At 54.9% G+C, this 57,671-nt stretch carries 49 protein-coding genes and 1 riboswitch (2 of these 50 running past the window's edge); of the genes, 22 read left to right on the forward strand and 27 right to left on the reverse strand.

Annotated features, from left to right (window positions below; genetic code table 11):
- On the forward strand, nucleotides 1-610 hold the 3' portion of the coding sequence (locus ACQE32_RS11695) for a dicarboxylate/amino acid:cation symporter (RefSeq protein WP_426981370.1). 677 nt of this gene lie to the left of the window's left edge; the window shows 610 of its 1,287 coding nt (coding positions 678-1,287); its start codon lies off the left edge, out of view; it ends in the stop codon at nucleotides 608-610.
- A 429-nt stretch (nucleotides 611-1,039) separates the two neighbouring features.
- Nucleotides 1,040-2,533, forward strand: a complete 1,494-nt coding sequence (locus ACQE32_RS11700) for a M16 family metallopeptidase (RefSeq protein WP_427021826.1) — start codon at nucleotides 1,040-1,042, stop codon at nucleotides 2,531-2,533.
- 49 nt (nucleotides 2,534-2,582) lie between these two features.
- Here ACQE32_RS11700 and ACQE32_RS11705 read toward each other — a convergent pair whose 3' ends face one another.
- The 4 genes from ACQE32_RS11705 to ACQE32_RS11720 form a co-directional block, all read right to left on the reverse strand.
- Nucleotides 2,583-3,473 (reverse strand): alpha/beta hydrolase, encoded by an 891-nt coding sequence (locus ACQE32_RS11705; RefSeq protein ID WP_250651394.1) that lies wholly within the window; start codon nucleotides 3,471-3,473, stop codon nucleotides 2,583-2,585.
- 316 nt (nucleotides 3,474-3,789) lie between these two features.
- Nucleotides 3,790-4,431, reverse strand: a complete 642-nt coding sequence (locus ACQE32_RS11710; RefSeq protein WP_427021827.1) for a glutathione S-transferase family protein — start codon at nucleotides 4,429-4,431, stop codon at nucleotides 3,790-3,792.
- A 48-nt stretch (nucleotides 4,432-4,479) separates the two neighbouring features.
- Nucleotides 4,480-5,412: a sugar kinase gene (locus tag ACQE32_RS11715; protein WP_427021894.1), complete on the reverse strand. Its 933-nt coding sequence runs from the start codon at nucleotides 5,410-5,412 to the stop codon at nucleotides 4,480-4,482.
- Between the two features lie 84 nt (nucleotides 5,413-5,496).
- A complete protein-coding gene (locus ACQE32_RS11720; RefSeq protein WP_426981362.1) occupies nucleotides 5,497-5,700 on the reverse strand; it encodes a hypothetical protein in 204 nt (67 codons plus the stop codon).
- Here ACQE32_RS11720 and pdeH point away from each other — a divergent pair.
- On the forward strand, nucleotides 5,677-6,456 hold the full coding sequence (gene pdeH, locus ACQE32_RS11725; protein WP_426973920.1) for a cyclic-guanylate-specific phosphodiesterase: 780 nt from the start codon (nucleotides 5,677-5,679) through the stop codon (nucleotides 6,454-6,456). The two genes, ACQE32_RS11720 and pdeH, sit on opposite strands and share 24 nt — an antisense overlap.
- 53 nt (nucleotides 6,457-6,509) lie before the next feature.
- A complete protein-coding gene (locus tag ACQE32_RS11730; protein WP_426981360.1) occupies nucleotides 6,510-8,570 on the forward strand; it encodes an AsmA family protein in 2,061 nt (686 codons plus the stop codon).
- Between the two features lie 53 nt (nucleotides 8,571-8,623).
- Here the strand turns inward: ACQE32_RS11730 and ACQE32_RS11735 are convergent, their stop codons facing one another.
- The 3 genes from ACQE32_RS11735 to ACQE32_RS11745 all read right to left on the reverse strand — a co-directional run bounded on the left by ACQE32_RS11735 (nucleotide 8,624) and on the right by ACQE32_RS11745 (nucleotide 12,196).
- Nucleotides 8,624-9,955 carry an MFS transporter gene (locus ACQE32_RS11735; RefSeq protein ID WP_426973922.1) on the reverse strand — a complete coding sequence of 444 codons (1,332 nt, stop codon included), beginning with the start codon at nucleotides 9,953-9,955 and terminating at the stop codon, nucleotides 8,624-8,626.
- A 282-nt stretch (nucleotides 9,956-10,237) separates the two neighbouring features.
- The gene (gene yhjD, locus ACQE32_RS11740) at nucleotides 10,238-11,242 is read right to left on the reverse strand and encodes an inner membrane protein YhjD (RefSeq protein ID WP_426973923.1); all 1,005 of its coding nucleotides are present in this window, start codon (nucleotides 11,240-11,242) and stop codon (nucleotides 10,238-10,240) included.
- Nucleotides 11,243-11,296: 54 nt separating this feature from the next.
- Nucleotides 11,297-12,196 (reverse strand): LysR family transcriptional regulator, encoded by a 900-nt coding sequence (locus ACQE32_RS11745; RefSeq protein WP_426973924.1) that lies wholly within the window; start codon nucleotides 12,194-12,196, stop codon nucleotides 11,297-11,299.
- A gap of 115 nt (nucleotides 12,197-12,311) precedes the next feature.
- Here ACQE32_RS11745 and ACQE32_RS11750 point away from each other — a divergent pair, with 115 nt between their 5' ends.
- Nucleotides 12,312-13,070, forward strand: a complete 759-nt coding sequence (locus ACQE32_RS11750; protein WP_426973925.1) for an SDR family NAD(P)-dependent oxidoreductase — start codon at nucleotides 12,312-12,314, stop codon at nucleotides 13,068-13,070.
- A 62-nt stretch (nucleotides 13,071-13,132) separates the two neighbouring features.
- Here the strand turns inward: ACQE32_RS11750 and ACQE32_RS11755 are convergent, their stop codons facing one another.
- Both ACQE32_RS11755 and ACQE32_RS11760 read right to left on the reverse strand, forming a co-directional pair.
- On the reverse strand, nucleotides 13,133-13,984 hold the full coding sequence (locus ACQE32_RS11755; RefSeq protein ID WP_426981358.1) for a PhzF family phenazine biosynthesis protein: 852 nt from the start codon (nucleotides 13,982-13,984) through the stop codon (nucleotides 13,133-13,135).
- 234 nt (nucleotides 13,985-14,218) lie between these two features.
- Nucleotides 14,219-14,344 carry a hypothetical protein gene (locus ACQE32_RS11760; protein WP_426973927.1) on the reverse strand — a complete coding sequence of 42 codons (126 nt, stop codon included), beginning with the start codon at nucleotides 14,342-14,344 and terminating at the stop codon, nucleotides 14,219-14,221.
- Nucleotides 14,345-14,975: 631 nt separating this feature from the next.
- Between ACQE32_RS11760 and ACQE32_RS11765 the strand changes: the two genes are divergently transcribed.
- Nucleotides 14,976-15,599 carry a glutathione S-transferase family protein gene (locus tag ACQE32_RS11765; RefSeq protein WP_250651403.1) on the forward strand — a complete coding sequence of 208 codons (624 nt, stop codon included), beginning with the start codon at nucleotides 14,976-14,978 and terminating at the stop codon, nucleotides 15,597-15,599.
- Between the two features lie 10 nt (nucleotides 15,600-15,609).
- Here ACQE32_RS11765 and ACQE32_RS11770 read toward each other — a convergent pair whose 3' ends face one another.
- A complete protein-coding gene (locus ACQE32_RS11770) occupies nucleotides 15,610-17,079 on the reverse strand; it encodes a PLP-dependent aminotransferase family protein (protein ID WP_427021828.1) in 1,470 nt (489 codons plus the stop codon).
- A gap of 134 nt (nucleotides 17,080-17,213) precedes the next feature.
- On the opposite strand from ACQE32_RS11770, the gene ACQE32_RS11775 reads away from it, so the two are divergent.
- Nucleotides 17,214-17,795 (forward strand): LysE family translocator, encoded by a 582-nt coding sequence (locus ACQE32_RS11775; protein WP_426973928.1) that lies wholly within the window; start codon nucleotides 17,214-17,216, stop codon nucleotides 17,793-17,795.
- 38 nt (nucleotides 17,796-17,833) lie between these two features.
- On the opposite strand, the gene ACQE32_RS11780 is transcribed toward ACQE32_RS11775, so the two are convergent.
- Nucleotides 17,834-20,224, reverse strand: coding sequence for a phosphoketolase family protein (locus ACQE32_RS11780; protein ID WP_427021829.1), 2,391 nt, complete (start codon nucleotides 20,222-20,224; stop codon nucleotides 17,834-17,836).
- A gap of 147 nt (nucleotides 20,225-20,371) precedes the next feature.
- On the opposite strand from ACQE32_RS11780, the gene ACQE32_RS11785 reads away from it, so the two are divergent.
- Nucleotides 20,372-21,673 (forward strand): SLC13 family permease, encoded by a 1,302-nt coding sequence (locus tag ACQE32_RS11785; protein WP_427021830.1) that lies wholly within the window; start codon nucleotides 20,372-20,374, stop codon nucleotides 21,671-21,673.
- Between the two features lie 95 nt (nucleotides 21,674-21,768).
- Here the strand turns inward: ACQE32_RS11785 and mqo are convergent, their stop codons facing one another.
- The 4 genes from mqo to ACQE32_RS11805 form a co-directional block, all read right to left on the reverse strand.
- Complete coding sequence (gene mqo, locus ACQE32_RS11790) at nucleotides 21,769-23,388, reverse strand: malate dehydrogenase (quinone) (RefSeq protein ID WP_427021831.1); 1,620 nt, start codon at nucleotides 23,386-23,388, stop codon at nucleotides 21,769-21,771.
- 351 nt (nucleotides 23,389-23,739) lie between these two features.
- Nucleotides 23,740-24,135 (reverse strand): YgiW/YdeI family stress tolerance OB fold protein, encoded by a 396-nt coding sequence (locus ACQE32_RS11795; RefSeq protein ID WP_426973932.1) that lies wholly within the window; start codon nucleotides 24,133-24,135, stop codon nucleotides 23,740-23,742.
- A 45-nt stretch (nucleotides 24,136-24,180) separates the two neighbouring features.
- The gene (locus ACQE32_RS11800; protein ID WP_426973933.1) at nucleotides 24,181-24,576 is read right to left on the reverse strand and encodes a YgiW/YdeI family stress tolerance OB fold protein; all 396 of its coding nucleotides are present in this window, start codon (nucleotides 24,574-24,576) and stop codon (nucleotides 24,181-24,183) included.
- Between the two features lie 1,175 nt (nucleotides 24,577-25,751).
- On the reverse strand, nucleotides 25,752-25,994 hold the full coding sequence (locus tag ACQE32_RS11805) for a DUF1158 family protein (protein WP_250651411.1): 243 nt from the start codon (nucleotides 25,992-25,994) through the stop codon (nucleotides 25,752-25,754).
- A gap of 680 nt (nucleotides 25,995-26,674) precedes the next feature.
- Between ACQE32_RS11805 and ACQE32_RS11810 the strand changes: the two genes are divergently transcribed.
- Complete coding sequence (locus ACQE32_RS11810) at nucleotides 26,675-27,598, forward strand: alpha/beta fold hydrolase (protein WP_426973934.1); 924 nt, start codon at nucleotides 26,675-26,677, stop codon at nucleotides 27,596-27,598.
- Nucleotides 27,591-28,982, forward strand: coding sequence for a hypothetical protein (locus ACQE32_RS11815; RefSeq protein ID WP_426981348.1), 1,392 nt, complete (start codon nucleotides 27,591-27,593; stop codon nucleotides 28,980-28,982). Before ACQE32_RS11810 ends, ACQE32_RS11815 begins: the two co-directional genes overlap by 8 nt.
- A gap of 48 nt (nucleotides 28,983-29,030) precedes the next feature.
- Here ACQE32_RS11815 and ACQE32_RS11820 read toward each other — a convergent pair whose 3' ends face one another.
- The gene (locus ACQE32_RS11820) at nucleotides 29,031-29,507 is read right to left on the reverse strand and encodes a ferritin-like domain-containing protein (RefSeq protein WP_426973936.1); all 477 of its coding nucleotides are present in this window, start codon (nucleotides 29,505-29,507) and stop codon (nucleotides 29,031-29,033) included.
- A gap of 317 nt (nucleotides 29,508-29,824) precedes the next feature.
- A complete protein-coding gene (locus tag ACQE32_RS11825; RefSeq protein WP_085068825.1) occupies nucleotides 29,825-29,989 on the reverse strand; it encodes a general stress protein in 165 nt (54 codons plus the stop codon).
- Nucleotides 29,990-30,392: 403 nt separating this feature from the next.
- On the opposite strand from ACQE32_RS11825, the gene ACQE32_RS11830 reads away from it, so the two are divergent.
- Entirely contained in the window at nucleotides 30,393-30,575 is a 183-nt protein-coding gene (locus ACQE32_RS11830) for a hypothetical protein (RefSeq protein ID WP_250651415.1), read from the forward strand.
- Between the two features lie 427 nt (nucleotides 30,576-31,002).
- Here ACQE32_RS11830 and ACQE32_RS11835 read toward each other — a convergent pair whose 3' ends face one another.
- Nucleotides 31,003-32,154 (reverse strand): DUF1624 domain-containing protein, encoded by a 1,152-nt coding sequence (locus ACQE32_RS11835; RefSeq protein WP_426973937.1) that lies wholly within the window; start codon nucleotides 32,152-32,154, stop codon nucleotides 31,003-31,005.
- A gap of 147 nt (nucleotides 32,155-32,301) precedes the next feature.
- Nucleotides 32,302-32,376, forward strand: a riboswitch (Fluoride riboswitch).
- A gap of 101 nt (nucleotides 32,377-32,477) precedes the next feature.
- Here ACQE32_RS11835 and crcB point away from each other — a divergent pair.
- Nucleotides 32,478-32,855: a fluoride efflux transporter CrcB gene (crcB, locus tag ACQE32_RS11840; RefSeq protein WP_426973938.1), complete on the forward strand. Its 378-nt coding sequence runs from the start codon at nucleotides 32,478-32,480 to the stop codon at nucleotides 32,853-32,855.
- A gap of 69 nt (nucleotides 32,856-32,924) precedes the next feature.
- The gene (locus tag ACQE32_RS11845; RefSeq protein ID WP_426981345.1) at nucleotides 32,925-33,740 is read left to right on the forward strand and encodes a sugar phosphate isomerase/epimerase family protein; all 816 of its coding nucleotides are present in this window, start codon (nucleotides 32,925-32,927) and stop codon (nucleotides 33,738-33,740) included.
- Nucleotides 33,741-33,752: 12 nt separating this feature from the next.
- On the opposite strand, the gene ACQE32_RS11850 is transcribed toward ACQE32_RS11845, so the two are convergent.
- A complete protein-coding gene (locus ACQE32_RS11850; protein ID WP_426981343.1) occupies nucleotides 33,753-34,364 on the reverse strand; it encodes an alpha/beta hydrolase in 612 nt (203 codons plus the stop codon).
- A gap of 111 nt (nucleotides 34,365-34,475) precedes the next feature.
- Here ACQE32_RS11850 and ACQE32_RS11855 point away from each other — a divergent pair, with 111 nt between their 5' ends.
- The gene (locus tag ACQE32_RS11855; protein WP_426981341.1) at nucleotides 34,476-36,308 is read left to right on the forward strand and encodes an ABC transporter ATP-binding protein; all 1,833 of its coding nucleotides are present in this window, start codon (nucleotides 34,476-34,478) and stop codon (nucleotides 36,306-36,308) included.
- Here the strand turns inward: ACQE32_RS11855 and ACQE32_RS11860 are convergent.
- The 5 genes from ACQE32_RS11860 to ACQE32_RS11880 form a co-directional block, all read right to left on the reverse strand.
- A complete protein-coding gene (locus ACQE32_RS11860; protein ID WP_427021832.1) occupies nucleotides 36,305-37,432 on the reverse strand; it encodes a GNAT family N-acetyltransferase in 1,128 nt (375 codons plus the stop codon). The two genes, ACQE32_RS11855 and ACQE32_RS11860, sit on opposite strands and share 4 nt — an antisense overlap.
- A 76-nt stretch (nucleotides 37,433-37,508) precedes the next feature.
- Complete coding sequence (locus tag ACQE32_RS11865; protein WP_250651422.1) at nucleotides 37,509-38,273, reverse strand: hypothetical protein; 765 nt, start codon at nucleotides 38,271-38,273, stop codon at nucleotides 37,509-37,511.
- A 1-nt stretch (nucleotide 38,274) separates the two neighbouring features.
- Nucleotides 38,275-38,472, reverse strand: coding sequence for a hypothetical protein (locus tag ACQE32_RS11870; protein WP_426973943.1), 198 nt, complete (start codon nucleotides 38,470-38,472; stop codon nucleotides 38,275-38,277).
- A 120-nt stretch (nucleotides 38,473-38,592) separates the two neighbouring features.
- Nucleotides 38,593-40,680, reverse strand: a complete 2,088-nt coding sequence (locus tag ACQE32_RS11875; RefSeq protein WP_427021833.1) for a TonB-dependent siderophore receptor — start codon at nucleotides 40,678-40,680, stop codon at nucleotides 38,593-38,595.
- Entirely contained in the window at nucleotides 40,673-41,773 is a 1,101-nt protein-coding gene (locus ACQE32_RS11880) for an ABC transporter substrate-binding protein (RefSeq protein ID WP_426973945.1), read from the reverse strand. The genes ACQE32_RS11875 and ACQE32_RS11880 overlap by 8 nt, the downstream gene beginning before the upstream one ends.
- A gap of 326 nt (nucleotides 41,774-42,099) precedes the next feature.
- Here ACQE32_RS11880 and kdpF point away from each other — a divergent pair, with 326 nt between their 5' ends.
- The 7 genes from kdpF (at nucleotide 42,100) to ACQE32_RS11915 (ending at nucleotide 51,520) form a co-directional block, all read left to right on the forward strand.
- Nucleotides 42,100-42,189 (forward strand): K(+)-transporting ATPase subunit F, encoded by a 90-nt coding sequence (kdpF, locus tag ACQE32_RS11885; protein WP_426973946.1) that lies wholly within the window; start codon nucleotides 42,100-42,102, stop codon nucleotides 42,187-42,189.
- Nucleotides 42,189-43,868, forward strand: a complete 1,680-nt coding sequence (kdpA, locus tag ACQE32_RS11890) for a potassium-transporting ATPase subunit KdpA (RefSeq protein WP_427021834.1) — start codon at nucleotides 42,189-42,191, stop codon at nucleotides 43,866-43,868. Before kdpF ends, kdpA begins: the two co-directional genes overlap by 1 nt.
- A 15-nt stretch (nucleotides 43,869-43,883) precedes the next feature.
- Complete coding sequence (gene kdpB, locus ACQE32_RS11895; protein ID WP_426973948.1) at nucleotides 43,884-45,932, forward strand: potassium-transporting ATPase subunit KdpB; 2,049 nt, start codon at nucleotides 43,884-43,886, stop codon at nucleotides 45,930-45,932.
- A 10-nt stretch (nucleotides 45,933-45,942) separates the two neighbouring features.
- A complete protein-coding gene (gene kdpC, locus ACQE32_RS11900) occupies nucleotides 45,943-46,521 on the forward strand; it encodes a potassium-transporting ATPase subunit KdpC (protein WP_426973949.1) in 579 nt (192 codons plus the stop codon).
- A gap of 78 nt (nucleotides 46,522-46,599) precedes the next feature.
- The gene (gene kdpD / locus ACQE32_RS11905; protein ID WP_427021835.1) at nucleotides 46,600-49,278 is read left to right on the forward strand and encodes a two-component system sensor histidine kinase KdpD; all 2,679 of its coding nucleotides are present in this window, start codon (nucleotides 46,600-46,602) and stop codon (nucleotides 49,276-49,278) included.
- Nucleotides 49,279-49,428: 150 nt separating this feature from the next.
- Complete coding sequence (locus ACQE32_RS11910; RefSeq protein WP_426973951.1) at nucleotides 49,429-49,932, forward strand: TIGR00645 family protein; 504 nt, start codon at nucleotides 49,429-49,431, stop codon at nucleotides 49,930-49,932.
- Between the two features lie 202 nt (nucleotides 49,933-50,134).
- The gene (locus ACQE32_RS11915; protein ID WP_426981327.1) at nucleotides 50,135-51,520 is read left to right on the forward strand and encodes a cation:proton antiporter; all 1,386 of its coding nucleotides are present in this window, start codon (nucleotides 50,135-50,137) and stop codon (nucleotides 51,518-51,520) included.
- 360 nt (nucleotides 51,521-51,880) lie between these two features.
- On the opposite strand, the gene adhP is transcribed toward ACQE32_RS11915, so the two are convergent.
- Nucleotides 51,881-52,894 carry an alcohol dehydrogenase AdhP gene (gene adhP / locus ACQE32_RS11920; RefSeq protein WP_426973953.1) on the reverse strand — a complete coding sequence of 338 codons (1,014 nt, stop codon included), beginning with the start codon at nucleotides 52,892-52,894 and terminating at the stop codon, nucleotides 51,881-51,883.
- A gap of 223 nt (nucleotides 52,895-53,117) precedes the next feature.
- Between adhP and ACQE32_RS11925 the strand changes: the two genes are divergently transcribed.
- Nucleotides 53,118-54,944: a glycoside hydrolase family 15 protein gene (locus ACQE32_RS11925; RefSeq protein ID WP_426973954.1), complete on the forward strand. Its 1,827-nt coding sequence runs from the start codon at nucleotides 53,118-53,120 to the stop codon at nucleotides 54,942-54,944.
- Between the two features lie 78 nt (nucleotides 54,945-55,022).
- Here ACQE32_RS11925 and gorA read toward each other — a convergent pair whose 3' ends face one another.
- Nucleotides 55,023-56,375, reverse strand: a complete 1,353-nt coding sequence (gene gorA, locus ACQE32_RS11930; RefSeq protein ID WP_426973955.1) for a glutathione-disulfide reductase — start codon at nucleotides 56,373-56,375, stop codon at nucleotides 55,023-55,025.
- Nucleotides 56,376-56,538: 163 nt separating this feature from the next.
- On the reverse strand, nucleotides 56,539-57,671 hold the 3' portion of the coding sequence (locus ACQE32_RS11935) for an RtcB family protein (RefSeq protein WP_427021836.1). Its footprint extends 91 nt past the window's final position; 1,133 of the gene's 1,224 nt are visible here — the last part of the coding sequence; its start codon lies beyond the right edge, outside the window; its stop codon occupies nucleotides 56,539-56,541.

Consider the following 57,671-nt stretch of genomic DNA (forward strand, 5'->3'; position numbering starts at 1 on the left):
CTACCTTACCTGCTTTCTGTTTGTGGTGCTGGTGCTGGGCACTATCGCCCGCGTTACCGGTTTTAATATCTTTAAATTTATCGCCTATATCAAAGAAGAACTGCTGATTGTGCTTGGCACCTCCTCCTCTGAGTCCGCATTGCCGCGCATGCTGGATAAGATGGAAAAGCTGGGCTGTAAAAAATCAGTGGTCGGGCTGGTTATTCCTACCGGCTATTCATTTAACCTTGACGGCACCTCAATCTATCTGACGATGGCCGCAGTATTTATCGCCCAGGCCACCAACAGTCATATGGATATTTTCCATCAGATCACGCTGCTGGTCGTACTTTTGCTCTCCTCGAAAGGCGCGGCGGGCGTTACCGGCAGCGGCTTTATCGTGCTGGCCGCAACGCTCTCTGCGGTAGGCCATTTGCCGGTCGCCGGACTGGCGCTGATTCTGGGCATCGACCGTTTTATGTCCGAAGCACGGGCGTTAACCAACCTGGTCGGTAACGGGGTGGCGACAATCGTAGTGGCGAAATGGGTCGATCAGCTGGATGAAAAGCAGCTGCACGATCAGCTGTCATCAGCGAAAAAGGCGAAAAAACTGCCGGAAACGTCGGTCTAACGCCTGATATAAAGCGCATCGCCCTGCGCTAACGTGCATGAGGACGCCGCCTGGCAATCAGGCCGCGTCCTTTTTTATTGGGTAACCGCCGCATATGGCGTCATGAGTTGTACAGCTTATGAACGCCTGCGGTGCTACAAACGCGCTAAATCTATAAATAACCATAAAAAACCTTTATCTGTGCCCGCTGTGACTTGCCCTTGCAGCGGGCATTTGCATAATAAAGCCCACACAGACTGTGTCAGCTCATGGCACCGGAGATGGCCTGGCACGGTTAACGTTCATTTTATTTCACGTCGTTGTGTGACAACCTCGTTTTTGCGTGGTCTAACTGCCGGTGCGCCCGCTGTGCGTTATCAACAGGAAGATAGCGTCAGACTATCGTGCGTCATCAATGAAGATTAAGTTGGTAATTGAGTAGGGGTTCACATGCAGGGCACCAGAATGCGTCTTTTGGTTGGTGGGTTGTTGCTGGCGGCCGTCAGCGGCACATTGCAGGCTGAAACACTACAACCCGATCCCGCCTGGCAGCAGGGCAAATTAGATAACGGTTTTAAATGGCAGCTGCTCAGCACGCCGCAGCGTCCCAACGATCGTGTGGAAGTTCGCCTGATGGTGAATACCGGATCGCTGATGGAAAATGCCCAGCAAACCGGCTTTAGTCATCTGCTGCCTCGCCTGGCGATGGTCCATAATACCGAGCTTGATCCAGCGCAGCAGCGCTCGCTCTGGCAGCAGGGAATGGACCCCGATCGTCCGTTGCCGCCAGCCGTTACATCCTATGAATTCACGTTATACAATCTCAGCCTGCCAAATAACCGCCCGGAACTGTTGAAGGAGGCGTTAAGCTGGCTTTCTGCCACGGCAGGCAAAATGTCGATCAATGAGCAGGTGGTAAACACCGCGCTTGGCGCTGACGATCCCATCGCCAGCTGGCCGCTTAATCCACGTGACGTCTGGTGGCGTTACCGGCTGAAAGGTTCCACGCTGTTGGGGCACGATCCCGCCGAGCAGCCCAAAGCACCGGTTGATATCAATCAGCTTGGCAGCTTCTATAAGCAATGGTATACGCCCGATGCCATGACGCTCTTTGTTGTTGGCAATGTTGATAGCCGCGCCCTTAGCGAGCAGATTAATAAAGCCTTCTCGCCGTTAACAGGCAAGCGTGATACGCCAGCACCGATGCCGACGCTTGCTCCATTGCCGCCGCAGCCGGTTACTCTGGTGAATCCCAGCCTGAAGCAGGATCGTCTGTCGCTAATCTGGGATATGCCCTGGCAGCCCATCCGTGATTCGCAAAATCTTATCCGCTACTGGCAGAGCGATCTGGCGCGTGAAGCGCTGTTCTGGCATGTCCAGCGCGTATTAAGCGACAGCAAAGCGCAGGGCGTTCAGGTGGGCTTTGACTGCCGCGTGCTTTACCAGCGGGCGCAGTGTGCGATCAGCATGGATTCCAGCGCAGAAACGCTGGAGAAGAATATGACCCTGATTGCTCACGAGCTGGCTAACGTGCGTGATAATGGCCTGCCGCAGTCGGAGTTTGACGCGCTGATGGCGCAGAAAACCACCGAGCTGAATAAATTGTTCGCCACTTATGCGCGTACTGATACCGATGTATTGATGAGCCAGCGTTTACGCTCGCAGCAAAACGCGGTAGTGGATATTGCGCCGGAGCAGTATCAAAAATACCGGCAGGATTTCCTGAATAGCCTGACGCTGACTGCGCTGAACCAGGAGCTGCGTCAACAGCTGTCGCAGGAGCTGACGATGGCGCTGATGCAGCCGCAGGGCGAACCAGAAGCCAATATCAAAGCGCTGCATGAGAGCTGGCAGAAAATCATGACCCCGCCGCCGGCTCCGGTGGCTGCCACACAGGAAGAGGGCAAAGCGGAAGTGTCAGATATTCCGGTGCCACAGTCATAAAATCATCGCCGGTGGGGGTTAAATCTCACCGGCGTTTTTTTGCGCGCTGTCAGACTGTGGTGGTAGCGGTTTTTTTCGCCCGCAGCCATTCAGTTACCAGCATTGGCCAGCTGGCTAACGGCGAATCGGCCAGATTGCGCATCCCAAAGCCGTGGCCGCCGCGCTCATAAAAATGCAGTTCCACCGGCACTTTTTGCTCCCGCAGGGCGCTGAAAAAGGCCATGCTGTGGGTGACCGGCACGCTTTCATCATCAACGGCATGGATCAGCAGCACCGGTGGTGTTTCACGCGTCACGCGGGTTTCCAGCGAATAAGCTTCCAGAGTTTTATCGTCCGGCCATGCGCCAAGCAGCCGCTGACGCGATTCGGCGTGCGCCAGACCATCGCGCATGGAGATAACCGGATAGACCAGCACCAGCGCATCAGGACGCGCCGAGAGTTTGTCTGCGTTATCCTGCGGTGGATAAAGCTTTTCGCTAAAGCGCGTACCCACGCTGGCGGCAACGTATCCGCCGGCGGAGAAACCCAGCATCACAATGCGTTTACCGTTAAGGCCGCGCGCGGCACGATCGCGCAAAACGCGAACTGCCCGCTGTGCGTCAGCCAGCGGCGCATCGGCCCCTTCATGATGTCCATCTCCCGGCAGGCGATAGGTCATTACCGCCAGCGTATAACCCATTGCGGTGAAGAACGTCGCCAACGAACTGCCTTCGCTATCAATCATAATGCGCGCAAAGCTGCCGCCTGGCGCGACCAGCAGCGTGGTGCCGTTTGATTCTTCCGGATACCAGACGGCCAGTTCAGGACAGCGAACGCCGGACGCTGCCCGATTGTAAGGTTCAAATTCTTTGGCTAAATCGATGATTTGCGGTTTAGCGGTCGACTGACTGGCTCCGGGCGCGTCGCCTTGTGGCCAGAGATTGAAAATATCTGCTTTCATAACCTGTCCTGATTAGCGTGATGTTAGGTGCCGGAGCCAGGTACTACGAAGGCGGGGCATCATTAATCATTGGCGTTGAAAGGCATGCGCGTCCAGCATTTACTGTGCGCTAAACAACAGAATCAGAATTAGCCTGGCGAGGAGAATGCAAATTTAGCTTAGGTGAAAATAGTGATTTTTATTAATTGCTTGCGACGCAAAATAAAGAAAAGGCAGAAAGATAGGCAGGGCTTTCTTGCGTGGCAGACAGCTGTTGCGCTAATAAAAACCGCCCCGGCTACGCGAAGCGGTTATTAGTGAAGCGCTTGCCTGCCGGCTACCAGTTACGCAGCTCGGCGTAGGGCACCATAACATGCTCCCGATAGGCCGGACGCTGCGTTAAGCGCTGATAATAATTTTCCAGAGCAGGCAAGGTGGGGCGCTCAATCTCCAGCGTGTAATAGCGGTAAAGCAGCGTGCCAAACAGGATATCTGCGACCGTTAGTCGATCGCCTGCCAGATAGTCATGCTGCGTCAGCCGCTGGTCGGCAATCTTTAGCAGCTTCGTGAGATTATCCAGCGCGGCGGCGATCGCCTGCTCATCCCGCTCCTGCGGCGCGGTGACAAAAACCGGCCAGAACACCGGACGCATAAAGCTCACATAGACGTTAGACTTCGCCCATTCCGCCCAGATATCCACGGCCGCACGCGCCAGCGCGTCCTGGGGCCAGAAAGCATCATCGCCATAGCGGCTGGCGAGGTAACGGACAATGGCGGCGGATTCAAACAGCGGCTGGCTGTCGCCATCACGCAGCACCGGCACCAGGCCGTTGGGGTTCATCGCCAAAAACTCTGGCGTATGGTTACCGCCATATTTGTGTCCGATGTCGATGCGCTGGTAAGGCAACCCCATCTCGCCAATACACCACATTACAGTCTGTACATTCGATGACGTTTTACGTCCCCAAACCTTAAGCATTGCTTACTCTCCTGAGCGATAGCGGAGCCTACAGCATAAGCGCCGCTTTTAGCGCGGCATAGCATTAAGCGGAATAATTGCGCCGCGATGCTGGATAACCGTGCTGGCAGTCAGGTGACCACGCTGCGCCGCTTCCTGCGCGCTGCCGCCGCACAGCCGCACCGCCAGATAGCCTGCGCTAAAGGAGTCGCCCGCTGCGGTGGTATCGATAATTTTTTCTTTTTCCAGCCGGATGGCCGGTACTTCCAGCAGCGGCTCATCGTTCAGCGCCACCAGACAGGCATCCGCGCCGCGCTTGATAACGATTTCGCTTACGCCGGCGGCGCGAGTGCGGGCAATCACCTGCTCTACAGGCGCTTCATCCCATAGCGCGGTTTCATCATCCAGCGTCAGAAAAGCGATATCGGTGCAGCTGAGCATGGCCTGATAGGCCTGCTGCGCCGCCTCGCGGCTTGCCCAAAGGCGTGGTCGATAGTTGTTATCAAAGATGACTTTGCCGCCGTTAACGCGACAGGCAGAGAGCAGTGTCATCAGCCGCTGCCGATCTTCTGCTGACAGAATCGCCAGGCTGATGCCGCTGAGATAGAGATAATCGAATTGCGCCAGCTGCTGGCAAATCGCCTCTGCCTGTGGGCTTTGCAGCCAGAAACGCGCAGCGGCTTCATTACGCCAGTAGCTAAAGGTGCGTTCGCCGTGCGCATCAGTTTCAATCACGTACAGGCCAGGCAAGCGGTTATCCAGGCGCTGAACCAGCCCGGTCTGCACGCCTTCCTGCTGCCATGCGGTAAGCATTTCACTGCTGAAATTATCGTTGCCCAGTGCGGTAATGTACTCTACCGTCAGCTGATCAGCCTGCGTTTGACGTGCAATATAGACGGCGGTGTTCAGCGTATCGCCGCCAAAGCCTCGCTTCAGCGCCTCTCCCTGTGATGAAAGTTCGATCATGCACTCGCCGATTACCGCTATTTTTTTCCCTGCCATCATAATCACCCCCGTAATAAAAGGCTTTAGTCTCCACCGAGCGCGGCGGTGAGTCAATATTTTAAAACAGCGTTTTAATTTAACTTAAGTTGTTAATTTGCTGATATAAGCAGCGATAAAGCAATAAATCACCATGTTATTGTTACGATTGAAAAGGTTTCTTGCTGTTAAAGTAGCTGCCTTCAACGCAGCGCTGGCTCCGAAAACTTTACCAGTATGCTGCGATTGACTCAGGAACAGGGCCTGACTATCAGGATAAAAATCATGATGATGAATAAAATAAGTCATCGGCTTCCTTCCTCAATTGTCATGCAACAACATCAAGAACAGCGGCACTATTGGCTGGGATGCCAGCGTTTTTACACCTTCCAACCGATTTATCAGGTTACGGGCCGCCTGATGGCAATTGAGCTACTGACGGCGGTGTCGCATGCGTCTGCGCCGGGTCAGAAACTGTCGCCGGAACGCTATTTTGCTGCACTGGATATTCCCCAACGCTTATATGTTATTCAGGAACAGCTGGAGCTGCTAAGCCAGCGGGAACGCTTTTTCGAAGATGCCGGATGTGTTGCGTCGGTGAATATCGACGGGCCGGCGCTACTGGCGATTCAGCATCACGCGCCGCTGCGTGCGCTGATTGCCCGCCTGCCCTGGGTTCGCTTTGAGCTGGTTGAGCATCATGTTCTGCCGCAGGAAGAGATGGTGGTGCAGATGCCGGAACTGGGCGCGCTGTGGCTGGACGACTTTGGCTCCGGCATGGCGAACTTTTCTGCGCTGACAGAGCTAAGCTACGATTACATCAAGCTGGCACGCGAGCTGTTTATTCTGTTGCGTAACAGCGAAGAGGGCCGCTGCCTGTTTACATCACTGCTGGCGCTGATTAATCGCTACTGTAAAGGGGTGATTGTCGAAGGAGTGGAGACGGCCGAAGAGTGGGAGCAGGTGCGCAATTCGCCCGCTTTCGCTGCGCAGGGCTATTTCTTTGCGCGTCCGCAGCCTTTTGATGAACTGGTTAATCTGCCGTTTCAGCTTGCCGGATGCTGATTTGTCTCCTCTCTACTATCTTTACCAGATAGATTGCAGGTAAGGAGATGGAGATGTCACGCACAGGAAAAGTTACCAGCTGGGTTATTGGGATTTTTTGTTTGCTGGTTGTGGTGATTGTGGTTGTAATCGCAACCTTCGACTGGAATCGCCTGAAGCCAACCATCAACCAGAAAGTCTCTACGGAGCTGAACCGACCTTTCGCGATTCGCGGCGACCTTGGCGTTAACTGGGTGCGCAACCGCGATGAGCCGGGCTGGCGTCGTTGGGTGCCCTGGCCGCAAATACATGCCGAAGATATTGTTCTGGGCAATCCGCCCGATATTCCTGACGTCACAATGGTGCACTTACAGCGTGCCGACGCGACAATTTCACCGCTGGCGCTGCTGCACAAAGAGATTTTTATTCCCTGGATCAAGCTTCAGCAGCCAAACGCCCGCCTGATCCAAACCGCCGATAAAAAGAACAACTGGACCTTTGAACTCGCCAGCAGCGACCAGCCAGAGACGGAGCAGCAGCCTTCCGCCTGGTCTTTTCGCCTGGATAATATTGTGTTTGATCGGGCGCATATCGCCTGGCGCGATGCGATTAATAAAGCCAATGTGAAAATGGAAGTGGATCCGCTGGGCAAGCCGGTGGCTTATAGCCAGATTGCTGGCGGCGATGATAAGCAGAAGGGCGCAGCGGATTTCATCTTTGGCTGGCGCGCCAGCGGCACCTGGAACGATCAGCAGCTTGAGGGAAGCGGTAAGCTGGGCGGCATGCTGTCGTTGCGCAGCAAAACGACGCCTTTCCCGGTGCAGGCTGAGGTACGCAATGGCTCGACGCGCGTCGGGATTACCGGCAGCCTGCAGGATCCGCTTAATCTGGGCGGGCTGGATCTGCGCGTGCGTTTTTCCGGCGATACGCTGGCTAACCTTTACGATTTAACCGGCGTACTGCTGCCGGATACCCCGCCATATGAGACCGATGGTCATCTGAAAGTAAAATTCCGTGAAAAGGGCGCTACCGTTTACCATTACGAGAATTTCAATGGTCATATCGGCGATAGCGATGTTCACGGCACGCTGACCTATACGCAGGGCAAACCGCGACCGAAGCTGAGCGGGGAAGTAGAGTCTCGCCAGCTACGCATGGCGGATTTAGGGCCGCTGATTGGCGTGGATTCTGGCAAAGACAGCGACAGCAGCAAGCGTACAAAAGCAAAAGGTAGCGACAGCAGCAATCAACCTGCCGATCGTGTGCTGCCGCATGATCGTTTCGATACTAAAAACTGGGACGTAATGGATGCTGATGTGAAATTCAGCGGCAAGCGTATCGAGCACAGTAATTCGCTACCGTTAAGCGATCTTTATACCCATTTACAGCTAAAAGATGGCGATCTGCTGTTGGATCCGCTGCGCTTTGGCATTGCGGGCGGCTCTATCAATTCAACTATTCGTCTGGAAGGTAGTCGAACGCCCATGCGTGGCCGGGCTGACCTGCATGCTCGTCGGTTGCATCTGCGCCAGCTTTTACCGGACGTAGAGGCGATGCGTAGCAGTATGGGTGAGTTGAATGGCGATGCGAAGTTAAGCGGCACCGGCAATTCCGTAGCGGATCTGTTGGCTACCAGCGATGGCGATATGAAGCTGCTGATGAACGAGGGCGTGATCAGCCGTAGCCTGATGGAGATTATTGGTCTGAACGTGGGTAACTACGTGGTGGGCAAGCTGTTTGGCGATGAAGAAGTGCGTATCAACTGTGCAGCCGCCAATCTGGAGGTGCGTAACGGCGTTGCCTCGTCGCGGCTGTTTGTTTTTGATACCACGAATGCCGTGGTTTACCTTTCCGGTAACGTTAACTTTGCCAATGAGCGCATGGATCTCTCTATCAATCCGGAAAGCAAAGGCGTACGTATTGTTACTCTGCGCTCGCCGCTATACGTGCGCGGTACCTTTAAAAACCCGGATGCAGGCGTGAAAAAAGGCCCGCTGCTGGCGCGCGGCGCGGCGGCAGTAGCGTTAGGCACGGTACTGACTCCGGCAGCAGCGCTACTGGCGCTGATTTCCCCCAGCGATAATGAAGACAATCAGTGCGTGAATGTCTTACAGCAAATGAAGGAGCAGAAGTAACGCGCAACGTAAAAAAGGCGTCATTTAGACGCCTTTTTTATTACCGCTTTTGGTTACGCCTCATATAGCGTTTGATGGCGCGTCTCTTTACAGGCGATTAGCGCAATGAGCGTGAGCAATGCCATTGCCGCCAGATAGAGACCGACGGCAAACAGGCCGTAATTAGCGTTAAGCCAGGCGGCGATATAAGGTGCTACCGATGCGCCGAGAATCGACGACAGATTGTATGAAAATGACGCGCCGGTATAACGCACTTCCGTGGGGAACAGCTCCGGCAGCAGCGCGCCCATCGGGCCAAAAGTCAGGCCCATAATGCTCAGGCCGAGCAGCAGAAACACCATCATCATCGTCTGGCTGCCAGATGCCATCAGCGACGGGAACAGCAGCGCAAAAACCAGAATCCCCAACGTAATCACGATCATGGTTTTACGGCGACCATAGCGGTCAGCCAGAAGACCGGCGATCGGCACCATCACGCCAAAACCGATCACTGCCACCATCAGCATCCACAACAGGCTGTTGCGTGAAAAGCCGAGACCGGCTGGAACCGGCGCGGTGCCATAGCTCATTGAATAAACGGTCATAATATAAAACAGCGTGTAGGTCGCCAGCATGATAAAGGTGCCAAGGATCGTTGCACCCAGATGCTTGCTCAGCAGCGTACCGATGGGAATGCGTACCTGCTTTTTCTCTTTCTGCACTTTAGCGAATACCGGACTTTCATGCAGCGACACGCGCACGTAAAGGCCAATAATTACCAGCACCGCCGACAGCACAAACGGCACACGCCAGCCCCAGCTCATAAACTGCTCGTCAGTTAACAGCCAGGAGAGCAGCAGGAAGGTGCCGTTGGCAAAGAAGAAGCCAATCGGCGCGCCAAGCTGCGGAAAAGAGCCATAGAGCGCGCGTTTCTTCGCGGGCGCGTTTTCCGTTGCCAGCAGCGCTGCGCCGCCCCATTCGCCGCCCAGACCCAACCCCTGACCAAAGCGCGCCAGCGCCAGCAGCAGCGGTGCAAAAACGCCAATGGTAGCGTAGCCGGGCAGCAGACCAATAACTACCGTAGAGATCCCCATGGTTAACAGCGAGGCAACCAGCGTGGCCTTACGACCCACACGATCGCCGAAATGACCAAATAGCGCTGAGCCGATAGGGCGCGCGATAAAAGCAATGGCGAAAGTTGCCAGCGACTGTAGCGTGGCGACGGTGGCGTCACCCTGCGGAAAGAAAATATGTGGGAAAACAATCACTGCGGCGGTGGCATAAATATAGAAATCGAAGAATTCGATAGCGGTTCCCACCAGCGACGCAATAACCACTTTACTGCGCGAGTTAACCTGAGCGTTGTCGTTTTCAGTATCGATTGTTGGAGCGATGGATGCTTGCATAATTGTTTCTTATTTGTAAATCGTGTTCAGGAATCTTACGCACTGCCTCAGGCGCGTTCAACGGTGAAAAGCCGCGTCACGGCTGGCTTCAGCAGGTGAAAAGAGGATAATTTTTAACAATAAAGCTTTATCGGCGGATGGCAGGGTGAATGGCTGGTTTTCTGGCGGGAATCACTGCAAAACGGGAAAATAAAAGTGAGGGGTTAGTTATTCATGCTAACTGTTGCTTAAATAGTGTACACGACGCGGTATTTTCGTCTGATATACCGCGTCGTGCATGGGCTATTTTTTCTTGCGTAGTTCCAGCTGGGGGTCATCTTTATAGTTGGCAGTGGCAATCCAGGCAGCGCAAAACAGCGTCAGGCGAGCAAAGAAGTAGAAAAACGCCATCAGCCCCAGCACTGAGCCAAAAGCAGCTCCGGAGGGCGAAGCGGCCAACTTCGGCAGGGTCATGGTCATAATAAATTTAATGATCTCAAAGCCGATTGCCGCCAGCAGCGTGCCACGCAGCAGCGCTTTTTTATGGGGACGATGGCGCGGCAGGATCCAGAAAATCCACAGAAACAGCAAATAGTTGGCGCAAATAGAAATCGAGAGAGCAATCAGCGTCATCGCCGGACGCAGCCATTCGATATCTTCCAGTCCCAGCGCCCGCACAATCGCATCCTGCGCTGAGCCAGCGATAGAGGTCAGCGACAAAGTAATAATCAGCGCCAGCACCAGCCCGGTCAGGGAAATAAAGTCGCGGGTATATTTAAAGTAGATTTTTTCTTTATCCTCCTTACCCCGTTCAAAAACGTCACGCGACTGGGCGCGAATCGCTTCACGTAGGTTGCCCATCCAGTTAAGACCTGAATAGAGCGCGACCAGCAGACCGGTGATACCCACCGTGGTACGCTGCTGAACGGCCGTTTTGACCGTATTTTTTAACGTGCTGGCTAACGTGGGATCGCTGATGCTGTTGGCGATGCGTTCAATCAATTCGTTCAGCAACGTTGGATGCGACGCCAGCACAAAACCCACCGCTGCAAAAGAGACCATCAGAATCGGGATCAGCGATAAAAACGAGAAATAGGTAATTGCGGCGCCAAACTGGCTGCCCATGCGATCGGTAAAACGTGCTCCGGCGCGAATAAAATGCGCTACCGCCGGGATCGCCTGAAACCACCTTATAAAATGTGAAACCCGGCTAATCGAGCGATCAACCGTAGCGTTGCCAGTCTTGATATTAATCAGGGGTTTCTCTTCTGCCTGCTCAACAGGAGGCTGGGCGTTTTTGTCCGTCATCAACCGGAATCATCCTTTTGTTTAGGGCTTTAGCTTGTCATTATAGCCGCGCTGTTACGCAACGTAGCCTTTCAACAGCTGCGTCAGCCATTCCATAAAAACTCTCACCCGCTGGGCCAGATTGCGGCGGTGCGGCCAAAGCAGTGACAGCGGCATAGCGCGGGCGTGGAAACCGGGCAGCACTTCCACCAGTTGCTGATTTTCCAGCAGCGGCTGAATACCGTGACGCGGTGCCTGAATAATACCCAGCCCGGCAAGGCAGGCGTGACGATAAGCTTGCGTCGAGTTAACCGTCAGCGCGCCGCCGGTCTGGATAAAATGGCTGCGCTGACCGTCATAATATTCAAAGCCTGCGGGCGCGCCGCCAAATTGCTGGCTGTAATGCACCATCGCGTGCTGTGAAAGCTCTTCCAGCCGCAGCGGCATGCCAAAACGCATCAGATAGCTGGGGCTGGCGCAGTTTGCCATTTGCAGCAGGCCCAGCGTACGGCTCATCAGGCCGGAATCCTGAAGCTGGCCGACGCGCACCACGCAGTCAAAGCCTTCCCGAATCACATCCACCTGTCGATCGCTGCTGCTTAGCTCCAGTTCCAGGCCAGGATAGTGCTGCAGGAACTGCGGCAGCTGTGGAATAACGATATCGGTCGCCAGCGCCACCGGCATATCTACCCGCAGGCGGCCGCTTAGCGTGGCCGGTTCGTTCTGAAACAGCGCATCCATCTCCTCCAGCGTTGCCAGCACATCGCGGCAGCGTTCGTAATAGGCCAGCCCATCCTGAGTAAGCTGTACGCGTCGGGTAGTGCGATGCAGCAGACGTGTGCCTAATCCATCTTCCAGCGCCTGCACCTGACGCGACAGGCTGCCTTTCGGTAGTCCAAGGCTTTCTGCCGCGCGGGTAAAGCTCTCCATCTCCGCCACCGTGACAAACACTTTCATTGCGTGAATTTTATCCATTTATGCACCGTTTGTTATCAGGAATGAAACAGTGAAACGTTATTAGCATAGTTTATCGCACAAAATGTTTTCAATATGCTGGATTTTTAAGCGATAAAAAGGCAGGAGACGCATCATGAGCGATAAAATTGTATTGATAACTGGTGGCAGCCGGGGTTTAGGACGTAATGCGGCGCTGAAACTGGCGGAAAAAGGCGTTGATGTGATAATTACCTGGCGTCAACAGCAGCAGGAAGCAGAAAAAGTGGTCGAAGCCATTCATGCTCTGGGCCAGCGCGCTGTGGCACTGCAGCTGGATGTGGCTGAGGTGCCGAGCTTCGCAGATTTTATCGAACGCCTGCAGCAGACGCTGCGCACGAAGTGGCAACGTGAGCGCTTTGATTATCTGTTCAATAATGCAGGCGTTGGCATGTACAACGCTTTTGCTGAAACCAGCGAGCAGCAATTCGATACGCTGATGCTCACCCATTTCAAAGGTCCCTTTTTTCTGACACAGCGTCTTCTGCCGTTGATTAATGACGGCGGCCGCATTCTCAACGTTTCCAGCGGACTGGCGCGTTTTAGCCCGCCCGGCTATGCGGCATACGCATCAATGAAAGGCGCAATGGAAGTGCTGACGCGCTATCAGGCGCGTGAACTGGGGCCGCGCGGTATTGCGGTAAATATTCTGGCGCCCGGTGCGATCGAAACCGATTTTGGCGGCGGTTCGGTGCGCGATAATCCGGAGGTTAATGCCTGGATCGCTGCGCAAACTGCTATGGGACGCGCCGGACAGCCGGATGATATTGGACGTGCCGTGGCTGCACTGCTTAGTGAAGATACCGGTTGGATCACCGCCCAGCGCATCGAGGCATCTGGCGGCATGTTTCTGTAACCCTGAACAGGCGATGATGATGGCAGGCCAGGCGGAGGGCTTCCGCACTGGCCGCATAAGATTTACACCGTCAGGGTGCCGTCAATAAGAGTAACGACTTTGCCGCCGATCCAGATGCCATCATCGCGGTACTGAACGGAAACCAGGCCGTTACGCTGAATAACGGTGCCCTGACGCGCCAGATAATCATGCGGGCGGCCCTGTGCCGCCAGATAACGCGCCAGGCAGGCATTGGCGCTGCCGGTAACGGGATCTTCCGTTAACGCGCCCTGTTCCACCAGCAATCCGCGCACCTCATATTGCACTTTGCCATCGCTGGCCGGGCCAAACGGCATCACGCCAGAGACCCCGGCATCCTGCAACAGCTGCGCCAGACGCGGTACGTCGGGAACAATATCCAGTACCGCCTGCGCCGAGGCCATCGGCACCAGCAACCAGCGGATGCCCATATCAACAATTGTCACCGCCTGCTGCATATCAAAAGCTTCGCTGTTCAGGGCGGCGGCGATGCCGGGATGCTCCCAGCCGGTTAGCACCGCCTCCGGCGCGGCAAAGGCCAGATCGCCGTTGGCGACCACAGAAATGGGCACCAGCCCCACGCCGCATTCCTGCACCATACGGCCCGGCGTTTTAACCAGGTGGCCCGCCTCCAGCAGCGCGTGCGCCGTACCCAGCGTAGGATGACCGGCAAATGGCAGCTCGCCCTCAATAGTAAAAATGCGCACCCGATAATCAGCGTCAGGATGCTGAGGCGGCAGGACAAAGGTGGTTTCAGACAGGTTAGTCCAGCGGGCGATAGCCTGCATTTGCGCATCGCTCAGCGCGCTGGCATCAAGGATCACCGCCAGTGGATTACCACAGAAAGCGGTATTACTGAAAACATCGACCTGCTTAAACGGAAGAGTGAGTGCCATAACCATCCCAACGTTGATCCAGAAAACTGATTACTACCCTGTTTACGTTGCTAACGTCAATATTTAGATTGCTTTATACCTTGCTTCTGGTCCCCAACTCACTTTTCTTACAAGCTGGTCAGTAATTACTGGATAAGCAAGTTTTTCCAGGTGCGTTAATTATCCCAGAAAGTGGCAATATATTTTTTGCCGCTTAAAGGTTTTTTTGATTGGAGGGAATAAACAGGTTTTTAACTAACCCAAATACATGCCAGCTAAAGCTCCTGTAATCATAGATGCGCCAATGTTATTAGCTGGTGTAGCAGGAGCTCCTCTGGCTCCAGTTATTTTATTTAATACGCTCAAAGGAATTTCTTTCATTTTATTTTCCTCGTGTAGTTTGCTTTCATGGTCGTTTGTTTTTGAAGATAAAGTCAATGAGTAACACTGTTATATATTTGATGCCGAAGAATACCATCACGATAGTAATAACATCCCATGTATGTTGATAACTGCCATCGTACATTATTCTCAATGAAGAAAGATGAGCAAGTAATATACTGAAGCATAATCCCACTATATTAGATATGGCACTTTTTTTTAAATTTCCCATGATTATCCCAATGCTTAATTATTGAGAGACATGAATGTCATAGCGTCAGTTAATCAGATAATAAAAGCTGGCTTTTTATGTGATTAGATCGATTAATTCATATTTTATGAGAAGCATCACCTTTTGCTAAAAGATAAAACTATCTTATATATAGAGACAATGAAGATTTTAGACATAATATTTTAACTTGTGGAGCATACGCTTATTTCACAGACCCCTATACCTGTGTGGATACCGATCGGGGCGTGCCAGGCAATAAGCGGCCACGTTTCATCCAGATTTTGCGAAGAGGGGCGCCCTGATAACGGCAGAAAACTGATTACTACCCTGTTTACGTTGCTAACGTCAACGGCAACCACTATGAATAGAGTAACCATATAAAAATTCAGGGCTGAATTGATGCTGACAATATTAGGACGCGCCTCCTCTATCAACGTGCGTAAAGTGCTCTGGCTATGCGACGAGCTTTCCCTGCCTTATCAGCGGGAAGAGTGGGGCCAGGGGTTCAAATCTACCCATGAGGCGCGCTTCCTGGCGCTGAATCCTAATGCGATGATACCGGTGATCAAAGATGAAGACTTTGTGCTGTGGGAATCGAATACCATCATTCGCTACCTGGCAAACGCTTACCAGGGTGAATGGCTTTATCCGACTGCCCCGCGTGCGCGTGCGCTGGTTGATCGCTGGATAGACTGGCAGGCCACCGAACTGAATACGGCCTGGCGCTACGCCTTTATGGCGCTGGTGCGTCAGTCGCCCGCCCATCAGAACGAACGGCTGCTGGCCGCCGCCTGTAAAGGCTGGACTTACACCATGGGGATTTTAAATCAGCAGCTGGAAAAAACCGGACGCTATATTGCAGGCGATCGCTTTAGCCTGGCGGATATTCCTATTGGCCTGTCGGTTAACCGCTGGTATGAAACGCCGCTTGAGCATGCAAATTATCCCGCCGTTCGCGCCTATTATGAACGGCTTACCGGGCGGGAAGGTTACGTAAAATGGGGGCGCAACGGTATCCCGTAAAGGCAGAGGATCAAGCCTGCCGGGGCTCAACCGCGCCAGCGGGCAACCCGCTCATTTCACAGGCCACCGCGCCCGCACGACTGATGGCGTAACGATAACGATCGTCAAAGGGATAACAGCAGGAAAGACGTACTGCATGATTAGCGCGATCGCTCAGGGTGTAAAGCGCGCCGGGCGTCAGGCAGATTTTTTCCTGCAACAATCGATGAAACAGCGTCTCGGTATCAATGCTGTCCGGCAGCGTTATCCAGAAAACAAAGCCGCCCTGTGGCAGCGTGGCGCGGGTGCCAACCGGAAAATGCTGCGCAATTAACGCCCGCGCTTCATCCAGATTGGCAGCATAGCGACGGCGCAGCGATCGCAGGTGACGATCGTAGCCGCCGGTAGCCAGAAACTGTGCCAGCGTCTCGCACAGCAACGCCGATTCCGCCATAGAAGAGAAGGCTTTCAGCCGGGCAATCTCTTTGCTGTAGCGGCCTGCCGCCATCCAGCCGATACGAAAGTCCGGGGCCACCGTTTTGGTAAAGCTGGTGCAGTAGATCACCCAGCCGTCGCGATCGAACGCCTTTACCGTCGGCAGCTGTGGCTCGCGGAACTGCAGTTCATCATATAAACCATCCTCAATCAGCGGCACCTGCCATTGATTCATCAGCGCCGCCAGCCGCTTTTTATTTTCTGGCGTCATGCTACAGCCCAACGGGTTTTGCAGGCCGGGCATGGCGATCAGCGCCTGAATACGACCTTCCTGTAACACCATCTCCAGCGCATCCAGCGACAGGCCGGTTTGTGGATCGGTAGGAATTTCCAGCATCTTCAGACCAAGACTGGAGAGCAGCGGAAACAGGAAAAAGTAGGTCGGCGTCTCCAGGCCCACGCAGTCGCCCGGACGCGTCGTGGCGCGCAGCGCCAGCTGTAGCGCTTCCATGCAACCATGCGTCAGCGTAACGCTTTCGGCTGTGAGTTTCATACCCATATAGCTGGCGCGCCGCGCGATCTCTTTACGTAAGGTTTCGCTACCCGGCGGCAGCGCATAGCGTCCGATAATCTGCGGATGGCGGCGTAGCAGCGAGGCGGTAATACGCGCCAGTTTGGCCGTGGGGTAGAAGTCGCCATCACGCGGGCAGGCCAGGGAGATATTGATATAGTCGGGGTGATTTTGCGCCGCAAACACCGTATCAATCAGATCCAGCTTGGCCTGCCCCGGCGTGCTGATGGTGGTCAGATAGCCCGGACTTTTTTCCGGCGCGGGCAGCATGCTGCGCACGTAATAACCGGACTGCGGGCGCGACTCAATCAGCCCGCGATCTTCCAGCAGCCGCCAGGCGCTCAGAACGGTATTGATGCTGACCTGCTGCGCCATTGCCACCCGGCGAATCGCCGGCAAACGGCTGCCTGGCAGCCAGGTGCCGTCATGAATGGCGCTGGCAAAATTATCCGCCAGCTGCTGATAACGCCGGTTTTCGCTGAGATCGATGGACACAGTTGCTCCCTGAACGGTGGGGTACAATTTTATCAAACAGGCTTTGTACCCATTACAATAGTCTTTTGCTGTCTCTGTTACCATTCTCCGGCGCTGCATAACATAAAGCTTCTGTTATCAGCCTGGAGCCTGCCATGATCGATCCCTCTTTTTTCAGCTATGTCACCGTAATGTCGATAACCCCTGGGCCGAACAATCTGTTACTGGCGACCTCTGGCGTTAACTTTGGTTTGCGTCGCACGCTGCCGATGATCGGCGGTTTTTTGCTGGGCTGCATGGTGCAGCTGCTGCTGTTGGCACTGGCGCTGGATTTGCTGCTGGGCTGGATGCAGGAGATCCGCAAGCCGTTAACGCTGCTGGGCTGCGGTTGGATGCTGTGGTTATCCTGGAAAATCTGGCGTTCGGCAGCGCCTACGCTACAGGCCAAAGCACGACCCATGACCACGCTAGGCGGCGCGCTGTTTCAGGCGATTAACCCCAAGGCATGGCTGATGGTCAGCAATGTGGCGCTGCTCTATATCGCCGATAACGGCATTGTTACCGTGCTGACAGGATATGCGCTACTGAATCTGCCCTGCATTTTACTCTGGGCGTTTCTGGGCGAACGGCTGCGCGTGCTGCTGACGGTGGAGTGGAAACGACGTCTGTTTAATAGCGTAATGGCCGGTTCGCTGGCGCTGACGGCGCTGTGGATGCTGTATGAGGTATGGCGGTAAGTGAAAAAAGCGGCCCCACGCAGGAGGCCGCGCAAAGATTATTCCGGCACGTCGCTGCTGCCCTGCTGCGATGGCCATTTCCAGTTGCGTACTTCCGGCAAGTCTTCGCCATGTTCGCGCACGTAACGATGATGTTCGGCAATTTTCTCTGCCAGCGCGTCAAGGATGTGATCCACTTTGCCTGTTAGCGATGGAATACGCTGGATGGCCTCCTGCGCCAGGTGATAGCGATCCAGTTCATTCATCACCGTCATATCGAACGGCGTAGTGGTGGTGCCTTCTTCCATAAAGCCGCGCACATGGAAGTTATGGTGGTTGTTGCGCTGATAAGTGAGCCGGTGAACCAGGCTGGGATAGCCATGAAATGCGAAGATTACCGGTTTATCGCGGGTAAATATCTGGTCAAACTGGGCATCTTCCATGCCGTGCGGGTGCTGATCCTGGGTTTGCAGCGCCATCAGGTCTACTACGTTGACGACGCGAACTTTCAGCTCCGGCAACCAGGTTTTAAGCAGATCCACTGCCGCCAGGGTTTCCATGGTAGGTACATCGCCGGCACAGGCCATCACCACATCCGGCTCGTCTCCTGGCTGTTCAGTGCCTGCCCACGACCAAATTCCCAGACCCGCTTCACAATGTTTGATAGCCTGATCCATGGTCAGCCACTGTGGCTCCGGCTGCTTGCCCGCCACGATAACGTTAATGCGGTCCCAGGTTTTCAGACAGTGATCGCCTACCCACAGCAGCGTGTTAGCGTCTGGCGGCAGATAGATGCGCACAATATCAGCTTTTTTGTTGGCGACATGGTCCATAAAGCCAGGGTCCTGGTGACTGTAGCCGTTATGGTCCTGTCGCCAGACGTGAGAAGAGAGCAGATAATTCAGCGAGGATACCGGCTCGCGCCACGGCAGCTTGCGCGTGACTTTCAGCCACTTCGCATGTTGGTTAAACATCGAATCGATGATGTGAATAAAGGCTTCATAGCAGTTAAACAGGCCGTGACGTCCGGTCAGCAGATAGCCCTCCAGCCAGCCCTGACACTGATGCTCGCTCAGGATCTCCATGACCCGGCCATCGCGCGCCAGCTGTTCATCGTAAGACCTGACTTCCTCCATCCAGGTGCGGTTAGTAACGTCGAACACGTCGCCCAGACGGTTGGATGCGGTTTCGTCAGGGCCAAACAGACGGAAATTATCTTTATTACGCTGGAAAATCGCGCACAGATATTGCCCCAGAATTTCGGTGGACTGCACCTGCTTTTCGCCAGGCGTGGTGACCTTCACGGCAAACTCGCGGATATCAGGCGTATCCAGCTCGCGGCGTAGCCGTCCGCCGTTGGCATAAGGCGATGCGCCCATGCGCTTTTCCCCCTGCGGGGCGAGCGCACGCAGCTCCGGCTTCAGCCTGCCCTGTTCATCGAACAGATCGTCCGGCTGATAGCTGCGCATCCACTGCTCCAGAATTTGACGATGCTCTTGATTCTCACGGCAGGAAGAGACCGGCACCTGATGCGCGCGCCAGAAATCCTCAACCTTTTTGCCCTCTACCGTTTTCGGGCCGGTCCAGCCTTTCGGACTCCGCAGAATAATCATTGGCCAGCGCGGGATCGCTTCCGGCGCGTCGCCGCTGCGGGCGCGGCGTTGATACTCGTGGATCTTATCGCAGGCGTTATCCAGCGTTTCCGCCATCTGCCGGTGCATTTTCTCTGGCTCGTCGCCGCAGACAAACAGCGGTTCATAACCGTAGCCGCTGAATAGCTGATGCAGGTCTTCATCGCTGCTGCGCCCAAGCAGCGTCGGATTGGCAATTTTATAGCCGTTGAGATGCAGAATCGGCAGCACGGCGCCGTCGCGGGCGGCGTTGAGGAATTTAATGCCGTGCCAGCTGGAAGAGAGCGGGCCGGTTTCCGCTTCGCCGTCGCCAATCACGCAAGCGGCAATCAGATCGGGATAATCGAACACCGCGCCAAAGGCGTGTGACAGGGAATAGCCCAGCTCGCCGCCTTCGTTAATCGAGCCTGGGGTTTCCGGCGCGGCGTGGCTGGGAATACCGCCGGGAAAGGAGAACTGCTTAAACAGTCGCTGCATGCCGATAGCGTCTTCGCTGATCTCCGGATAGATCTCACTGTAGCTGCCTTCCAGCCAGGTATTCGCCACCATGCCCGGCCCGCCGTGGCCTGGCCCGCAGATATAGATCATATCCAGATCGCGATGGCGGATAACGCGATTAAGGTGCGCATAGATAAAATTAAGGCCGGGCGTGGTGCCCCAGTGACCCAGCAGACGCGGTTTAATATGTTCAGGCTGTAGCGGCTCGCGCAGCAGGGGATTGTTCATTAAATAGATTTGGCCCACTGACAGATAGTTAGCGGCGCGCCAGTAGCGATCGAGCAATTGGAGTTCTTGTTGGATATCAGGTGCATTCGTCATGCTTTTCCTCCGGTGACGACAATCACAATTTTGGCCAGGAAGCGCTTTACCCGGGCGAAATGAAAATCAATACTCTTTAACCCTACTAGAAGAAATCTTAATCAGCCAAAAATCAGGCTTTTTAGCGTGCTGGCAAGGAGCTGCGCTGTGCTTATCTCTGATTCTCACCTGTGGCTAACTGCACTGGTGGTTACCGTTACGATTCTGCTGTGGGCCAGTGCGCGCCTGCCGGAATTCATTACTGCACTGCTGTTCTTCGCCGCCGCAATGATGTTGCACATTGCGCCAGCAGCCAGCGTGTTTGGCGGCTTCGCCTCATCTGCCTTTTGGCTGGTGCTGAGCGGTTTTATTCTGGGCGTGGCGATCCGCAAAGTAGGGTTGGCCGATCGGCTGGCACATGCGTTGGTACCGCGCTTAAGCGCCAGCTGGCCGCGCATGGTAGGCGGAACGATCGTTATCAGCTATCTGCTGGCGTTTGTGATGCCCTCTAATATGGGCCGTATTGCGTTACTGATGCCGGTGATCGGGGCATTGGCAAAGCAGGCAGGAATAAAAGAGGGCAGCCGCGGCTGGGTTGGCCTGGCGCTGGCGGTGGGGTTTGGCACTTTTCAGCTCTCTGCCAGCATTCTGCCCGCCAACGTACCAAATCTGGTCATGAGCGGGGCGGCGGAAACCGCTTATCATCTCCATCTGGGCTATATGCCGTGGCTGTTTTTACAGGCCCCGGTGGTGGGGGTACTGAAAGGGGTAATATTAACGCTGTGCATCTGCTGGCTGTTTCCGGCACGGCCTGAGGCGGTGACGCATAGTGCGCGCCTGCCTGCCCTCAGTGGCAAGGCGTGGCGTCTGATTATCCTGCTGCTGTTGACGTTGATATTGTGGATGACCGACAGCCAGCACGGCATTTCACCCGCCTGGATCGGTCTGTGCGCCGCCTGCTTCTGCTTATTGCCGCGCGTGGGCTTTATTTCCAGCGACGCGTTCGCCAGCGGCGTTAATTTCCGAACCTGTTTGTATGTCGCAGCCATTTTAGGCGTGACGGCGGTGGTGGTTGATTCTGGCCTCGGCAACATTATCGCGCAGGCGCTGCTGGACATTACGCCGCTTGATCCCGCCACGCCTTTCGTGAATTTCATTTCGCTGAGCGCTTTAACCAGCATCCTGAATTTTGTGGTAACCGCTAACGGCGTCCCGGCGATGTTTACGCCGATGGCGCAGAGCTTCGCCACCGCTTCCGGTTTTCCGTTAGGCAGTGTCATTATGCTTCAGGTGCTGGCCTACGCCACGCCGCTGCTGCCCTATCAGGCCTCGCCGATTGTACTGGCGATGGGATTAGGCAATGTGTCAGCGCGAGACGGTCTCAGGCTTTGCCTGCTGGTGGCGCTGGTCAGCATCGTTGTATTGTTGCCGCTCTATTACGGCTGGTTCCAACTGCTGGGCTATTTATAACAGCGATAAAGTTCTGGCTGTATGGCTGATACGATTAAAAAAGGGGCAGCATGGCTGCCGCCCCTGAATAGCGCACCGATCTGAAACGTTAAGGCTTACTTGCCTGCCGCTGCAGCGGCGTGAGACGTTTCGTCATTAGCGGCGGCTGGCGTCATCGGCGAATAATCAAGTTGCAGGATGCGGCTGGTTTCCGCCAGCTCATGCTCGGTGGCACTGATATTGCCATTCAGTTTCTGGCCGTAAGAGGGGATCATCTCTTTCAGCTTCGCCTGCCATTCTGGCGTAGCGATTTTATCTTTAAACACTTTCTGCATCAGATTCAGCATAATTGGCGCTGCCGTAGAAGCGCCTGGCGATGCGCCCAGCAGAGCAGAAATGGTGCCGTCCTGAGAGGTTACCACTTCGGTGCCCAGGCGCAATACGCCGCCTTTTTCTGCATCTTTTTTGATGATCTGCACGCGCTGACCTGCCTGGATCAGATGCCAGTCTTCTTTTTTCGCCTGCGGGAACCAGGTTTTCAGCGCCGCATAGCGATCGTCATCGTTCAGCATCAGCTGGCCGACCAGATATTTCACCAGGTCAAAGTTATCCAGACCGACATGTACCATCGGCATCAGGTTGCTGAGGGTGATGGAGCCGAACATATCCCACAGGGAACCGTGTTTCAGATATTTGGTCGAGAAGGTGGCGAAGGGGCCAAACAGCAGAACCTGTTTTCCATCCAGCATGCGGGTATCCAGATGCGGCACGGACATCGGCGGCGCGCCAACCGAAGCCTTACCATACACTTTTGCCAGATGCTGCTTAACGACTTCCTGATTTTCCGTTACCAGGAAGGAGCCACCTACCGGGAAGCCAGCGTAGTTTTTTGCTTCCGGGATGCCGCTCTTCTGCAGCAGCGGCAGAGCCGCGCCGCCAGCGCCAATAAAGACATACTTCGCCCTAATCACGCGCTCTGCGCCGTTGTTTTTGAGATCGGCAACGGTAACGTTCCAGCTACCATCGTCGTTACGCTCAATATCGCGCACTTCGTGACGGGTCTTCAGACTGAAGTTTGGGCTTTTCCCCATTGATGCCACCAGCTGGCGCGTGATTTCACCGAAGTTGACGTCAGTACCGATATCAATGCGCGTGGCGGCCACTTTCTGCTGCGGATCGCGGCCTTGCATCATCAGCGGCGCCCATTTAGCGATTTGTTCGTGGTCTTCAGAGTATTCCATGCCACGGAACAGCGTGCTCTTTTGCAGCGCTTCATAACGTTTACGCAGTAGATTAACGTTTTCTTCGCCCCAGACCAGGCTCATATGTGGGGTAGAATTGATAAAGCTGCGCGGATCGTGCAGAACGCCTTTCTGTACCTGAGAGGCCCAGAACTGACGAGAAATCTGGAAGGATTCGTTAATTTCAATGGCTTTGCTGATGTCGATAGAGCCATCCTCTTTTTCTGGCGTATAGTTCATTTCCGCCAGCGCGGAGTGGCCTGTACCGGCGTTGTTCCAGCCGTTTGAGCTCTCTTCTGCGATGTTATCCAGACGCTCTACCATTTCGATAGTCCAGTCTGGTTCCAGCTCCTGAAGATAGGTTCCCAGGGTGGCACTCATAATTCCCCCGCCGATGAGCAGTACATCGACGTCCTTTTTATCTTCTGCTACTGCATGCTTACTTAGGCCGAAAGCATTCATACACAGCGCCAGAAGCAATGCTTTTTTACGCATGTGGCGACATCTCCGTCTGTTGATTGCTCAACAGGTAATTGCAGGCGAGAGCGTCCAGCTTCTGTCAGGCGGGTTGCTCTCTTTCCATAACTAAAAAGCGAGTGACATAACCGCACAAACGGCATGGGTTAACCACACGTTATAGGCGTGCTGAGAAATATAACATTCTCGTAATAAAATTGAATAATTTGTTTAAACTTTAAAAGTTGTTTGAATTTTAACCACGCTGAAGCGATCAGCTTCACACTTCTTAGCCTAACAGTACAAAAATTGTTTAGCTAACAGCAGAGGAAAAGGGATGTAGGTAAGCGTTCCCTTGCTTTTACAGCAAGGGAACAGGAGAGCGGAGTGTTAAAGCAGATGTAATTTTTTTACGTCAATCAGCAGGCTTTTGCCGTAGCGCAGTAAAGTACCGTTAACTGAAATCAAATCATCCGGTTTCACTTCCTGCCCCTGCCAGACGCCGTCGTCAATCTGTAACTGGACGGTGCCAGTGCGATCGCGCAGCTCCCAGGTTTTTTTACCGGTTTGCCGGATAATGTTGCCCTGCAGGGTTACCCAGGTTCCGGTAGAAAGCTGTGCCAGCTGATGAGCCGTATTCAGTTGCTGGTTATCTGTTACTGCACGGTAGCCATCTTTTTGATCTTCCGGCGGCGGTGCTTTGCCGTCCGGATTAAAGCCGCCATCGGCGGCCAGCGTTGGTGCGGCAAGCAGTGTAGCCAGACACAGCGTCAGGATTTTATTCATTGCCATCTCCTGCGGTCATTAACCACATGAATTACCGCTGCGCTATCAGGGGTCGCCCAGCTGCTGCACATCAATCCAGCGACGTTCGCCATCCTGACGTACGCGACCGTTCAGGCGCACCTGGTCTTTGGCATCATAGGTTTTTCCTGCCCAGACCTTTTCCGGGATAACCAGATCGATAGTCTGATCGCCGTGACCGCGCAGCTGATAGCGGTTAGCGTCTTTCTGCTTAACGATATAACCCTCAACCGTTACCCAGGCGCCGTCACGCATTGTTTTTACCAGCTCAAGCCGCGCTGAGGTCGTGTCTTCCGTTCCTTTATAACCGCTGTCCTGATTCTCCGGCGGTTTTTCGCCGCTTTTGTAGCCGCCGCTATCTTCGGCAAAAGCCGGCAGCGTGAAAAGGGCAATCAGAGCGGCGATAGTCAATTTTTTAGCCATACATTCTCCTTAATAACCATCCGTTCGGGCCAGGCGAAATATGCCTTTGCAGGATATAAGCCTGGCACAGTCTGATGAAATCGGGGGAAATCAGCGTACGGCCGCATTGATATTGCACAACTTTAGGAAAATTGTCCGGAGCGGGCGGCAGTGTTACAGCATGCCTGGCAGCTGAAATCACAGGCATAACCAGGCAATGATTAACGTTGAGCAGCGCTCAATTTTACAGCGGTATTAATAACGCGGATCGGTTTAAAAAATAAATATAGTCGTTTGAATAAAGAAAACGCATGGTAAGTCACAGTAATTGATTCCGCTTAATGCGATATTTCTGTAAAATGGCATGGTGCCTGACTTGAAAAAACATCATACTATCTTTTGCATGATGAATGCCATACAGGAGAAGTTGATATATTGATTGTTCCCCAGGGGCGACCATTGTTTATATAATCAATTTAACATCGGGGGAATGACAATCGTTTCTCTTGCGCTGTCATAAATTTTTGCGCCTAAATAGCCCCCTATCACTGAGCCATAAAGCCCAGTATGTGGTATTTTTGACATATTACCTAACAATCCTCTAATAAGAGTGCCTACCGCCTGGGATGCATCTCTTCCGCCCGAAGCTAGTTGAGTTTCTTCACGGTTTAGTCATTTCATTAGTCTGATCTCCTTGTTATCAATGGTTTTAAGATTACAAAAACCATAGCTGTTATAACTGAGTAACATACTTTCCTGGGTATGTTCTCAAAGAAACCATAATGAAAACACCCAGACACAATGAGTATGGTTGCGAAAAAATGGAGTATTTAAAGAATGATAAAAACAACTTTCTTTTCATTTCATAAATTACCTTTGTATGTTGTTAATATTTAATCTGTCTTTTTTTGAGATCAACTATAAAAATAAAAAATAGTTTTACATATAGTTAATTTCTACTTTGCCTTGTCTGCTTAATCATTGGTTTGAAATAAAATAATTCGAGGTTTTAATATTTTATATTTTCATTTAATGATTGTGAAATAATAATTTTAGATTATTTTTCTGGTGCATTAATTCCACTATTTTTAAATAGTGTTTTTGATTGCGAGAAAGAAAACAACTTATCTGACGGCCTCTTCGGCCGTCTACTTCCTGGGCCAGTTAATTATAAAGCTGACGAGACAACAGAACGCTTAAACCTTACCAAAGCGACGCCAGAGAAAGCGCAGCACAAAAAACTCTATCGTGCCCAGCAGCAAAAACCACAGGCAGAGCACAAAGGTATAAAACTGATTGAGATCGCTGAAATGAAACAGCGACATCATACGGGCAGTAAACTGCGGACCCGGAGAGGGCGCAGGCAATAGCAGCGCGGAGAGAAAGCCCAGCAGCAGAATGCTCATTGGCGCCAGCCAGTTTTCAAAAGTGGATTTCATGGAATTCAGGACAAAAAGAAAAAGAGACGTTCATTCTCCGGGATTCAGCATGATGGTTCAATGTTTGGCGTGGTCATCATGGCGCAGGGTGAATATCTTCAGCATCAAATCAATGGCTTGTGTGATAACCCACGTTGAAAAAAGGCCTGTAATCAGGATTCGTTTAGCTTTTGTTTAAGTCAGGCTTTGCATAATCGCCGGCAATTTTGTGAGCCGCTTCAAAAAAAGTTGCTGAAAAAAACCGCTGCCGTTATAATTTTCGTTGTTTTTTTCAACAAAAGTTAAGCAGGTCATGGGTTATGAAAAAGTTCTTTCGGTATGTGTTTCGCGCTTATGTTGAAACCTTTAAGCATGTGCCGCCCGGCGCGCTGAACTAACGGCAGCGCCGCACTAACACCCTCGATAACCGCGGCCAGGGAACGACCGATGGTTATCAAACCCGCTTTATGTATCTCCCGCTTCATTCTTCTTGTCTCCAGCTTTGTTTCGCTCTTATCCAATAGGCTTTTCACAGCTAAAAGCTTTGCTCTGACAACGGCCTACAGCCTGTTTCTTAAACGCCCTTTGTTGATAACCGCCGCACATTTTTATCAACCGTTCTGATTAAGCGTCCCGGCAAACAAGGCGAAGCGTTATTTAACGCCTAAACTTAGCGGGTATCCCTAACCTGAGAGCAGCTGATGAAGAGAGCAACCCGGAGGCGCGGGCCGAATAACCGCACACTTCTTCTCGGTATGGCCGCAGCAGTGGCCGGGACGGCGCTATTTGTTAAGCAATGGCGTAAATGGCAGCAGACGCCGCCGGTGGGCATTCATAGCCATCAGGCAGGTCTGGCGGGCTATTACCAGCAAGTCGGGCCGTGGCGAATGTTTACCCGCGTAACGCCAGAAAGCCGCCCTGGCCTGCCGGTGGTTTTGTTGCATGGTCTGGTGCTGTCCGGGCGTGCCATGGAAGACCTGGCGCTGGCATTAGGCTGGGAATATCGCGTACTGGTTCCTGATCTGCCCGGTTTTGGCGGCAGTTCGCTTCCGGCCTCGCAGCCGGTGTTAAGCGTTGATCAACTGGCAGAGGCGTTATGGCTGTGGATGCAGCAAAATCAGCTGTCGCGCGCTATTTTTATCGGCAACTCTATGGGATGCCAGGTGCTGGCTGCGCTGGCGGTTGCGCATCCTGAAGCGGTTGCCGGGCTGGTACTGCAAGGGCCTACTGTCGATCGTCATAACCGTACGCTGCTGCGCCAAATTTGGCGCGACTGGATCAATGGCCGACGGGAAGCGCATCGTTCTCCCGCCGCGCTTAGCCGTATCGATTATGCCAAAGCGGGTATCTGGCGCGCCATGAATACCATGCGCCTCATGATGCGCGATCGCATCGAGCAGCGGCTGCCACATATCAAAGCGCCAACGCTGGTGGTGCGGGGATCGTTTGATGTGGTTTCGCCCGCTCGTTGGGTCACAGAGATGGTGGCGCTGCTGCCGCGTGGCGAGCTGATGACCATCCCGCAAGGTACGCATACGCTGCACTACGTTTACCCGTGGAGCTACAGCCGCGCTATCCGACCTTTTATTGCTCGCGTGCAGAAGGAGCAGGAAAACCATGAGTAAACCACCAAAAGGCGTTGCCCGCTTTGACTCTTCGGCAGCGATGGTAATGGCGCTCAGCAATGCGCTACATCAGCGCCCTTTTAGCAGCCCAAGCCAGTCGCCTACGTTGGATCGCATGCTGCCGGCGTTGAATTTACTGCCTGAGCGCGTCCGTGAATGGGGCTATGCGCTTGGCGGTATGGCTGAAGGCATTACGCTAAGTCAGGCGCAGCATCTGGATATTGAAGGCATCGCGCGTTGGGTAGCGAATCAATATCCGCAGCAGCAGTATCAGGCCGCTTTTGTCGGCTCCTCTAACGGCGCGATGGTACATCTGGCGGCGGCGATGGGCGTGCCCTGGCTGCCGCAAACATTTTTGTGTCCGGTACGTTCATCGCACAACGACCCGGATGATGCACAGAAAGGCATGGCGGACGGCAAGCCGATTACCGATGCGTTGCTGGCGGCCTCACCCCATCTGGCGGTTCATCATATGCAGGATCCGAATCAGGATCGTTTGATGCTGGACCAGATGTCCTATTTCCGTTTAAAGCACCGTAAACTGCCGCTGGAATATCATGAGTTTTTGCTTAGCGCGCTGCCGCCAGGCGGAACGCTGGTAATCAATCACTGTACGCAGCAGTGGCCTGCCACGCGTACCAGCGATCGCTCTTTTTATCAATTTGGAGCGGTAGGGGGCGCAACGGAGCAGGAATATTTCTCTGGCGGGCCACGAGTAATGGAATATCTGGCACGTAACGGCGTTGAACGTGAAAAATGGGAGCCGCCTGCGCCGGACGTTACCGTACCGGAGGCAGAGTGGGGGTTTGATGCGCACCTGATGGCCGAGCTGAAAAAACTGGCGAACAGCCAGAACTGGAAACTGGTAGAGCTGCGTTATGAAAACCCGGAAGCGCTGAGCTTTGTGACTGCCGAAATTTATCGTGACTGGTATCTTTCGGCAGGCGTGATCGCTTCGCGGCTGGTGGTGGATAATTTCCTGTTAATGGATCCCTGGACCACCATGCAGCAATATGCGATTCCTTTCTGGCTGACCTTCTGTACTGAGCCTTCTGCCAGCTCACTACAGCGCTATCTTGAGCGTCAGCCTCGGTTCCGTAATATCGATCTGCTGCTGTTTTCTCACGGCACGGAAAGTATCGGGATGGCTTCGATTGAACGCTGGCAACAGCTGTTGAATTACGCTACCGATGAAGGCGCATTTGTCGGTGTTGATACGGAACGCTTCCCGCGTGATTTCGCAACGTTATCGCGTTTTGATGAGGAATTGAAACAGAGAGCGCCGCTGTTACCGCCGCCGGAACCGCTGACGACTGAAACATTTTTAGCGGGCGTACAGCGTTACGGGGAAAAATTTCAGGTGGAGTGTTTGCTACATAACTGAGAAACAAGATGAGCAGTCAGGCCCTGTGACCTGACTGCTACTCAACAATTACTGCGCTTTTTCAGCAATAAGGGTGAGCTTTTCATCAGTGGCTTTCTCTTCCTGCAGCGTTTCTTCCAGCAGGCGAGCCGCTTCTGTATAGCCCAGCTTCTGTGCCAGCGCACGCAGCGTGCCGTAAGCCGCGATTTCGTAGTGTTCCACTTTCTGTGCTGCGCCGATCAGGCCAGCATCACGCACCACGCCTTTCTCGACGGAATCGATGATTTCCTGCGCTTCTTCTATCAGGCCTTCCATCGCATGACATTTCATACGCTTAATACGCACTTCAGGGGTCGCTTCTACCAGCTGATCAAGACGCTCGATCTGGCCCTGGGTTTCTTCCAAATGAGTTTTGAACGCTTCGATAAGATTCTCATCGCTAGCGGCACGCGCCATTTTTGGCAGGGCACGACTAATTTGCTTCTCAGCGCTGTAAACATCAGACAGATCGTGAATAAACATCTCTTCCAGCGTTTTAATACTCATCGTAATCTCCATAACCAAAGGATAATAATTTATAAGTTCAGGGGTGGCATGCCCTGTTAATTTCAGTATAGACAAAAATAAACAACTGCAACGGCAGAATGATGAGATTAGGATTCATCCTGCTGCTACCGCCTCGCTTGTTTTAAATAAAGTCTGCGCTGCCTGGCTTATTAATAAAAGGGCAGGGAATAGGCTGATACAAAGAAGGCGATAAAGCAGAGAAAAAAGAACGGGCGCAAGAAGTAACACACTTACCCGCAGTACGCCAGCGCGCACTACGGGTTAACTAATTTTACAGGGAGTTACCCGGCTTTAAATTAGCTGCGGCGGCTATTTTGTCCGCCTTTTTTGCCTGCTTCAGAGGCTTTTTCGCGGTCATTTTTAAAGTTACCGCCGCTTTGTTGGCCGCCTTTCTTACCGGCTTCAGAGGCTTTTTCACGATCTTCTGCAAAGTTACCTGAACCACCACGATGCTGAGTCATATTATTTCTCCTCGTGTGTATTAACAGAATGCATATATTTATCAGTGGGCGATAAATATATGCGCATCCAACGTTTTTAAATTTAGCGGTTGAGAATGATATTGCAAGGCGATGGCAGCTAAAAGTTTTTCTTATGGCGTTTTATAGAGCATAAGTTCGCGTTACATAACGGGTAAATGAAAATGTTATATTTTATGAATGACGCCTGAAATATATATCTGGCGCCTCGTCTGTTAATGCCAGAAAGGCAGAAAAGCCTCTGCGGCTACCCATAATAAACTCTTCCTGGCTCAGGATCACAACGCGCTTTCCGCAGGTCGGATCAGTGAAAAAAAGCAGGCCGTTTCGTTTTGTTTGGTCTTTAATTATTCAGCAAGCTAATTCACAACGGAGGAGATGACTGATGAATACCACATGGTTACGATCCCGTGAGCTTCCCCATCTGGGATCCTTTATCGTGTTGAAGAAAGGTAAAGTGGCCTGGCTGCTGTTCCGTAACGGCGGCGCGGTTTTTCGCTCTGCGCAGTGGCTACGGCGGCATTGTCATGCCTTCGAACCTGTGAATGCCTCCTCTCAGGTACGTTAATTTGATTTTTACCGGCGTCGGCCACGCTGCTGGCGCCGGAGCAGGCTCTCTGTTTTACATCTCTTTGATTCATGAGAGACGTGCCTTTCACCAGGTCTCTGTGAAGCAGCAATGCTATCTTTACGCCTTTGCCTCGTCGTATCCGGAAAACGTGGCCTTAACCGGATAATTTAGCAGATTAACTATTTTAGCTAATTGCGTAATAAACAAAAATAATTTATCGGCTCAATTGGCGTAATTAACATCAGCTCATCATTGATGAGTAAAGAGTGTAATTTGCAAAAATGTTGATGATACTTATTTCATCAATTTATTTTGCTAAATCGCTTATTGCATTGAGGTGTTAAAAGTTAGCGGGCAAGGAATAAGTTATCGCCAGTATGACCCGCCCGGTTAAAGGCGGGTCAGTATAGCCATCACTTACCGATCAGAAATACTTCAGCCAGCGGATATCACGCCTTTGTTGCTTTAGTCGGGCAAAGGCGCGTACCGGCCACCACAGCAGCAGCGCCAGCAGCAGCATACAGAACCACAGCTGCCAGACGGCATCGAAGCCGAACCAGTCACCCTGATTTTTCCCCCAGCTTGCTTCAGCGACCAGATACATACCTTTCAGAACGTAAAGATGCAGCAAATAGAAAAACATTGGCGCGCTGCCAAATACCGCCAGCCAGGCAATAGTACGACTGCGCTCTTCGATACGTTCAAACAGCGCCAGCAGCGTCAGGCCAACTGCCAGCGTCAGGCAGATAAACAGCAGGGAGGGTGGATATTTGGTGATATTAAAAAACGCCATTGCGCTTTCGCCCAGCGTATTGCCCGCCTGCCACGGCTTTTCACCATAGCCGTTAAGCAAACGTAGCAGCACGAACAGCCCCAGCAGGCTGGCGGCGCTGGTCAGCAATATTTTGCCGCGCGTTGCGCGGTTGCAGGCCGGTTGCCAGAGCTGGCCCGCACAGTAGCCCAGCGCAATGACGCCAATCCACGGCAGCACCGGATAGGATGTACGCATCCGCAGCGAATCGCCTAATTCAATCCAGCCGCGATCGTGCAGGATCGCCCACGGCAGGTGCCAGAACGTACCGGGTGCAGCATGAATATGGTCAAGCAGATTATGTCCCGCCACCAGCACAATTCCGATGGTGACAATAGCCCACAGCGGCAGCCACAGCAGCCCGCCAAGCGCCAGCATACTCAGGCCAATCGCCCAAATCACCTGTAAATAGAGCACTTCCGGCGGGAAGCTAAAGGTCCAGGCGAAGTTAACCAGCGTTAGCTCCAGTGCCACCAGCACCAGACCGCGCTTCAGCAGGAACAGCGACACGGCCTTACGGCTTTGCTTTTTTTGCTGATAAAGCGCGGCGGAGAGACCAGTTAAAAATACAAAAACCGGCGCGCACAGATGCGCCAGAGTACGGCTGATAAACAACGCCGGATCGGTGTTAGCGACATCGATCGGATCGGCAAGTTGTTTATGCAGATAGAAGGTTTCACGCACGTGATCCAGCAGCATTAACAGGATCACCAGGCCACGCAGCGCATCAATAGCCTGCAGCCGTTGAACAAGCTTATCGGACATATCCTTTTCCTGGTAGTATAAAGAGCGAAACGTTATATCATAACAAAAGGTTGTGACTCAAGGGCGTGAGCAGCTGCATCATCGTTCACTGTAGGCAGAATGCCAGAGTGTTTTCATTGCCAGGCCGCTCAGGCTGTGGCTAAAATAACTGCCCGGGGTGATGGCGTTCCACCTTACCCAACCGCTACTCTTCCTTTGAGCGCTGATGACGCCTGACACCACACTTTCTCACCGGGAAGGTGTGACGCATGTCAGGATAGCGCTCTGCCTTCTTGCTGCGTCATATCTCGTTGAATTAAAACCATTATTGAGCCTTAACGACAATGTTGAAATCTATGCTGGCAGTTATGCTCGGGGGCGCCGCAGGCTGTACGCTGCGTTGGCTAATTTCGTTGCGCTTTAATGCGCTGTTTCCAAATTTACCGCCGGGTACGCTGCTGGTTAATCTGCTGGGCGGCCTGATCATCGGTATCGCCACCGCCTGGTTTATGAAGAATCCGCACCTTTCTCCAGAGTGGAAATTGCTGATTGTCACCGGACTGTGTGGCGGGCTGACCACCTTTTCCACCTTCTCCACAGAAATCATGTTGCTGATGCAAAGCGGCAAATATATCTGGGCAATGGGTCACGTGCTGGTTCATGTTGTTGGCTCGTTGCTAATGACCTTTGCCGGTTTCACCCTGGTTACCCTGCTGGGCTAGATAACCTTCTACAGTTAAACCGGGCGGCGCAATTTACGCGCCGGTTTTCCCGGTGAACAAGGAGGATGAATGACTAACCCTGTATTTCTTAATCTGGTACTGCTGGAAGGCGAACCGCTTACGCTGCTGCACGCCGCGAAGCAGGCTGGTTTCGATGAGGTGGAGATCTGGCAGGAAAATGTGCAGGCGGCAGAAGGCGGTGCAAAGGCCATCCGGGCGCAGGCGCAGCGGCTTAATCTGGGGTTCACCAACTGTCAGGTGTTGCGCGATTTCGCTGGCGCACCGCTGGCACTGCGTGAAGAGAAGCGACAGCAGGCGCAGCAGTTTTTTCAGCTGGCGCAGGCAATAGGTTGCCGCACGGTTCAGGCACCTGCCTGCACACGCGAGGATTGCCAGGCTGAGTTGATTGATGAAGATTTGTGCTGGCTCTCCGCCGAGGCGGCGCGGCATGATTTGCGCATCATGTATGAGCCGATGGCCTGGAGCACGGTGGATAACCAGCTGGGGACGGCCTGGCAACGGCTGAAACGGCTCGATTTGCCCAACGTCGGGCTGGTGGTGGATCTGTTCCATATCGCCGCGCGTGACGATGATGCCAGCGTGCTGGAAGACATTCCGCCGCAGCGGATTTACGAAGTACAGTTGTGCGATATGGCTGAGGCGGTCACGCCAGACGATATGTCGCAGCTGATCGATAGCGCGCGTCATCATCGTCTGCTGCCCGGTGATGGCATTTTGCCGGTAGCGGATTTTGTCGCTGCGCTGCAGCGTAAAGGCTATCGCGGCCCGGTCGGAATTGAGGTGTTTAACGATCGGCTGAAGCAGCAACCGCCGCAGGTTGCTGCTGCGCAGGCGTTTGCCGCCCTGCGCCGGTGCTGGCCTTAACGCCTGTAATGATTAGTGCTCGCTGCCTTTAAAGCAGCGGGCAATAAAATTAACCGCTCGCTGTGCGCCGGAGCCGGAAATGGTATGGCCGACGCCGCTTTCAAACAGGGTTTCTACCGACATGCCCGTTGCCTTCAGGCGCAGCGCGGCAGATTCCGTCTCCTCCCACGGGATCACCGGATCGGCTCTGCCGTGCACCAGCAGTACCGGCGCGTTACGTACCGGCATCAGCGGGTCGGGCGTAGCCAGACGACCGGAAAAAGCCACCACGCCCGCTAACGGCCAGCGCCCGGACGCCAGCGCATCCAGCGCCATAATCGACCCCTGCGAAAAGCCCACCAGCAGTACCTTTTCCGGTTGTGTAATCTGATGCGCGCTCAGCAAACCATGCAGCGTCTTATCAAAGGCGGCGCGGGCTTCTCTTACCCGTTCCCCTCGGTTTTGCGCGGTTACGCCGTCCAGGCTGAACCACTGAAAGCCGGGACCATGATCGAAGCGAAAGGGCGCATCGGGCGCGGCAAAAGCGGTGGCAGGCAGCAGCGGCGCCCAGTGCGGGCCCAGCCCGGCCAGATCGTCACCGTTGCTGCCAACGCCGTGTAGAAAAATCACCAGTTTTTTTGTCATCTTCGCCTCCGCGTGGAAAGTTTTGTCCTGCGCTTTTACATTTCGAAGTTAAACCATTGCGGCTATTTGCACTAAGATCAGTGATTCGTAGGGCAAAAAATGAGCACATTTATGCTATTTCGCCGTTTCGAACGTTATATCAATATCTTTCAGGATGCACCCGGCGAAGCACCGCCGGATAGCGTTGGAGCCTTTTACAGTTATTTTCTGCGTCAGGTTTGGCGCAGCTTTGCCGCGCTGCTGGCGGTCGGCCTGATTGTTGCGCTGATTGAAGTCGCGCTCTACCGTTATTTAAGTCAGCTGATCGATATGGTCAACGCCTCAACGCCTGCCATCTTCTTTCAGGAAAACTGGGGAACGCTGCTGTGGATGGCGGCGGTAGCGATGATTTTGCGTCCGCTGTTTATCGGTTTGCACGATCTGCTCATCCATCAAAGCATTGGCCCCAGCCTGGGCAGCCTGATCCTGTGGCAGAACCACAGCTACGTGCTGCGTCAAAGCCTGAAATTCTTCCAGAACGATTTTTCCGGGCGAATCGCCCAGCGCATTATGCAGACCGGTAATGCGCTGCGTGATTCGGCAGTCCAGACCGTTGACGCTATGTGGCACGTTTCTATTTACGCCATCACCTCGCTGGTGCTGTTTGCCGAAGCGGACTGGCGGCTGATGCTGCCGCTGATCGCCTGGATTTTCGCTTATGCCAGCACGCTGCGCTATTTTGTGCCGCGTATCAAAGCGCGATCGGTGATCTCTTCTGAGGCGCGTTCAAAGCTGATGGGCTGCATTGTTGATGGTTATACCAACATCACCACGTTAAAGCTGTTTGCTCATACCGATCTGGAGCAGCGCTACGCGCAGGAGGCGATAGGCGAGCAAACGCAGAAAACGCAGCAGGCCAGCCGGATGCTGACCAGCATGGATATAACGCTCTCTACGCTGAATGGCTTACTGATCGGTTCCACCTGCGGGCTGGCGCTGTGGCTGTGGAGCGAGTCGCTGATCACCGTCGGCGCGATTGCGCTGGTAACCGGGCTGGTGATCCGTATTGTGAATATGTCCGGCTGGATTATGTGGGTGGTCAACGGCATTTTTGACAATATCGGTACGGTTCAGGATGGCCTGACCACCATTGCGCAGCCGCTAAGCGTCACCGACGAGCCGGATGCTAAACCGCTACGCGTAACGCAGGGCGGGATCCGTTTTGAAAATGTCCATTTTGACTATGGCGGCGGTCGGCGGGTAATCAATAACCTCAACCTGGATATTCAGCCCGGCGAAAAGATCGGGCTGATTGGACCATCGGGCGCGGGAAAATCGACGCTGGTTAATCTGCTGCTGCGGCTGTATGACCTGGAAGGCGGCAGCATCAGCATTGATGGTCAAAATATTACAAAAGTCACCCAAACCAGCCTGCGGGCACAGATTGGCATGATCACCCAGGATACCTCGCTGCTGCATCGATCCATTCGCGATAACCTGCTGTATGGCCGTCCGGACGCTACCGAAGAGGAGCTGTGGACGGCGATCCGTCGGGCGCGCGCCGATGAATTCATTCCGCTGCTTTCCGACAACCAAGGGCGTACCGGGCTGGATGCGCATCTGGGCGAGCGCGGCGTGAAGCTTTCCGGTGGTCAGCGCCAGCGTATCGCTATCGCACGCGTGCTGTTAAAGGATGCGCCAATTTTGATCATGGATGAGGCCACTTCCGCGCTCGATTCAGAGGTAGAGGCGGCGATTCAGGAGAGTCTGGATACCCTGATGGAGGGCAAAACGGTGATCGCCATTGCCCACCGTCTCTCGACAATCGCCAGACTCGATCGGCTGGTGGTGCTGCAACAGGGCAAAATTATCGAGATGGGTAATCACCAGCAGTTGCTGGCGCATAACGGGCTGTATGCCCGTTTGTGGCGTCATCAAACCGGCAACTTTGTCGGCGATCATTAAGCCTGTCCACGGCGGTAGGGCAGCGCATCACGCGCTTCCTCCGCCCAGGCCAGTACGCCCGCCTGCTCCTGCTGTAAAAAATCGCCAACCGCTGCGCGTAATCCCTCATGGCGTAGCCAGTGCCATGAGCGGGTAAGCGTAGGTTCAAAACCGCGCACCAGTTTATGTTCTCCCTGCGCGCCCGCATCGAAATGGCGCAGGCCGTGGGCAATGGCATAATCCATTCCCTGCCAGAAGCAGGTCTCGAAATGCAGACGGTCAAATTCCGCCAGGCAGCCCCAGTAACGGCCATACAGGGTATCGTCGCCGATCAGGCTAAACGCCATCGCCACCGGCTGCGTCCCGCGTTGGGCAAAAACCACCTGGATCGCGCCGGGCATACGCTCCGCCAGCAGGCTGAAAAAGTCACGCGTCAGATAAGGCTGCTGTCCGCGTACTGCGTAGGTATTGGCATAACAGGTATAAACAAAATCCCATTGGGCTTCGCTTAGCTCACCGCCGCTGAGCCAGTGAAAGCTAATGCCATTAGCGGCAACCTGTTCACGCTCTTTACGGATCTGCTTACGCTTGCGCGACATCAAGGTATCGAGAAAATCCTGAAAATCGCGATAGCCGGGATTATGCCAGTGATACTGGCAGCCAAGGCGCGACAGCCAGCCGGGTTGCGCAGTCAACAGCACATCACTGCGTGGATCGGTAAAGTTAATGTGAGCGCCAGAGAACCCCTGGCGGGCAAGCGCCTCAGGCAAGGCTTCCAGCAGCGCCGTCAGCGATGTAGCATCGCCCAGCAGACGCGGCCCGCTGACCGGACTAAACGGAATAGCGCCCAGCCATTTCGGATAATAGGGAATGTTGGCGCGATAACAGGCGTCCGCCCAACTGTGATCAAACACATATTCACCCCAGGAATGACTTTTCTGATAGCCTGGTAGCGCCGCACGCAGCTGTCCCTGTTCCAGGGCGACCCAGTGTGCGGGTTGCCAACCGCTTTCTGCGCCAACGCTGCCGCTCTCTTCCAGCGAACGCAAAAAAGCGTAACGTAAAAACGGATTGTTATCAGGCAGTAGCGCATCCCAGTCGGCGGCAGAAACGGCGGCGAGCGAAGTGAGAAAGGAGAACGACATCAACAGGCTCCGACAGATGGCGGGCGAACCATAAACCGGTTGCCCGAGAGTGAAACTTCACCTTAGCATATTTGGCTTAATCACTGTCTTCACGCATATTCAGCGCCAGCGCGCTGGCGGGATCGAACAGCGACAGGCTTTCGATCTGGTCAAGCAGGATAACCTTACGAAAATCGAGCGCCGACTGCGGCTCTGAGGTCAGGTCAATATCGTGTTTGGCATACCAGGCGCTGTAGTTGTGCTCCACCACCAAATCAAGCGTTTTACTGTCACGGTAGCCACTCAGCATCGGGATCACTACCACGTTGTTGGCATCAGAACTGTCGAAGGAAGAGGACATGATCATGCCGATATAGATACGGTGGGAGGTCAGCGTGATCCACGCCAGTTCGCCTCCTTCCATACACTGATAAAGCAGATGTTCCACGCCATTGGTACGGGTAAGCGAATTATAGAGTTCGCGACGGCCACGTCCATCAAGCCGCGCGCTGCCCGCCCAGTTAGAGCGATAGAGACAAAACAGCACGGCAAAGGTCAGCATAATCACCACCGGCGCCTGAATGCCAAGAAAGCTCCAGTTCATAAATTCGATATGGTAATGATGATGCCCGCTGCCGAAATATTGCGGCAGTTTATTCATCACCGCAGAGGTGACCAGCAACAGCAGCCAGATAATCGCGGTGGCAATCACGCCCTGGATAACAAAAATACAGCCATAAAGTGCGACCAGGAAATAGACGTCCCAGCCAAACGTACGTTTAAATTTGAAGCGCGTAGAGAGATCGCGACTGCTGTACCAGTAGCCACAAACCATCAGCACCATAAATATTGCCGTTCCCATGTTATGCCCTCTTTAATGCTTCGACGTGGCGGGCAAAATCTTTCTGCACCTCCTTGCTGTGAATATTGACCATCGCGCTGCCATTTTCATCGATAACAATACGATCACCATCGTCAATCGAATCCTGGACATCATCCTGGGACATGACCTGCAGTAGTTTTTCCGGACTGGTGAACAATGAACGCATCAGCTTTAACATCTCTTTCCTCCTTTTTGTCCATAAGTGTAGGAAGGGATAGCGGCTTTGGGGCGGGATCTGTCTGAATCAGACAGCGAAACGGCAAAAAAACGGGCGCAACGCGGCGCCCGCTAACAGAGATCAGAAATCAACGCTGGCCTTGAGCACAATTTCACGGGGGTCGCCTACCGCCACGCGCAGGTTATTGCCGCTGGAAGGGTACCAGGTGGTATCGAACAGGTTTTTCACGTTGACCTGCCATTTCACCCGATAACTATCCACTGGCGTACTCCATGCAACAAAGGCATCGGCGACGATGTAATCATCCAGATAAAAACTGTTGGCGGCGTCACCGGCACGACGTCCTGTGTAACGTGCGCCAATCCCGGCACGCAGGTCGTCTGCCGGCAGCAGTCCGGTGGAACCGAAATCGTTGGTGAGAAACAGTGCGGCGGTATTGCGCGCGACGTTAGCGAGTTCGTTGCCGTTATTATCCGGATCGGACGTGACGCGCGCGTCGGTCCAGGCATAGCTGCCGACCAGGCTCAGGCTGTTGGTCAACTTGCCCGCGACATCCAGCTCCACACCCTGTGAACGCACCTTACCTGCCGTGCGGGTAACGGTTTCGCCATCCACCAGTTCGCTGACCATTACGTTGCGCTTGTGAATATCGAACAATGCCAGCGTACCGGTTACCCGACCCGCAAGATCGATCTTCGCGCCCACTTCATACGCTTTGCCCAGCTCCGGCGGCAGCGCGCCGATTTGAGTGGAGATAGAGGTATTCGGCTTAAAGGATTCGGTATAGCTGGCATACAGGCTCGACCAGCTATTGATGTTGTAAACCACCCCGGCGCGCGGCACCAGACGGCTATCGGAAGCGTCGGTATTGGTGACAAACGGGCGGCCTTTGCCCGACATCACGTCGAAGCTGTCATAGCGCAGCCCGCCCAGCAGCAGCCAGTGCTCATTCAGGCGCATCGCATCCTGCATAAACCAGCCGCGGCTATCGACGTTTTCCCGCTGGTCGCTGTCTTTAGCGCTGACTGTTGTTGAGGCAGGCAGAACGCCATAAACCGGATCGTAAACATTAAACGAGCTATCTTTTGTGCCGCGGATCATATCGCCACGGAAGGTGCGATCCGCTTCGTAATCAAAGCCGAACATCAACTGATGATTGACCTGGCCCCAGTCAACGTCGCCGTTAAACGTCAGTTGCACCATCTGCGAACGACTTTCTGCGGCGGCAGTGGCGTCCGCCTGACGTGTCAGAATGCCGGTTTCTGCATCAAAGGCGGTGGCGCGCGCCTGGTTATCGCTGTAGCGGTTGCGGCTAAAGCTATAGGTTAACTGTGAACGCCAGCGATCGTTCAGCGTCTGGTCAAGCTGGAAACTGAGCGTGTCCTGATCGCCACGCGTGGCGTTGTAGCCTTCATCGAATCGGCGCTCACGCGGGGTATCCACCGGCTTGCCGGTGCGGGAGTCAATTACCGTGCCGCGATCGAACGGCGTCAGATACTCCATGTGCTCCCAGGAGACGCGTACGGTGGTGTTTTCGCCGTACCACATCAGCGAGGGCGCAATCACCGTTTGACGGTTGCGGCCAAAGTTGCGCCAGTAGTCGGTTTCACTATGATCGATAATCATGCGTCCGGCAAAGCCTGTGGTGCCAAGCGGGCCGGTGACATCCAGCTGACCGCCGCCGCCGCCAAAGCTGCTGCTGCGTCCTTCCAGATGCACCTGCGGCGTCAGCTGCGGCTTTTTACTGATGACATTAATCAGGCCGCCCGGCTCGTTCATGCCGTACAGCATGGAGGAGGGCCCTTTTAGCACCTCTACGCGCTCGCTGGTGGGTGTAAAGTTGCGAGCCTGAACCGAACGCACGCCATCGCGCAGAATGGAGCCGTCACGGTTATCGCCAAAGCCGCGTTTAATAATGGCATCCTGCGTGCCGCCCAGCGTGTTGGACTGAGTAATACCACTGACATAGCTCAGCGCCTCATCCACATCCTGCGCATCGCGATCGTCGAGAAACTGCTGCGGCACCACCGTCACATTCTGCGGCGTATCAATGATTTTCATTGGTGAGCGCGTGGCAGTCACGCTGCTGTGTGGCTGATAGCCCGTGTCATCAGCGGTTTCCTGCGTGACAACCAACGTATTTTCCTCGGCCTGCAACGCTGGCGGCAGCAGCAGGCTGGCCAGCAGGCACGGGGCGATTTTATTCATTTGATAATTGACTCCAGAAGGTCCCTGAAAAATCCAGCGGTAAAAACTGCTGGTAAAGTTGTTGCATGGTTTGCTGCGGATCGACATCGGCAAACAGCTGCGGATAGAGCATTTTAGCGATCCATTCGGTAGCAACGACGTGATATGGGCTGAGATAGAAGTTGTGCCACAATGCACCCGCACGTCCGTTGCGCACCGCCGCCAGCTGTCCGATCAGCGGCTGGGCAGCCATTACCTGTTGGAAGCTTTGTCTGGCCTGCTGCGCATTAACCTGCGGCCCCAGCGCAACGGTTTTGGCATCGCTGTCGGCGCGGGCCATTCCGGTGGCGATATAGACCTGCGGCTGGGCGGCAAGCACCTGCTCTGGATTTAGCTCACCGAATACCCCTTTTACCGTACCGGCCGCGATATTTTCACCGCCTGCAAAGCTCACCAGCTGGCCGAGGTTACCCTTAACCGCTGTGGTGCAGCAGGTATCGCGGCGCCCCAGATGCAGATGTAATATTACCGTGGTGCGTGGGCCTTGTCGGTTCGCCAGGCGCTGCTGAATGCGTTGCATATGGGATTGATAAAACGCACTAAACGCCTGCGCGCGCTGCGGCTGGTTCAGCACGTCGCCCAGAATTTTGATACTGGGAAGCGTGTTATGCAGCAAGTCGACACGTAAATCCACGGTAATAACCGGCACACCCGCCTGCTGCATAACCTGGCGAAAACGCGCCTCTTCGCCGCCGGTTTTCGCCAGCCGTGGCAGGATCACCAGATCGGGATGCAGTTGTAAAACCCGTTCAGCGTTCAGTTCGCGAACGCTGCCTGTTCCCAACTGAGGGATCTGCGCCATTTGGGGAAAGCGTTGCAGATACTGCTGCCAGCTTTGCGCATCATATTTTGCCAGATCGCCAGGCCAGCCCGCGATATGTGCCGCCGGATAGCCGGGTTGCAGCAGGGCGAGCGTATAGAGCATCCGGCTTTCCCCCAGAAAAATGCGCTGAGGCCGATCGGGAACGGTAACGGTTGTGCCAGTAATATCAATGATTTGCCGCGCAAGAAGAGAGTGGCTGAGCAGTAACAGCAGAAAAAGAAGTTTGCGCATGGGTCAGGCTAGAGAGATGGAAAACCAAATGATAATAAAAATCAGTTACTATCTCAACAACTGCCGCTGCGGTGGTCTGTGTATTGCCTGTCAGCCAGTCTTAACCACAAGGCGTAAGCCGGAAAGAATAACGCCGGGAAGATCGTTTGCCGAATCCGCCGAAGCGGGCCGCTGCTTTATAGCTGAGCAATAGAGATTGATGTTTTTACAATCAGCCCTCCCTCCATTTTTATACTTTTTTTACACCCCGGCCCGGTAATTTAACGCCAATTTTATACGCACTTTTTTATCCTTGCGGCTAACTGAAATGCGCCGTGGAGGTGGCTGTGAGTACAGAAATTGTGGCTGGTATTGTGCTGCTGTTTTTACTGCTGGGGTATCTGGTTTATGCCCTGGTGAATGCGGAGGCGTTTTAATGATAGCTTCCGCATTTTTACTGTTAGCCAGCTATCTGGCAGTTTTGATGCTGCTGGCAAATCCGCTGGGCAAGGTGATAGCGGGTATGGTGCGTGACAGGCCGGTGCTGCCAGCGCTGGAAAACAGAATAGGGTGGCTTTGCGGTATCGATAAAAAAAGCATGGGCTGGCTGCATTATCTGCTGGCGATATTGCTGTTTAACGCCGCAGGGCTGGTATTTCTGTTGGTTATTTTGCTGACCCAGCAGGCGCTGCCGCTTAATCCGCAGCAGTTGCCCAATCTGAGCTGGCACCTGGCGTTGAACACTGCCGTGAGTTTTGTCACTAATACCAACTGGCAATCCTATGGCGGTGAAACCACTATGAGCATCCTTAGCCAGATGGTCGGCCTGACGGTACAAAACTTCCTGTCAGCGGCTACCGGTATTGCCGTGGCGTTTGCTCTGATACGTGGTTTCACCAGTAAATCCCTGACTACGCTGGGCAATGCCTGGCGTGATTTGACACGCATTACGCTGTTTGTGCTGCTGCCGTTGAGCCTGATTATCGCGCTGCTGCTGGTGAGCCAGGGCGTGGTGCAAACATGGAACGCCAGCGTGGACTTACAAACCCTGGAAGGCGCAAAACAGACGCTGGCGCTTGGGCCAGTCGCCTCACAGGAAGCGATTAAAATGCTCGGCACCAACGGCGGCGGCTTCTTTAACGTTAACTCGGCTCATCCGTTTGAAAACCCCAACGCGATCAGCAACCTGATTGAAATGCTGGCGATCTTTCTGATCCCGGCCGCGCTCTGTTTCACCTTTGGCGAAGTGGCAGGCGATCGCCGACAGGGCCATGCGCTGCTCTGGAGCATGAGCCTGATGTTTATCACAGCGGTTGCGGTGGTGATGTGGGCTGAGCTGCGCGGCAATCCGCACTTTCTGACGCTGGGCGCAGACAGCGCCATCAATATGGAAGGCAAAGAGACACGCTTTGGCATTCTTAATTCCAGCCTGTTTGCAGTGATCACCACCGCCGCCTCATGCGGCGCAGTAAACGCCATGCATGACTCCTTTACCGCGCTGGGCGGCATGATCCCGATGTGGCTGATGCAACTGGGCGAAGTGGTGTTCGGCGGCGTTGGCGCAGGGCTGTACGGCATGCTGTTGTTCGTGGTGTTGGCGGTGTTTATCGCTGGCCTGATGATAGGCCGCACCCCGGAGTACCTCGGTAAAAAGATCGACGTCCGTGAAATGAAGCTGACCGCGCTGGCAATTCTGGTCACGCCGACGCTGGTGCTGCTCGGCACCGCGCTGGCGATGATGAGCGAAGCCGGACGCGCAGGCATGGCGAACCCCGGCACCCACGGCTTTAGCGAAGTGTTGTACGCCGTCTCGTCGGCGGCCAACAACAACGGCAGCGCCTTTGCCGGCCTCAGCGCCCACACCCCGTTCTGGAACCTGTTGCTGGCGTTCTGCATGCTGGTGGGCCGCTTCGGCATCATCATTCCGGTGATGGCGATTGCCGGTTCGCTGGCGGCGAAAAAGATCCAGCCGGTCAGCAGCGGCACACTGCCAACCCACGGCCCGTTGTTTGTCTGCCTGCTGACGGGCACCGTGCTGCTGGTGGGGGCGCTGACCTTTATTCCTGCGCTGGCGTTAGGGCCGGTGGCAGAGCATTTACATCCTGTTTTGCGTTAACGGGCGGAGAAGCTGATGAGTCGTCAACAACAGGCGCTGTTTGATGCAGCGCTAATGCGCGTCGCTATCGTCGACGCGTGCAAAAAACTGCATCCGCGCGTGCAGTTTCGTAATCCGGTGATGTTTCTGGTTTATCTTGGCAGCCTGCTGACCACCCTGCTGGCGGCGGCGATGGCGGCAAGGCTGCTGGCCGGTGAGGCGAGCTTTACCGGCGCGATTGCGCTGTGGCTGTGGTTTACCGTGCTGTTCGCTAACTTTGCCGAAGCGCTGGCGGAAGGGCGTAGTAAGGCACAGGCCAGCAGCCTTAAAGGCGTAAAAAAAACCAGCTTTGCCAAAAAGCTCAGGACGCCACGCCACGATGAACCCTGGCGGCAGGTCGCGGCAGAAACCCTGCGCAAGGGTGATTGGGTGCTGGTGGAGGCGGGCGATATCCTGCCGTGCGACGGCGAAGTGGTGGAGGGCGGCGCCTCGGTGGATGAGAGCGCGATCACCGGCGAGTCCGCTCCGGTAATTCGCGAGTCGGGCGGCGATTTCGCTTCGGTCACCGGCGGCACGCGTATTCTTTCTGACTGGCTGGTGATCCAGTGCAGCGTGAATCCAGGAGAAACGTTTCTTGATCGCATGATTGCGATGGTGGAAGGGGCGAAACGGCGGAAAACGCCAAATGAAATTGCCTTAAGCATTCTGCTGATCTCGCTGACCATCGTGTTCTTGCTGGCAACCGTCACGCTGTGGCCGTTCTCTGCGTGGGGCGGTCATGCCGTCAGCGTTACGGTGCTGGTGGCGCTGTTGGTATGCCTGATCCCGACCACCATCGGCGGCCTGCTCTCCGCGATTGGCGTGGCGGGCATGAGCCGCATGCTGGGCGCTAACGTGATTGCCACCAGCGGGCGTGCGGTAGAGGCGGCAGGCGATGTGGATGTGCTGCTGCTGGATAAAACCGGCACCATTACGTTGGGTAATCGTCAGGCGACGCATTTTATGCCTGCGCCGGGCGTCAGCGAACAGCAACTGGCGGATGCAGCGCAGCTGGCTTCGCTGGCGGATGAAACGCCGGAAGGGCGCAGCATTGTGGTGCTGGCGAAGCAGAAATTTAATCTGCGCGAGCGCGATCTGCAAAACATGGACGCCACTTTTATTCCGTTCTCGGCGCAAACGCGCATGAGCGGCGTTAACGTGCAGGGACGTAGCATTCGCAAGGGCGCAGTGGATGCGGTGCGCAAACATATCGCCGCCAATCATGGTCTCTTCCCGTCGCAGGTCGAGGCGCTGGTTGAAGAGGTCGCCCGTACCGGCGGCACACCGCTGGTGGTAGCGGACAACGAGCGGGTCATGGGCGTGGTGGCGCTGAAGGATATCGTTAAAGGCGGTATCCGCGAGCGCTTTGCCGAACTGCGCAAAATGGGCATTAAAACCGTGATGATCACCGGAGATAACCCGCTGACGGCGGCGGCGATTGCCGCAGAAGCGGGCGTGGATGATTTCCTGTCGGAAGCGACGCCGGAAGCCAAGCTGGCACTGATTCGTCAGTATCAGGCGGAAGGGCGTCTGGTAGCGATGACCGGCGACGGCACCAATGATGCGCCAGCGCTGGCGCAGGCAGACGTGGCGGTGGCGATGAACTCTGGCACTCAGGCGGCAAAAGAGGCGGGCAATATGGTCGATCTCGACTCTAACCCTACCAAGCTGCTGGAGGTCGTGCATATCGGCAAGCAGATGCTGATGACGCGCGGTTCGCTGACCACGTTTAGTATTGCCAATGACGTAGCAAAATATTTCGCCATCATTCCGGCCGCTTTCGCCGCAACTTATCCGCAGCTCAACCAGCTTAATGTGATGCATCTTCACTCACCCAACTCCGCCATTCTGTCGGCGGTGATTTTCAATGCGCTGGTGATTGTTTTTCTGATCCCGCTGGCGCTGAAGGGCGTTAGCTATCGACCGCTCAGCGCGGCGGCGTTATTGCGTCGCAACCTGTGGCTGTATGGCGTGGGCGGTCTGCTGGTGCCTTTCGCCGGGATTAAGCTGATTGATATGGCGCTCACCCTGCTGGGCTGGGCCTGAGGAGAAAAATATGTCTATTTTACGTCCCGCTCTGACGCTGTTCGTTCTGCTGGCGCTGTTAACGGGGGGCATTTACCCGCTGGTCGTCACACAGCTGGCGCAGCGGCTGTTTCCGCTGCAGGCCAACGGCTCGCTGCTGTCGGCAGAAGAGCGCGTGCGCGGCTCGGCGCTGATTGGCCAGGCCTTTACCCGCCCCGACTATTTTTGGGGACGGCCATCGGCCACGGCGGAAACGCCCTATAACGGCGCGGCTTCGTCGGGCAGTAACCTGGCGGCAAATAACCCAGCGCTGGACCAGGCGGTTCGCGAACGGGTGGCGATGCTGCGCGCCGCAAATCCACAGGCCAGCCGGTCAGTGCCTGTTGATTTAGTCACCGCTTCCGCCAGCGGGCTGGATCCGCACATTTCACCAGCGGCGGCCAGATGGCAGGCGACGCGCGTGGCGACAGCGCGTCAGCTGCCGCTCAGCACCGTGCAGCGGCTGATTGATGACAATACCGAACGCCCGTTGCTGAAATTCTCTGGCGAATCCGGGGTGAATGTGGTGAAACTAAATATGGCTCTGGATGCGCTGGCTCCCGCACGCTAGCCGATCCTGGCTTTCTTTACCGCTCCGGCACAGGCTGGCGGTAATTAACCTTCTCTTTTTATCTTTTCAGGGATGCTGATGAACGGTGAGTTAGCCCGCCCCGATCCTGACGCGCTGTTGTTACACGGCAGCCATCGCGGCAAGCTCAAAATTTACTTTGGCGCCTGCGCAGGCGTTGGCAAAACCTTTGCCATGCTGCAGGAGGCGCGACGGCTGCGTGCTCAGGGGCTGGATGTGCTGGTCGGGATTGTGGAAACTCACGGTCGTGAGGAAACCGCACGTCTGCTGGCAGGGCTGACGTTACTGCCGCGTCGGGCAACCGGACGTTCGCGCTATGAGGAGTTCGATCTGGATGCGGCGCTGGCGCGGCGTCCGGCGGTGATTCTGATGGATGAGCTGGCGCACAGCAACGTGGCAGGCTCGCGCCATCCGAAGCGCTGGCAGGACATTGATGAACTGCTGGAGGCGGGCATTGATGTCATGACCACGGTAAACGTTCAGCATCTGGAAAGCCTGAACGATGTGGTCGGCGGCATCACCGGCATCCAGGTCCGCGAGACGGTGCCCGATCCCTTTTTTGATAAGGCGGATGAGGTGGTGCTGGTGGATCTGCCGCCGGACGATCTGCGCCAGCGCCTGAAAGAGGGCAAGGTTTACGTTGGCGATCGGGCGGAGCGGGCGATTGAGAACTTTTTCCGCAAAGGAAACCTGTTTGCCCTGCGCGAACTGGCACTGCGGCGCACTGCCGATCGGGTTGACGATCAGATGCGCGCCTGGCGTGATATGCAGGGGCGGGAAAAGGTGTGGCACACCCGTGATGCCATTCTGCTCTGCATCGGCGATCATACCGGTAGCGAGAAGCTGGTGCGTACCGCTGCCCGGCTGGCGTCGCGTCTGGGCAGCGTCTGGCATGCGGTCTATGTTGAAACGCCCCGACTTTACCGGCTTCCTGAAGCGCGGCGGCGCGCTATTCTACGCACGCTGCGGCTGGCGCAGGAGCTGGGCGCAGAAACCGCCACGCTGGCGGAAAGCGACGAAGCGCAGGCAGTGCTGCGTTACGCACGAGCGCACAATCTTGGCAAAATCGTTATTGGCCGACGGCCCATGCGGCGCTGGCGACGCGATAGCTTTGCCGACCGTTTGGGGCAGTCAGGACCGGAGCTGGATCTGGTGGTGGTGGCGCTGGAAGAGGCGACGCGCGACGCGCCTGAGGCACGCAATGATACACGCACGTTTAGTGAAAAGTGGGTCACCCAACTGCGCGGTACCCTGGCGGCGCTGCTGCTGTGCGCGCTGATCACCCTGGTCGGACAATACTGGCTGACCGGTTTTGATACCGCCAACGGGGTAATGATCTATCTGCTGGGCGTGGTGATTATCGCCTTACGCTATGGACGCTGGCCGTCGGTAGCGGCGACGGTGATGAATATTCTCGCCTTCGATCTCTTTTTTGTTGCGCCTACCGGGACGGTGGCGGTTTCCGATTTACAGTATCTGGTCACCTTTGCGGTGATGCTGGCGGTGGGCGTGATTGTCGGCAACCTCACGGCCGGGGTGCGCTACCAGGCACGCGTGGCACGCTATCGTGAACAGCGGGCGCGCTATCTGTACGAAATGGCTCGCTCGCTCAGTAGTGCGTTGCGCTATGAGGATATCGCCGCAGCGGGGCAGCGTAGTCTGCTGGCTACCCTGCAGGCGCGCAGCACGCTGCTGTTGCCGGATGAGAACGGCGAGTTGAAGATTGTCGGCGACAGCAGCCTGACGCTGCCGCCCGACGGGGCGATTGCCCGCTGGAGCTTCAGCAAAGGGCAGCCTGCTGGCGCAGGAACCGACACGCTGCCCGCCATGCCCTGGCAAATGCTGGCGCTGAAAACGCATGAAAAAAGCTGGGGGCTGCTGGTGATTGAGCCGGAGAATCTGCGTCAGCTAATGATCCCGGAACAGCAGCGGCTACTGGAAACCTACTGCGTGCTGCTGGCCAATGCGCTGGAACGTGTCGCTCTGGCGCGCAGCGAAGCGGCTTCGCGGCTGGCGGCCGAGCGGGAACAGCTGAGAAACGCGCTGCTGTCGGCGCTGTCGCACGATCTGCGCACGCCGCTTACCGTGCTGTTTGGTCAGGCGGAGATGCTGATGCTTGATCTTGCCGGAGAAAATTCCAGATTTGCGCCGCAGGCCAGTCAGATCCGTGAACAGACCCTCAGCACTATCCGGCTGGTCAGCAATATGCTGGATATGGCGCGCATTCAGTCGGGCGGGCTGAATCTGCAACAGGAGTGGCTGTCGCTGGAAGAGATCGTCGGCAGCGCCCTGACCCAGCTCTCAAGCCTGTTGCCGCACGATAACGTGCAGCTGGCGCTGCCGGATCGGCTGGTATGGCTGCATGGCGACAGCACGCTGCTGGAGCGGGTATTTATCAATCTGCTGGAAAACAGCGTGAAATATGCCGGGCCGCAAACGCCGCGCGGTATTCGCGCCGCCGAGCAGAGCGGACGGCTGGAAATTGAGGTGTGGGATAGCGGGCCGGGCATTCCCGCCGGGCTGGAGGAGAAGATTTTCGATAAATTCACGCGTGGCGATAAGGAGTCCGCCGTACCGGGAGTTGGGCTGGGTCTGGCCATCTGTAAAGCAATTATTGAAATGCATCAGGGAGAAATCAGCGCCCGGGCACGCGCGCAGGGTGGCGTGAGTTTTTTGATCAACCTGCCGCAGACCATTCCGCCCCCGCTGCCGGAAAGCGTGCATGAAGCCCTGCACTAACGTCATAAAGCCCTGGAGATATCCTTATAAATCCCGCCGGGGGCTTACATGAGTCAGTGACTGAAGCAGGTAAACAAAGCCAACGTTATATGCAACGTGAAGGATGTCGGGTATATACTGAGCATCTTGTTAATCAATTGACTGGACTGTATGGAACGTTTCACCGAAAACCTGATGTACGCATCGCGCTGGCTGCTGGCACCCGTTTATATTGGTTTATCGCTGGGGCTGCTGGCGCTGACAATTAAGTTTTTTCAGGAAATTATCCATCTGCTGCCCAATATTCTGGATATTGCAGAGAACGATCTGATTCTGCTGCTGCTGTCGCTGGTGGATATGACGCTGGTCGGCGGATTACTGGTGATGGTGATGCTTTCCGGTTATGAAAACTTTGTGTCTAAGCTCGATATTGACGAGCATAAAGAGAAACTGAGCTGGCTGGGGAAAATGGATTCCGGTTCGCTGAAAAACAAAGTGGCGGCATCCATCGTGGCGATCTCTTCCATTCACCTACTGCGGGTGTTTATGGAGGCGCGACATGTCGCTAACGATAAGCTCATGTGGTACGTCATTATTCATCTGACCTTTGTTTTTTCAGCTTTTCTTATGGGCTGGCTCGATTACATCACGCGTCAGGATAAGAAAGGCCACTGATTAGCCGCACCTTTGCCGCCGCTGTTGATCGCTGTACCGAAGCCATGCCGCCCGGCATGGCTTTTTCTTGATCGCCTCTGCATATGAAATAGCGCACCAACGCATCCGACCTTGTTGTTACTCACCGTAAAGCATTTCCCCGCGTCAACCAACGATATATGCCAGGCTTAATCTACTCATTAGTCACTATCACAGGAGTAATATGGATTTCCTTGCCTGGACCGCTACCAGCGGCGGGTTGCTCTTAATTATGTCTCTGGCATCGGGCTGGATCCACCGTGGCCCGGTGACCTCTTTCGGCCTGTTTCTGCTGATCGGCATTCTGTTTGGTCCCTGGGTACTCAACTTTGTCTCGCTCGATCTGTTAAGCCATCCTGAGCTAACCGCGCATATCACTGAAATCACCATGGCCGCCTCGCTGTTTATTACCGGTTTGAAGCTGCGTCTGCCGCAGCGGCTCGCCAACTGGCGTGATGGATTGCTTCTGGCGTTTCCCGCCATGTTATTGACGGTACTGGGAATGATGGTGGTCATTCATCTGATTGCCGGCTTCTCCTGGCCGCTGTCGCTGGCGTTTGCGGCTATTGTCGCGCCAACGGATCCGGTGCTGGCCAGCCTGATCTCCGTTAACCACGCGGGTGATGAGGATGAGTTGCGTGTCGCGCTCTCCAGCGAGGCGGGATTAAACGACGGCTCGGCGCTGCCGCTGCTGATGCTGGCGCTGCTGCTGTTTCATAACACCGAGCCGCTTTCAGCCGGTTTCTTTGGTCACTGGCTGGCCAAAGATGTGCTGTGGGCGATTGGGATGGGCACGCTGATTGGCTACAGCTTTGGTCGCATCGTTGGCATTGTGGCGACCCGGCTGCGAACCGTGAACAGCGATACCGCACCGAACGATTTTCTGACGCTGGCGCTGATCGCCATTACCTATGCGGCGGCGCAGTATGTTGAAGCCTCCGGCTTCCTGGCGGCCTTTGCGGCGGGCGTAGGGTTACGCCGCGCTGAGATCCACGTCATGCGAACTTTCCCGCCTGAGCAGCAACCGGAAAACGAACGTATCCCACCCGCCGAACTGCTGGTGAATCCCAACCAGCGTCATGTGCAGCAGCAGGATTATACGCCGGCGCATACGGTAGGGCTGGTCGTGGGGGATGCGCTATCGTTTGGCGACACGGTCGAACGCTTGCTGGCGGCGCTGATGGTGGTGGTGCTGGGCGTTACGCTGGCGCTGCACTGGAACAGTACCGGCCTGCTGCTGGCGGCTATTCTGTTTCTGTTTATCCGCCCGCTGGCGGTATGGATCGCCACTATCGGCACCGGAATACCTGTTGGACGGCGCATACTGATTGGCTGGCTGGGTATTCGCGGCATCGGCAGTATTAACTATATCGCTTACGCCTGGGTGCATGGCATGTCCGGCCCGCAGGCCGACGCGATGGTTGATATGGCCTTAACGCTGGTTGCCGCCAGCGTAGTGATCCATGGTGTTACGGTCACGCCGCTGCTTAATCGTCGGCAGGCCTGGCAGCAGGCGCGTCGCAAAGCGGAAGAGCAGAAACAGCAGGAAGAGCAGACGCGGCGAGAGTAAAAAACCACCGGATCAGGTTAAATAAGGCTGACGGCGATCACATTTTTTGCGCTAAACCCCGGTTCGCGACGCTGTTCGGCGTCGGTCTTTAAGGGTACATCCCGACGTTTACTTACGCTCTGTTTTTATAACGGAGCGGGTTGCCCGTTGCCTTGTCTTCTGTGGGCTTGACGTTGGAAATTAACGGAATTAAAGCCTGATAAGCCGTTGGCGTTTTCTTCTGGCAGCCGGTGCCAGCGTGTTTTCAATCAAGACCGACTGGCTAGAGTCGCAACGGCAGTGTTACCGGCATCGTCGTCGATCGCTGGTAACAGAAATGATTTAAAGGGCCCGGCGCAACAGGCGCGCCGGACCAGAGGGTTATGAGCGAGTAAAATCGATTACCATGCGGCCACGGATTTTACCTTCCTCCATCTCATGCAGGATCTCGTTGATTTCCTCAATAGCGCGGCGCTGCACTTTCGGCACCACCTTGCCTTCGGCAGCAAACTGAAAGGCCTCGGCCAGATCTTCGCGGGTGCCCACCAGCGAGCCAACAACCTCAATACCATCCAGCACCAGACGCGGTATATTCAGGCTCATCGATTCCGGCGGCAGGCCAACGGCGACAATGCGGCCACCGGCACGCATGGCATCTACCGCTGAGTTAAAGGCGGATTTCGCCACGGCGGTCACCACTGCCGCATGTGCGCCACCCACGCGTTCCTGAATCACTTTCGCCGCATCTTCAGTACGTGAGTTAATTACCATGTCCGCGCCCATCTCACTGGCGAAGGCGAGCTGTTCGTCATTGATATCCACCGCGATCACTTTGGCATTGAAGACATTTTTCGCGTACTGCAGCGCCAGGTTACCCAGGCCACCCAGGCCGTAAATCACAATCCATTTGCCCGGACGGATACCGGAAACTTTCACCGCTTTATAGGTGGTGACGCCTGCACAGGTCACGCTGCTGGCTGCGGCAGGATCGAGGCCATCTGGCACCTTAACCGCGTAATCGGCCACCACAATGCACTCTTCCGCCATGCCGCCATCGACGCTATAGCCCGCATTTTTAACTTCGCGGCAGAGCGTCTCATTACCGCTGTTGCAATATTCACAGTGACCGCAGCCCTGATAAAACCAGGCAACGCTGGCGCGGTCGCCGGGTTTGAGCGAGGTTACGCCCGGCCCGACCTCTTCTACGATCCCAATCCCTTCATGGCCCAGCGTGATGCCAGTGGTATCGCCGAAATCTCCATTCTTTACATGCAAATCGGTATGGCAAACGCCACAGCATTCCATTTTCAGACGAGCTTCGCCATGTTCCAGCGCGCGCAGCGTTTTCTCGACTACGGCTACGCGATGATCTTTAGTTACAACGGCTGCTTTCATGCTGAATACTCCATTAATGAGAGAACATAAATCCTTCTTGCTGTCGCCCTATGCTACCTGGTAAGAGTTATACGGAACAATGCGTTTGAGCAGGATGTGACAACGATCACTGGTGTACTACGCTTTAAAGACCCTTCCAGCGTAGCGCGGAACTGGTGTCGTAACGATGTTAAAACCGTTTATGCGAGCCTGTACCGCTATCCAGAAAAGGAAAACATCGCCTGTGAAAAACATGACTTATCACTCTCCCGCCAGGCAAAAAGGTTATGCCGGGCTGGGCGACTACGCCGCGATTGGCGAAGGACGTTCCGTTGCATTGATTGCGCCTGACGGAGCGATCGACTGGTGGTGCGCGCCGAATATGGATTCGCCGCCGCTGTTCGATCGCATTCTGGACGCCGGGACGGGCGGCTATTTCCAGGTGGCGCCGAAGGGAGAATGGCAAATGCAGCGCAGCTATCGCGAAAACAGCAATGTGCTGGAGACGCGCTACCAGACAAAAACGGGCGAAGTGCTGATAACGGAATCACTGAACAGTACGCTGGCGGGACGGCTGCCGTGGAATGAGCTGGCGCGTCGCGTGGAAGGCATCAGCGGAAACGTTGAGATGCAGATAATTTTTCAGCCCGGCACGCGCGCGGAGACCTGTTCGCCCTGGCAAAAGCGCATCAACGGTCATCCGGTTTATCACGTTGGCGAACTGATGGCGATGCTGCGCCTGACGGATGATGTACAGATTAATGAATGCGGCGATGAGCGCTTTACTGCCACCTTTACCGCCTCACCTGATTCCCGCACGCTGGTGGCGTTAGTCACCACCGAACGCGAACCGCTGGCGATCCCGGCACCGGAGAAAATCGACGAACGGATTGAGACCAGCCACATCGCCTGGCGCGACTGGGCGGACGGCCTGAGCTGGGATGGCCCTTACGATAATCATGTGCGTCGCTCGGCGCTGGCGCTGAAATTTCTCTGGTATTCGCCAACCGGTGCGCTGGCCGCTGCCGCCACCAGCTCGCTGCCGGAAAAGCTCGGCAACGACAAAAATTACGATTATCGCTATGCCTGGATCCGTGATGCCTGTCTGATCATCAAGGCGTTTGTCTATCTTGGCTCGCTGGAAGATTGTAAAGCGGCCTTTTCCTGGCTATCGGCCACCATACGGCGACATGATGGCGGCCTGCGCGCCTGCTATACGCTGGAAGGCGGGCAGGTGCCGGAAGAACGCATTCCGCCGCTGGAGGGCTATCAGGGAACGCAGCCGGTGCGGGTAGGCAATAACGCGCGCGATCAGGTTCAACTGAGTATGTATGGCGATATGCTGGCGACCGCGCGGCTGTTTATCCAGGCGGGGCACGTGCTGGATCTCTCTACCTCACGCTTGCTGGGCAAACTGGCGAATCACTGCGCCGACGGCTGGCGGCAAAAGGATTCCGGTATCTGGGAGCTGCCGGAAGAGCAGCACTATACGCATTCCAAAATGGCCTGCTGGCTGGCGCTCGATCAGGCGGTAGAGCTGGCGCGGGATGATCATATTGAGCCGACCTGGCTGCAGCGCTGGGAACGTGAACGGGACCGCATTCGCGACTGGATCGAAACGCACTGCTGGTCGGAAAAGCGTCAGGCTTACACTTTCTATGCCGGGAGCGAGCGGCTGGATGCCGCCGTTGCGCTGACCCATTATTACGGCAGTAAAGTCAATCCGCAGCGAATGTTATCGACCCTGACGCAGATACGCGAGGAGCTGGGTCACGGCGGCGTGATGCTTTATCGCTATTCGGATGTGGAAAAAGAGGAAGCCACTTTCGTCGCCTGCGCCTTCTGGCTGGTAGAGGCGCTGGCGGAGCTGGGTCAACGGCAAGAGGCGCGGCGCACTATGGATGAGATCCTTGAGCAGCTGTGTCAACGCGGCAATATTGAGATTTTCAATGAGATGTTCGATACGCACACTAAAAGCTGGCTGGGCAATATGCCGCAGGGGCTGAGTCATCTGTCGCTGGTGTGTGCCGCAAAGGCGCTTGCGGAGGATAAGTCGGGAGAACGCGTGTAAGTAAAAGCGCATAACCGCCTGGTTGCAGGCGGTTTATCAATAATAACGGCTCCCCTCTTATGTGAGCCGTTAAGATGCTTAGCGCATGGTGACAAACTCTTCCGCTGCGGTGGGGTGAATCGCAACGGTGTTATCAAAGTCTTTCTTGGTGGCGCCCATTTTCAACGCTACTGCGAAGCCCTGCAGCATTTCATCCATGCCGAAGCCAATACCGTGAATACCCACGATTTTTTCTTCCGGGCCGACGCAAACCAGCTTCATACGGCACGGCTGGCGATGCTGCGTAACGGCGGTGTACATCGCGGTAAAGGATGACTTATAGACTTTTACCGCCTCGTCGCCATACTGCTCGCGTGCCTGCGGCTCGCTCAGGCCAACGGTGCCGATCGGCGGATGGCTGAATACCACGGTTGGGATATTGCTGTAATCCAGATGCTCATCAGGCTTGTTGTTAAACAGACGCTCGGAGAGGCGACGGCCTGCAGCCACCGCAACCGGAGTCAGCTCAACCGCGCCGGTGTTATCGCCAACGGCATAAATGCCGGAGACGCTGGTGTTCTGGAATTTATCAACCTGGATATAGCCTTTTTCATTCAGCGCGACGCCGGTCACGGCCAGGTTCAGATTATCGGTCGCCGGTTCGCGGCCAATGGCCCAAATCAGGCAATCAACGGTTTGTTCCTGGCCGTTTTCCAGCTGCAGCGTCAGGCTGCCGTCGCTGTTTTTCACTACCGCTTTTGGCACCGACTGGGTATGCAGCGTGGGACCTTCGGCGTTCATCACTTCAACCAGCGTTTCGCTGAGTAGCGGATCGAATTGACGCAGCGGCGCATCTTTACGCACGAACAGGTGGGTTTCTGAGCCCAGCGCATTTAGCACGCCCGCGATCTCAACCGCGATATAGCCCGCACCCACCACAGCGGTGCGCTTCGGCATCTCATCCAGCTCAAAAAAGCCGTCAGAGTTAATGCCATATTCCGCGCCCGGGATCGTCGGCTGAACCGGACGTCCACCGGTGGCGATCAGGATATGGTCGGCGGTGATTTTCTCACCATTCACTTCTACCGTATGGGCATCAACAAAACGGGCGAAACCTTTAATCACGTCTACGTTGTTTTTGCCCAGCACCGTTTCGTATGAGGTATGAATGCGGTCGATATAGGCCGTACGGTTTTTTACCACCGTCTGCCAGCTAAAGTTATTCACGGTGGTATCGAAACCGTAATCAGGGCCGTAGTTATGGATCGCTTCAGCAATCTGAGCCGCATGCCACATCACTTTTTTCGGTACGCAGCCTACGTTGACGCAGGTACCACCCAGCTCTTTGGCTTCGATCAGGGCGCATTTCTGCCCATACATTGCCGCACGGTTAATGGATGCAATCCCGCCGCTGCCGCCGCCAATAGCAAGATAATCATAATGTCGGGTCATTGAGCGAACTCCAAAGTAAGAAAAGAAAACTGGCGTCAGTGTACCGTTACTCGGTGATTTCCCGCAAAGTTTGCGCCTATGATTGCAACAGGAGCCGTCTTTTTGTGCAGCCAGGCGCTTTTAGCCGGCGTTATCCTCTGAGCGTGTTGATAGCCGTGTTTTTTTACCCTTTAACACAGACCACCTGACGCAGGGTGTGCACGATTTCCACCAGCGAAGACTGCGCCGCCATCACCGCATCGATATCCTTGTAGGCCATGGGAATTTCATCAATCACATCGCTGTCTTTGCGGCACTCCACATGGGCGGTGGCACGCTGCTGGTCGGCCACGGTAAAGCGTTTTTTAGCGGCGGTGCGGCTCATGGTGCGCCCAGCGCCATGGCTGCATGAGCAAAAGCTCTCTTCATTGCCCAGCCCGCGCACGATAAAGCTTTTCGCGCCCATCGAGCCGGGAATAATCCCCATCTCGCCGCGTTGGGCCGATACCGCGCCTTTGCGGGTCACCAGCACCTGTTCGCCAAAATGCTTTTCGCGCTGCACATAGTTATGGTGGCAGTTAACCGCTTCCGCCGTGGCGCTGAAGGGTTTGGTGATTTCCCGTGACAGGGCCGCCAGCACCTGCTGCATCATTATCTCGCGGTTATGACGCGCGTAGTCCTGTGCCCAGCCGACCGCCTCGATATAATCGTCGAAATGCGGGTTGCCTTCAGCAAACCAGGCGAGATCGCGATCCGGCAGGTTAGCGATATGCTGACGCATATCCTGCTGCGCCAGTTGAATAAACAGGGTGCCGATGGCGTTGCCTACGCCACGTGAGCCGCTGTGCAGCATGACCCACACGCGGTCCGCTTCGTCCAGACAGAGTTCAATAAAATGGTTGCCGGTGCCGAGCGTGCCAAGATGGGCGTAATTATTGGTTTTCAGCAGCGCCGGATACTTATCGGTAATGCGCCTGAATCCCTTCTGTAAAGTGGCCCAGTGTTGATCCACAATATCCGGCGCGCGTTTCCAGGCGCCTTTATCGTTGCCGGAGCGGTTGCTGGTGCGGCCATGTGGAACCGCGCGCTCAATGGCGCTGCGGATGCCGTAGAGATTTTCGGGCAGGTCACCAGCGGCCAGCGAAGTACGCACCGCGATCATGCCGCAGCCGATGTCAACGCCGACCGCCGCCGGAATAATGGCACCACGCGTTGGAATAACGCTGCCGATAGTGGAACCTTTGCCTAAATGGACATCGGGCATCACTGCCAGATGTTTGAAGATGAAAGTCATTTTTGCCGTATTCAGCAGCTGAT

The sequence above is a fragment of the Pantoea sp. FN0302 genome, assembly GCF_050113775.1.
In the GTDB taxonomy this organism is placed as follows: domain Bacteria; phylum Pseudomonadota; class Gammaproteobacteria; order Enterobacterales; family Enterobacteriaceae; genus Mixta; species Mixta alhagi.

Bases quoted from the DNA above. Each gene is read 5' to 3' on its own strand.
- pdeH (WP_426973920.1), top strand. From the start codon at position 5,677: ATGATGATGAATAAAATAAGTCATCGGCTTCCTTCCTCAATTGTCATG.
- ACQE32_RS11910 (WP_426973951.1), top strand. From the start codon at position 49,429: ATGGAACGTTTCACCGAAAACCTGATGTACGCATCGCGCTGGCTGCTG.
- ACQE32_RS11710 (WP_427021827.1), bottom strand. From the start codon at position 4,431: ATGCTTAAGGTTTGGGGACGTAAAACGTCATCGAATGTACAGACTGTA.
- ACQE32_RS11810 (WP_426973934.1), top strand. From the start codon at position 26,675: ATGAAGAGAGCAACCCGGAGGCGCGGGCCGAATAACCGCACACTTCTT.
- ACQE32_RS11720 (WP_426981362.1), bottom strand. From the start codon at position 5,700: ATGACTTATTTTATTCATCATCATGATTTTTATCCTGATAGTCAGGCC.
- ACQE32_RS11745 (WP_426973924.1), bottom strand. From the start codon at position 12,196: ATGGATAAAATTCACGCAATGAAAGTGTTTGTCACGGTGGCGGAGATG.
- ACQE32_RS11765 (WP_250651403.1), top strand. From the start codon at position 14,976: ATGCTGACAATATTAGGACGCGCCTCCTCTATCAACGTGCGTAAAGTG.
- ACQE32_RS11855 (WP_426981341.1), top strand. From the start codon at position 34,476: ATGCTATTTCGCCGTTTCGAACGTTATATCAATATCTTTCAGGATGCA.
- ACQE32_RS11880 (WP_426973945.1), bottom strand. From the start codon at position 41,773: ATGCGCAAACTTCTTTTTCTGCTGTTACTGCTCAGCCACTCTCTTCTT.
- ACQE32_RS11835 (WP_426973937.1), bottom strand. From the start codon at position 32,154: ATGTCCGATAAGCTTGTTCAACGGCTGCAGGCTATTGATGCGCTGCGT.
- mqo (WP_427021831.1), bottom strand. From the start codon at position 23,388: ATGCGTAAAAAAGCATTGCTTCTGGCGCTGTGTATGAATGCTTTCGGC.
- ACQE32_RS11735 (WP_426973922.1), bottom strand. From the start codon at position 9,955: ATGCAAGCATCCATCGCTCCAACAATCGATACTGAAAACGACAACGCT.
- yhjD (WP_426973923.1), bottom strand. From the start codon at position 11,242: ATGACGGACAAAAACGCCCAGCCTCCTGTTGAGCAGGCAGAAGAGAAA.
- kdpA (WP_427021834.1), top strand. From the start codon at position 42,189: ATGATAGCTTCCGCATTTTTACTGTTAGCCAGCTATCTGGCAGTTTTG.
- ACQE32_RS11700 (WP_427021826.1), top strand. From the start codon at position 1,040: ATGCAGGGCACCAGAATGCGTCTTTTGGTTGGTGGGTTGTTGCTGGCG.
- ACQE32_RS11870 (WP_426973943.1), bottom strand. From the start codon at position 38,472: ATGTTAAAGCTGATGCGTTCATTGTTCACCAGTCCGGAAAAACTACTG.
- ACQE32_RS11860 (WP_427021832.1), bottom strand. From the start codon at position 37,432: ATGTCGTTCTCCTTTCTCACTTCGCTCGCCGCCGTTTCTGCCGCCGAC.
- ACQE32_RS11775 (WP_426973928.1), top strand. From the start codon at position 17,214: ATGATCGATCCCTCTTTTTTCAGCTATGTCACCGTAATGTCGATAACC.
- ACQE32_RS11715 (WP_427021894.1), bottom strand. From the start codon at position 5,412: ATGGCAGGGAAAAAAATAGCGGTAATCGGCGAGTGCATGATCGAACTT.
- ACQE32_RS11705 (WP_250651394.1), bottom strand. From the start codon at position 3,473: ATGAAAGCAGATATTTTCAATCTCTGGCCACAAGGCGACGCGCCCGGA.
- kdpD (WP_427021835.1), top strand. From the start codon at position 46,600: ATGAACGGTGAGTTAGCCCGCCCCGATCCTGACGCGCTGTTGTTACAC.
- ACQE32_RS11780 (WP_427021829.1), bottom strand. From the start codon at position 20,224: ATGACGAATGCACCTGATATCCAACAAGAACTCCAATTGCTCGATCGC.
- kdpC (WP_426973949.1), top strand. From the start codon at position 45,943: ATGTCTATTTTACGTCCCGCTCTGACGCTGTTCGTTCTGCTGGCGCTG.
- gorA (WP_426973955.1), bottom strand. From the start codon at position 56,375: ATGACCCGACATTATGATTATCTTGCTATTGGCGGCGGCAGCGGCGGG.
- ACQE32_RS11805 (WP_250651411.1), bottom strand. From the start codon at position 25,994: ATGAAATCCACTTTTGAAAACTGGCTGGCGCCAATGAGCATTCTGCTG.
- ACQE32_RS11760 (WP_426973927.1), bottom strand. From the start codon at position 14,344: ATGAAAGAAATTCCTTTGAGCGTATTAAATAAAATAACTGGAGCCAGA.
- ACQE32_RS11730 (WP_426981360.1), top strand. From the start codon at position 6,510: ATGTCACGCACAGGAAAAGTTACCAGCTGGGTTATTGGGATTTTTTGT.
- ACQE32_RS11915 (WP_426981327.1), top strand. From the start codon at position 50,135: ATGGATTTCCTTGCCTGGACCGCTACCAGCGGCGGGTTGCTCTTAATT.
- ACQE32_RS11825 (WP_085068825.1), bottom strand. From the start codon at position 29,989: ATGACTCAGCATCGTGGTGGTTCAGGTAACTTTGCAGAAGATCGTGAA.
- ACQE32_RS11800 (WP_426973933.1), bottom strand. From the start codon at position 24,576: ATGGCTAAAAAATTGACTATCGCCGCTCTGATTGCCCTTTTCACGCTG.
- ACQE32_RS11755 (WP_426981358.1), bottom strand. From the start codon at position 13,984: ATGGCACTCACTCTTCCGTTTAAGCAGGTCGATGTTTTCAGTAATACC.
- ACQE32_RS11795 (WP_426973932.1), bottom strand. From the start codon at position 24,135: ATGAATAAAATCCTGACGCTGTGTCTGGCTACACTGCTTGCCGCACCA.
- ACQE32_RS11815 (WP_426981348.1), top strand. From the start codon at position 27,591: ATGAGTAAACCACCAAAAGGCGTTGCCCGCTTTGACTCTTCGGCAGCG.
- adhP (WP_426973953.1), bottom strand. From the start codon at position 52,894: ATGAAAGCAGCCGTTGTAACTAAAGATCATCGCGTAGCCGTAGTCGAG.
- ACQE32_RS11850 (WP_426981343.1), bottom strand. From the start codon at position 34,364: ATGACAAAAAAACTGGTGATTTTTCTACACGGCGTTGGCAGCAACGGT.
- ACQE32_RS11820 (WP_426973936.1), bottom strand. From the start codon at position 29,507: ATGAGTATTAAAACGCTGGAAGAGATGTTTATTCACGATCTGTCTGAT.
- ACQE32_RS11865 (WP_250651422.1), bottom strand. From the start codon at position 38,273: ATGGGAACGGCAATATTTATGGTGCTGATGGTTTGTGGCTACTGGTAC.
- ACQE32_RS11875 (WP_427021833.1), bottom strand. From the start codon at position 40,680: ATGAATAAAATCGCCCCGTGCCTGCTGGCCAGCCTGCTGCTGCCGCCA.
- ACQE32_RS11830 (WP_250651415.1), top strand. From the start codon at position 30,393: ATGAATACCACATGGTTACGATCCCGTGAGCTTCCCCATCTGGGATCC.
- kdpB (WP_426973948.1), top strand. From the start codon at position 43,884: ATGAGTCGTCAACAACAGGCGCTGTTTGATGCAGCGCTAATGCGCGTC.
- ACQE32_RS11750 (WP_426973925.1), top strand. From the start codon at position 12,312: ATGAGCGATAAAATTGTATTGATAACTGGTGGCAGCCGGGGTTTAGGA.
- crcB (WP_426973938.1), top strand. From the start codon at position 32,478: ATGTTGAAATCTATGCTGGCAGTTATGCTCGGGGGCGCCGCAGGCTGT.
- ACQE32_RS11845 (WP_426981345.1), top strand. From the start codon at position 32,925: ATGACTAACCCTGTATTTCTTAATCTGGTACTGCTGGAAGGCGAACCG.